General features: G+C 53.6%; 52 protein-coding genes (1 of these 52 running past the window's edge). 21 read left to right on the plus strand and 31 right to left on the minus strand.

Annotated elements, in window-relative coordinates:
• Nucleotides 1-140: 140 nt before the first annotated feature.
• The 5 genes from glpD to phnD form a co-directional block, all read right to left on the minus strand.
• A complete protein-coding gene (gene glpD, locus JF44_RS0111515; protein WP_033069152.1) occupies nt 141-1661 on the minus strand; it encodes a glycerol-3-phosphate dehydrogenase in 1521 nt (506 codons plus the stop codon).
• Between the two features lies 1 nt (nt 1662).
• Entirely contained in the window at nt 1663-2487 is an 825-nt protein-coding gene (phnE, locus tag JF44_RS0111520; protein WP_033069153.1) for a phosphonate ABC transporter, permease protein PhnE, read from the minus strand.
• Nucleotides 2481-3287, minus strand: a complete 807-nt coding sequence (gene phnE, locus JF44_RS0111525; protein ID WP_033069154.1) for a phosphonate ABC transporter, permease protein PhnE — start codon at nt 3285-3287, stop codon at nt 2481-2483. The genes phnE (JF44_RS0111520) and phnE (JF44_RS0111525) overlap by 7 nt, the downstream gene beginning before the upstream one ends.
• Entirely contained in the window at nt 3284-4081 is a 798-nt protein-coding gene (gene phnC, locus JF44_RS0111530; RefSeq protein ID WP_033069155.1) for a phosphonate ABC transporter ATP-binding protein, read from the minus strand. Before phnC ends, phnE (JF44_RS0111525) begins: the two co-directional genes overlap by 4 nt.
• 81 nt (nt 4082-4162) lie before the next feature.
• Nucleotides 4163-5089: a phosphate/phosphite/phosphonate ABC transporter substrate-binding protein gene (phnD, locus tag JF44_RS0111535; RefSeq protein WP_238318433.1), complete on the minus strand. Its 927-nt coding sequence runs from the start codon at nt 5087-5089 to the stop codon at nt 4163-4165.
• 269 nt (nt 5090-5358) lie between these two features.
• Between phnD and JF44_RS0111540 the strand changes: the two genes are divergently transcribed.
• On the plus strand, nt 5359-6162 hold the full coding sequence (locus tag JF44_RS0111540; RefSeq protein WP_238318434.1) for a DeoR/GlpR family DNA-binding transcription regulator: 804 nt from the start codon (nt 5359-5361) through the stop codon (nt 6160-6162).
• A 151-nt stretch (nt 6163-6313) separates the two neighbouring features.
• Entirely contained in the window at nt 6314-7711 is a 1398-nt protein-coding gene (gene fumC / locus JF44_RS0111545; protein ID WP_033069157.1) for a class II fumarate hydratase, read from the plus strand.
• Nucleotides 7712-7774: 63 nt separating this feature from the next.
• Here fumC and JF44_RS0111550 read toward each other — a convergent pair whose 3' ends face one another.
• Nucleotides 7775-8260, minus strand: a complete 486-nt coding sequence (locus JF44_RS0111550; RefSeq protein WP_033069158.1) for a DUF2867 domain-containing protein — start codon at nt 8258-8260, stop codon at nt 7775-7777.
• Nucleotides 8261-8406: 146 nt separating this feature from the next.
• Here JF44_RS0111550 and JF44_RS0111555 point away from each other — a divergent pair, with 146 nt between their 5' ends.
• From JF44_RS0111555 to JF44_RS0111570, 4 genes are all read left to right on the plus strand, one after another.
• Nucleotides 8407-8829 (plus strand): DUF2946 family protein, encoded by a 423-nt coding sequence (locus tag JF44_RS0111555; RefSeq protein ID WP_156111673.1) that lies wholly within the window; start codon nt 8407-8409, stop codon nt 8827-8829.
• A gap of 75 nt (nt 8830-8904) precedes the next feature.
• Nucleotides 8905-9408, plus strand: coding sequence for a copper chaperone PCu(A)C (locus JF44_RS0111560; RefSeq protein ID WP_033069160.1), 504 nt, complete (start codon nt 8905-8907; stop codon nt 9406-9408).
• Between the two features lie 147 nt (nt 9409-9555).
• On the plus strand, nt 9556-10059 hold the full coding sequence (locus JF44_RS0111565; RefSeq protein ID WP_033069161.1) for a cupin domain-containing protein: 504 nt from the start codon (nt 9556-9558) through the stop codon (nt 10057-10059).
• Between the two features lie 83 nt (nt 10060-10142).
• On the plus strand, nt 10143-10790 hold the full coding sequence (locus JF44_RS0111570; protein WP_033069162.1) for a LysE family translocator: 648 nt from the start codon (nt 10143-10145) through the stop codon (nt 10788-10790).
• Nucleotides 10791-11067: 277 nt separating this feature from the next.
• Here the strand turns inward: JF44_RS0111570 and JF44_RS0111575 are convergent, their stop codons facing one another.
• The 11 genes from JF44_RS0111575 to tldD all read right to left on the minus strand — a co-directional run bounded on the left by JF44_RS0111575 (nt 11068) and on the right by tldD (nt 26290).
• Nucleotides 11068-12063 carry a peptide ABC transporter ATP-binding protein gene (locus JF44_RS0111575; RefSeq protein WP_033069163.1) on the minus strand — a complete coding sequence of 332 codons (996 nt, stop codon included), beginning with the start codon at nt 12061-12063 and terminating at the stop codon, nt 11068-11070.
• Nucleotides 12063-13064 (minus strand): dipeptide ABC transporter ATP-binding protein, encoded by a 1002-nt coding sequence (dppD, locus tag JF44_RS0111580; RefSeq protein ID WP_033069164.1) that lies wholly within the window; start codon nt 13062-13064, stop codon nt 12063-12065. Before dppD ends, JF44_RS0111575 begins: the two co-directional genes overlap by 1 nt.
• A 3-nt stretch (nt 13065-13067) precedes the next feature.
• Nucleotides 13068-14000, minus strand: coding sequence for an ABC transporter permease subunit (locus tag JF44_RS0111585; protein ID WP_033069165.1), 933 nt, complete (start codon nt 13998-14000; stop codon nt 13068-13070).
• Between the two features lie 15 nt (nt 14001-14015).
• On the minus strand, nt 14016-15026 hold the full coding sequence (locus JF44_RS0111590; protein ID WP_033069201.1) for an ABC transporter permease subunit: 1011 nt from the start codon (nt 15024-15026) through the stop codon (nt 14016-14018).
• 120 nt (nt 15027-15146) lie between these two features.
• Nucleotides 15147-16754 carry an ABC transporter substrate-binding protein gene (locus JF44_RS0111595; RefSeq protein ID WP_033069166.1) on the minus strand — a complete coding sequence of 536 codons (1608 nt, stop codon included), beginning with the start codon at nt 16752-16754 and terminating at the stop codon, nt 15147-15149.
• 404 nt (nt 16755-17158) lie between these two features.
• Nucleotides 17159-18178 carry a threonine aldolase family protein gene (locus JF44_RS0111600; RefSeq protein ID WP_033069167.1) on the minus strand — a complete coding sequence of 340 codons (1020 nt, stop codon included), beginning with the start codon at nt 18176-18178 and terminating at the stop codon, nt 17159-17161.
• A 58-nt stretch (nt 18179-18236) separates the two neighbouring features.
• Nucleotides 18237-19280, minus strand: coding sequence for a threonine aldolase family protein (locus tag JF44_RS0111605; protein ID WP_033069168.1), 1044 nt, complete (start codon nt 19278-19280; stop codon nt 18237-18239).
• A 101-nt stretch (nt 19281-19381) separates the two neighbouring features.
• Nucleotides 19382-21664: a CHASE2 domain-containing protein gene (locus tag JF44_RS0111610; protein WP_033069169.1), complete on the minus strand. Its 2283-nt coding sequence runs from the start codon at nt 21662-21664 to the stop codon at nt 19382-19384.
• A 37-nt stretch (nt 21665-21701) separates the two neighbouring features.
• Entirely contained in the window at nt 21702-23132 is a 1431-nt protein-coding gene (locus JF44_RS0111615) for a FecR family protein (protein WP_081944431.1), read from the minus strand.
• Between the two features lie 2 nt (nt 23133-23134).
• On the minus strand, nt 23135-24604 hold the full coding sequence (locus JF44_RS0111620) for a tetratricopeptide repeat protein (protein ID WP_033069170.1): 1470 nt from the start codon (nt 24602-24604) through the stop codon (nt 23135-23137).
• Between the two features lie 252 nt (nt 24605-24856).
• Nucleotides 24857-26290 (minus strand): metalloprotease TldD, encoded by a 1434-nt coding sequence (tldD, locus tag JF44_RS0111625; protein WP_033069171.1) that lies wholly within the window; start codon nt 26288-26290, stop codon nt 24857-24859.
• A gap of 208 nt (nt 26291-26498) precedes the next feature.
• Here tldD and JF44_RS0111630 point away from each other — a divergent pair, with 208 nt between their 5' ends.
• The gene (locus tag JF44_RS0111630) at nt 26499-27767 is read left to right on the plus strand and encodes a DUF3422 family protein (RefSeq protein ID WP_033069172.1); all 1269 of its coding nucleotides are present in this window, start codon (nt 26499-26501) and stop codon (nt 27765-27767) included.
• 15 nt (nt 27768-27782) lie between these two features.
• Here the strand turns inward: JF44_RS0111630 and JF44_RS0111635 are convergent, their stop codons facing one another.
• Nucleotides 27783-28850: a COX15/CtaA family protein gene (locus JF44_RS0111635; protein ID WP_033069173.1), complete on the minus strand. Its 1068-nt coding sequence runs from the start codon at nt 28848-28850 to the stop codon at nt 27783-27785.
• A 256-nt stretch (nt 28851-29106) separates the two neighbouring features.
• Between JF44_RS0111635 and JF44_RS0111640 the strand changes: the two genes are divergently transcribed.
• From JF44_RS0111640 to JF44_RS0111660, 5 genes are all read left to right on the plus strand, one after another.
• The gene (locus JF44_RS0111640) at nt 29107-29667 is read left to right on the plus strand and encodes a precorrin-2 dehydrogenase/sirohydrochlorin ferrochelatase family protein (RefSeq protein WP_033069174.1); all 561 of its coding nucleotides are present in this window, start codon (nt 29107-29109) and stop codon (nt 29665-29667) included.
• Nucleotides 29664-30407 carry a phosphoadenylyl-sulfate reductase gene (locus JF44_RS0111645; protein WP_081944432.1) on the plus strand — a complete coding sequence of 248 codons (744 nt, stop codon included), beginning with the start codon at nt 29664-29666 and terminating at the stop codon, nt 30405-30407. The genes JF44_RS0111640 and JF44_RS0111645 overlap by 4 nt, the downstream gene beginning before the upstream one ends.
• Before the next feature lie 254 nt (nt 30408-30661).
• Nucleotides 30662-31996, plus strand: a complete 1335-nt coding sequence (locus tag JF44_RS0111650) for a TackOD1 domain-containing metal-binding protein (RefSeq protein WP_033069176.1) — start codon at nt 30662-30664, stop codon at nt 31994-31996.
• Entirely contained in the window at nt 31986-33266 is a 1281-nt protein-coding gene (locus JF44_RS0111655) for a glycosyltransferase family 2 protein (RefSeq protein ID WP_033069177.1), read from the plus strand. Before JF44_RS0111650 ends, JF44_RS0111655 begins: the two co-directional genes overlap by 11 nt.
• Nucleotides 33267-33275: 9 nt before the next feature.
• Nucleotides 33276-34313, plus strand: coding sequence for an HlyD family secretion protein (locus JF44_RS0111660; protein WP_033069178.1), 1038 nt, complete (start codon nt 33276-33278; stop codon nt 34311-34313).
• A 23-nt stretch (nt 34314-34336) separates the two neighbouring features.
• Here JF44_RS0111660 and JF44_RS0111665 read toward each other — a convergent pair whose 3' ends face one another.
• Nucleotides 34337-35785 (minus strand): deoxyguanosinetriphosphate triphosphohydrolase, encoded by a 1449-nt coding sequence (locus JF44_RS0111665; protein WP_238318435.1) that lies wholly within the window; start codon nt 35783-35785, stop codon nt 34337-34339.
• Between the two features lie 136 nt (nt 35786-35921).
• Nucleotides 35922-36341, minus strand: a complete 420-nt coding sequence (locus JF44_RS0111670; protein ID WP_033069179.1) for a DUF4870 family protein — start codon at nt 36339-36341, stop codon at nt 35922-35924.
• 233 nt (nt 36342-36574) lie between these two features.
• On the opposite strand from JF44_RS0111670, the gene gor reads away from it, so the two are divergent.
• On the plus strand, nt 36575-37936 hold the full coding sequence (gene gor, locus JF44_RS0111675; protein WP_033069204.1) for a glutathione-disulfide reductase: 1362 nt from the start codon (nt 36575-36577) through the stop codon (nt 37934-37936).
• 213 nt (nt 37937-38149) lie between these two features.
• On the opposite strand, the gene nfsB is transcribed toward gor, so the two are convergent.
• Both nfsB and JF44_RS0111685 read right to left on the minus strand, forming a co-directional pair.
• Nucleotides 38150-38818, minus strand: coding sequence for an oxygen-insensitive NAD(P)H nitroreductase (gene nfsB / locus JF44_RS0111680; protein WP_033069180.1), 669 nt, complete (start codon nt 38816-38818; stop codon nt 38150-38152).
• A gap of 137 nt (nt 38819-38955) precedes the next feature.
• Nucleotides 38956-39246 carry a putative quinol monooxygenase gene (locus JF44_RS0111685; protein ID WP_033069181.1) on the minus strand — a complete coding sequence of 97 codons (291 nt, stop codon included), beginning with the start codon at nt 39244-39246 and terminating at the stop codon, nt 38956-38958.
• 100 nt (nt 39247-39346) lie between these two features.
• On the opposite strand from JF44_RS0111685, the gene JF44_RS0111690 reads away from it, so the two are divergent.
• Entirely contained in the window at nt 39347-40249 is a 903-nt protein-coding gene (locus JF44_RS0111690; RefSeq protein ID WP_033069182.1) for a LysR family transcriptional regulator, read from the plus strand.
• A 66-nt stretch (nt 40250-40315) separates the two neighbouring features.
• Here JF44_RS0111690 and JF44_RS0111695 read toward each other — a convergent pair whose 3' ends face one another.
• From JF44_RS0111695 to JF44_RS0111710, 4 genes are all read right to left on the minus strand, one after another.
• Nucleotides 40316-41623: a TRAP transporter large permease gene (locus JF44_RS0111695; RefSeq protein WP_033069183.1), complete on the minus strand. Its 1308-nt coding sequence runs from the start codon at nt 41621-41623 to the stop codon at nt 40316-40318.
• A gap of 48 nt (nt 41624-41671) precedes the next feature.
• The gene (locus JF44_RS0111700) at nt 41672-42265 is read right to left on the minus strand and encodes a TRAP transporter small permease subunit (RefSeq protein WP_033069184.1); all 594 of its coding nucleotides are present in this window, start codon (nt 42263-42265) and stop codon (nt 41672-41674) included.
• A gap of 156 nt (nt 42266-42421) precedes the next feature.
• Entirely contained in the window at nt 42422-43450 is a 1029-nt protein-coding gene (locus JF44_RS0111705) for a TRAP transporter substrate-binding protein (protein WP_033069185.1), read from the minus strand.
• Entirely contained in the window at nt 43447-44028 is a 582-nt protein-coding gene (locus tag JF44_RS0111710) for a gluconokinase (RefSeq protein ID WP_033069186.1), read from the minus strand. The genes JF44_RS0111705 and JF44_RS0111710 overlap by 4 nt, the downstream gene beginning before the upstream one ends.
• A 172-nt stretch (nt 44029-44200) precedes the next feature.
• On the opposite strand from JF44_RS0111710, the gene gntR reads away from it, so the two are divergent.
• On the plus strand, nt 44201-45226 hold the full coding sequence (gntR, locus tag JF44_RS0111715; protein ID WP_033069187.1) for an HTH-type transcriptional regulator GntR: 1026 nt from the start codon (nt 44201-44203) through the stop codon (nt 45224-45226).
• Nucleotides 45227-45242: 16 nt separating this feature from the next.
• Here gntR and JF44_RS0111720 read toward each other — a convergent pair whose 3' ends face one another.
• Complete coding sequence (locus tag JF44_RS0111720) at nt 45243-45815, minus strand: IMPACT family protein (RefSeq protein ID WP_033069188.1); 573 nt, start codon at nt 45813-45815, stop codon at nt 45243-45245.
• A gap of 75 nt (nt 45816-45890) precedes the next feature.
• Nucleotides 45891-46634, minus strand: coding sequence for a sulfite exporter TauE/SafE family protein (locus JF44_RS0111725; RefSeq protein ID WP_033069189.1), 744 nt, complete (start codon nt 46632-46634; stop codon nt 45891-45893).
• Nucleotides 46635-47001: 367 nt separating this feature from the next.
• On the opposite strand from JF44_RS0111725, the gene JF44_RS0111735 reads away from it, so the two are divergent.
• Nucleotides 47002-48387 (plus strand): class II 3-deoxy-7-phosphoheptulonate synthase, encoded by a 1386-nt coding sequence (locus JF44_RS0111735; RefSeq protein WP_033069191.1) that lies wholly within the window; start codon nt 47002-47004, stop codon nt 48385-48387.
• Nucleotides 48388-48469: 82 nt separating this feature from the next.
• Nucleotides 48470-49933: a hypothetical protein gene (locus JF44_RS0111740; RefSeq protein WP_033069192.1), complete on the plus strand. Its 1464-nt coding sequence runs from the start codon at nt 48470-48472 to the stop codon at nt 49931-49933.
• On the opposite strand, the gene JF44_RS0111745 is transcribed toward JF44_RS0111740, so the two are convergent.
• The 3 genes from JF44_RS0111745 to JF44_RS0111755 form a co-directional block, all read right to left on the minus strand.
• Nucleotides 49923-50297, minus strand: coding sequence for a GtrA family protein (locus JF44_RS0111745; RefSeq protein ID WP_033069193.1), 375 nt, complete (start codon nt 50295-50297; stop codon nt 49923-49925). The two genes, JF44_RS0111740 and JF44_RS0111745, sit on opposite strands and share 11 nt — an antisense overlap.
• A gap of 92 nt (nt 50298-50389) precedes the next feature.
• Nucleotides 50390-52243 (minus strand): asparagine synthase (glutamine-hydrolyzing), encoded by a 1854-nt coding sequence (asnB, locus tag JF44_RS0111750; RefSeq protein ID WP_033069194.1) that lies wholly within the window; start codon nt 52241-52243, stop codon nt 50390-50392.
• A gap of 2 nt (nt 52244-52245) precedes the next feature.
• Entirely contained in the window at nt 52246-53229 is a 984-nt protein-coding gene (locus tag JF44_RS0111755) for a glycosyltransferase family 2 protein (RefSeq protein ID WP_202901507.1), read from the minus strand.
• Nucleotides 53230-53627: 398 nt separating this feature from the next.
• On the opposite strand from JF44_RS0111755, the gene JF44_RS0111760 reads away from it, so the two are divergent.
• From JF44_RS0111760 to cysS, 4 genes are all read left to right on the plus strand, one after another.
• Nucleotides 53628-54113, plus strand: coding sequence for a hypothetical protein (locus tag JF44_RS0111760; protein ID WP_033069195.1), 486 nt, complete (start codon nt 53628-53630; stop codon nt 54111-54113).
• 101 nt (nt 54114-54214) lie between these two features.
• Entirely contained in the window at nt 54215-55891 is a 1677-nt protein-coding gene (locus JF44_RS0111765) for an NAD+ synthase (protein WP_033069196.1), read from the plus strand.
• A 23-nt stretch (nt 55892-55914) separates the two neighbouring features.
• Entirely contained in the window at nt 55915-57267 is a 1353-nt protein-coding gene (gene gltX / locus JF44_RS0111770) for a glutamate--tRNA ligase (protein ID WP_033069197.1), read from the plus strand.
• 68 nt (nt 57268-57335) lie between these two features.
• Nucleotides 57336-57671 carry the 5' end (the start) of a cysteine--tRNA ligase gene (gene cysS, locus JF44_RS0111775; protein WP_033069198.1) on the plus strand. 1041 nt of this gene lie beyond the right edge of the window, so only the first 336 of its 1377 coding nucleotides appear in the window; the start codon lies at nt 57336-57338; its stop codon lies off the right edge, out of view.

The raw sequence follows: 57671 nt of genomic DNA on the forward strand, positions 1-57671 counted from the left end.
ACCATCTCAAGTTCTTCCTGGTGGGAGGTCTTTTTCTTAAGCATGCCCCATTGAATCAAAAGTCCCCGCCATTGGCGAGGACTTTGTCAGCAATCTGGGGCAGTGATTTCACTGCCCTTTTTTATATTTGATGGGGCTGGTTACTGCGCAGCCTGATCAAGCCGGGTTTGGGCGACAAACCATTTTTGAATGGCGTCGACCTGATCAGGCTGCATTCCAAGGCCAAGTTTGGTTCTGCGCCACAGAACATCTTCTGCGCAACAGGCCCATTCATTGGCCATAAGGTAATGAAGCTCTGCCTCATACAGATGTGGGGCGACTTCCTGCCCCAATTGGGGGGTTGCGGTGGCATTGCCCAGAATGTCGCACAGTGCGGTGCCATAGCAGCGTGCAAGGCGTTGAAGCAACGTATCAGGCACCCAGTCATAACGCGCCTGCATCTTGCCAAGGAACGCATCAAAGTCACCGTCATCCATATCCCCGCCGGGAAGGACGGCCTTGCCTGTCCAGTCGGGTGCATCATTGCCCAGAACCGGGGCCAGTTTCTGCATGGCGTGTTCGGCAAGCCTGCGATAAGTGGTGATCTTTCCGCCATAGATCGACAGGATCGCCGGGGCGTTTTGCCCATCCCCGGTATCAAGGTCAAACACGTAATCGCGGGTAACCGCAGATGCATTGTCGTTCTTGTCGTCATAAAGCGGACGAACACCGGAGTAATCCCAGACGACATCTTTACGACCCAGCGGCTTGGCCAGATAGCCATTGACCAGCTCAAGCAGATAGTCGACTTCCAGATCGCTGATTTTGACCTGTGCCGGGTCGCCGGTATAGGCAACATCGGTGGTGCCTATCAGGGTGTAGTCGCCCTGATAGGGGATGGCAAAGGCAATGCGGCCATCACCATTCTGAAAAATGTAGCAATGGTCATGGGGATGAATGCGCGGGACCACGATGTGGCTGCCCTTGACCAGTCTTAGACCGGCAGCCTTTTTGCCAAGGCCAGCGTTTTCGACCATGCCGGTGACCCACGGACCTGCGGCATTGACCACCGCGCGGGCGCGCACGGTGAGTGTTGCACCGCTTGCATCAATAAGTTCACCGTCCCAGTGGTCATCTTGACGCACAAGCGTTTTGCATGTCGTGCGGGTATATATTTCCGCACCGCGTGCCCGCGCATCCTGTGCGTTCAGGACGACAAGACGCGCATCATCGACCCAGCAATCGGAATAGGAAAAGCCGCCCGTGAAATCGGGTTTTAACGGGCTTCCTTCCGGTGTGCCCATGAATGAAACGGCACGTGATCCCGGCAGGCGTTTGCGCTTTGCCAGATGGTCATAAAGGAACAAGCCTGCGCGCAGCATCCATTTTGGACGCAACCCGCGATGATGGGGCAGAACGAATGTCAGCGGCCAAATGATATGCGGGGCGGCCGACAAAAGAACTTCGCGTTCCTGAAGGGCTTCACGCACCAACCGGAACTCGTAATGTTCCAGATATCGAAGGCCGCCATGGATGAGTTTGGTCGAGGAGGAAGAGGTGGCCGAGGCAAGGTCGCGCTGTTCGACCAATAGAACAGAAAGCCCGCGACCGGCGGCATCACGGGCAATACCTGCCCCATTGATGCCGCCGCCTACGACCAGAAGGTCGTATGTTTTCGCCACGTCAGATCACCTTTTTACGCAGGTAAGCAGAAATGGCTTCACCAATAATGACCAGGCCGATGATTGCCAGAAGAATGGTCGCAACCGTCTGCCAGGCAAAGGTATCAATCGCCCCCTGAAGGATGATGCCGATACCACCGGCACCGACCAACCCGAGAACCGTACTTTCGCGCAGGTTGATGTCCCAGCGCAAAATGGCAACGGCAAAGAAGGTCGGCATGACCTGCGGAATGACGCCATAGACCAGAATCTTGAAGCGCGATGCGCCAACAGATTCCAGGGCCTCGATCGGGGCGCGATCGATTTCCTCGATCGCTTCGCCAAGCAATTTGCCAAGGAAGCCAAGCGAACGGAAAACAATCGCCAGAATACCGGCCAGAACACCCGGTCCGAACACGGCCACAAACAGCAGCGCCCAGATGATGGTATTGACCGAGCGCGACGACACCAGAATGAACCGGCCAAGCCACAGGGTATAGCGGTTTGGTGTGGTGTTCTGGGCCGCAATCAGGGCAATCGGCAGGGACATGAATACGGCAAAGAAGGTCGCAATTGTCGCGATATTGACGGTTTCAAGCAGTGTCCACGCGATTTCTTTCCAGCCTTCAAGGGACGGGGGGAACATGCGGGCAAACAGATCGCCCATTTGTTCCGGGGCATCCCAAAGCCACGGCCAGATGATGTTGATGGTCGAAAGTGACCAGACAACGGCCAGTGCAACAAGGGCCATAACGCCGTATCGACGCCAGCGTTCCCTGGGCGTGTATCGGGACCATTCGCGATGTGCGATTGCGTCCGGTCCGGAAGGTTGAGTGGTGGCTACCATAGGTTCCTCCTGATCCGGCCGCTGATGGCCTCGCTGACAAGGATCACACCGATGATGCAAAGGGTAATCGCCAGCGCAAAGTCATAGTCATACCGCCCAAATGCATTCAGAAGCGTCGATCCGATACCGCCCGCGCCAACGATGCCAACAATGGCAGATGCACGCAGGTTGCTATCAAGTTGATAGATCGAAAGGCCGATCTGACGGGGCATGATTTGCGGGATCACGGCATACAGCAGGGTCACAAATGTTGCGCCACCGGCAGCACGGATGGCTTCGACCTGACCCCAATCAATTTCCTCGATCCGTTCTGCCAGCATTTTGGCAACGAAACCGATGGAATAGATCGTAAGCGTCAGAATGCCTGCCAGCGGGCCAAAGCCGACTGCTTTGACAAACAGGATCGCAACGATGACCGGATGGAAGGAACGGGCAACAATAATCACGGCACGGCCAATGGCATAAAGCCATTTAGGCGCAATGTTTGATGCGGATGCAAAGGCAATCGGAACGCTAAGCGCAAGACCAAGAAGGGTCGAGACGATTGCGATCTTGATGCTTTCCATAAAGCCATCAAACAGCAATTCACCGCGGATGAAGCTTGGCGGAAAGGCACCTTTGAAAATGCGGATGGCGCGCGGCACACCGTCCTGAATACGTTCCCAATCGAATGGCAGGGTTGTTATGGCCCACCATACATAGGCCGCAACGGCAATCAGAAGTCCCCAGCGCAACACAGGGTTGGCGATGAAGGGGGGCTTCTTCCAGGTGCGGCCCGTTGTTTGAACGGTACTGCTCATCTTGCGGCGACCTCGCGCAGGTGGGGGCTGCTTTCGGCGCCACCGCGTTCTTCGGCCGGAACACCGGCATAGATTTCATCCATGGCATCGTTGTCCAGATCGACAGGTTCGCCGTCGAAAATGATGCGGCCAAAACGCATGCCAACGATACGCTGGGTGTATTCCTTGGCTTCGTTGACGTTATGTATGTTGATCAGAACCGGCAGATGCAGCTCGGATGCGAGCGCGCGCAGCAGTTCCATGATCTGACGTGATGTTTTTGGATCAAGCGATGCGGTTGGTTCATCTGCCAGCAGGATTTCCGGTTCCTGCATCAGGGCGCGCACTACGCCAACACGCTGGCGTTCACCGCCGGAAAGTTCATCAGCACGTTTGTCTGCGTAATGGGCAATTCCGACGCGCTCCATCAAATGAAAGGCGCGGTCGATGTCTTCTTGCGGGTATTTTCGGGTTACCGCGCGCCACGCCGGAAGATATCCCAGACGACCGGACTGGACGTTTTCCATCACGGTCAGGCGGTCAATCAGGTTAAAGCCCTGAAACACCATGCCAATGCGGCGGCGCGCCAAACGCAGCGCCTTGCCTTCGAGGTTGGTAAGTTCGGTGCCGTTCAGTTCGATGGAACCCGATGACGGTTCAACCAGACGGTTGATACAGCGCAGCAGGGTACTTTTGCCCGCGCCCGATGCGCCAATAATTGAAACAACACTTTCGCCAGGTACTTCAAGGTTCAGGTTCTTCAACACTGCCTTTTCGTCGCCATAGCGTTTTACAAGTTCTTTGATACGCAGCATTGCGTTACCCCGGGTAAAATGGGTGGCACAGGGCCTGCGTGTGCAGGCCCTGTCTTTTTAAGGTCGGTTGAAAAAGGCGGATTACTTCAGGTTGTCCGGGGTGTATTGGACACCGTTTGCAGCCTGAATTTCACGAATGACCGCCCAGTCATCCTTGTAGGTGATCGGCAGGAACTTCGAGACGCCTTTGAATTCTTCGCCAAGGGCAGTACCTGCCATGTCGAAGGTAAAGAAGGCTTCCTTGATCTTTTCGACCAGTTCCGGCTTCAGATTGTGGGCATAGTTGAACGAAGTGGTCGGGAAAGGCTTGCTTTCATAGATGATTTTGACTTCGTTCGGATCATACAGATCACGCTGTGCCATCCGCTCGACAACTTCGGATGCAACAGGTGCGGCATCATAGTCACCGGCGACAACGCCAAGGATCGACTGGTCATGCGAACCGGAATAAACAACTTCGTAGTCCTGTTCGGGAACAATGCCCTGACCCGGAAGCAGGGCGCGCGGTGCAAGGTTGCCCGAGTTCGAGGTCGGCGAGGTATGCGCAACGCGCTTGCCCTTCAGATCGGCAACGGTGTCGATACCGCTGTCGGTACGAGTGTAAAGCTGCAGCGTGTAGCCGAAACGACCATCATCAGCACCCATCAATGCGAACGGAACCGCACCGGCCAGATTGACGGCAAACGGGGTCGGACCGGTTGAAAAACCGGCAACATGCAGGCGACCGGAACGCATTGCTTCGACTTCTGCGGAGTTCGACTGAACCGCAAAGAAGTGAACGTCCTTACCGGTGACTTCTTCAAGGTGCTCAAGGAACGGGTTCCAAATGTCGGCATATACAGCCGGGTCTTCGACCGGGGTGTATGCAAAGACAAGGGTGTCCGGGTCTACAAGCTCGTCGGCGGCCGGTGCGTCGGCAACCAGATCACCGTCCATATCGCAATAGATCGGATCCAGATCGCCACGTGCAATGCAGTCCTCGGCGGCTGCTGCCGGGCTTGAAGCCATACCAACCATACCGATGGCGGCAAGGAGGGTGGATACTTTTAAATTGTCGGTTTTTTTCGAAATTGAAAACACTGCTTTCGAACCTTTCTTCCCTGTGAACTCTGGCTTTTCGCCAGTTTTGAATGTGGTTTTGTTGTTTTATTGTTGCTTTTATCAACATTATGAATTCGGAAAAGTTGGAAAATCAACACAAAACTGTAACAAAAGGTTTCAGCAGGAGCTGTTAAATTAGTCAAACCACTACGAAATCAGCCATAGTTGTGAGAGGTGTGGCTTTGCGTTTGGGAAAAAAAGAACGCCAAAAACGCATTTTGCAGGAACTGCAGGTCCACCCGCATGTACGCGTTGCTACATTGGCGGAACGATTCGATGTCGCAACCGAAACCATCCGCCGTGATCTTGATGCGCTAAGTGGTGACGGATTGATCACGCGTGAGTTTGGCGGGGCGTCTGCCCGACCGATGGGGCATCAGCCTGATTTCGCGGAACGCCAGTCAACCGCAGTAGCAGGGGTTGAACGCATCGGCATGATGGCGGCCGATATGGTCCGTTCCGGTGACGTGGCGATGATTGATGCCGGATCAACTGTTGCGCAAATCGCCCCGTTTCTGACAGCGCGCGCCGCAACACTGCCGCGAACCTTCCTGACCAATTGCTATGCGGTGGTGCAGGGCATGGCAGAGCTTGCCGATCATGACGATGTTTTGCTGTGCCCTGGCCAGTACAACCGCCGTGAGAATGCAGTGTATGGCAGTGACGCTGTTGAATATTTACGCCGGTTTCACGCCAATATCGCCTTCATCGGGGCATCGGGCGTCTCTCGTCACGGGTTTAGCGACGTCAATCGCGATGCGGTGGCGATCAAACGGGCGATGATGGAACGGTCTGATGAAACATGGTTGATGGTCGATCACACCAAGTTTGATCAACGCTACCTGGAAAATGTCGCCCCGCTAGAAGACCTTGCCGGGATTATTACCGACCGGATGCCAAGCCCGGAAATTGTCATGCAGCTTGATCGTGCCGGTATCCGTCTTCTGGCCTGGCAAGAAGACAAGATCGCCACGGTTTGATACCAGCATATTACATGCGCAAGTAATATTCGTTCGCATTTAAGTTTGCGTTCCCGCCCATTGCAAACCATATTCCTGTGCGCAGGCTAGGGTTCAGACCCTGGCGTACCGGGTTCCCGCCCCGGTCAGTTTGTTTCTGACACGGAGGAATATGATCGTGACCAATTCAGTGACCACCCGTACCGAACAGGACACCATGGGTGAAATTGATGTGCCCGCAGACCGGTATTGGGGGGCGCAAACCCAGCGATCCCGGCAAAACTTCCGCATCGGTGGCGAACGTATGCCCGATGCGTTGATCAAGGCATTCGGGGTGCAAAAACTGGCAGCTGCGCGTGCCAATGCGGCACTTGGCAATCTTGACCCCGAACTTTCCAAGGCGATCGAGATGGCTGCCCAGGAAGTTGCAGACGGGAAACTTCTGGATCATTTCCCGCTGGTTGTCTGGCAGACCGGATCGGGCACGCAGACCAACATGAACACCAATGAAGTGATCGCCAACCGGGCGTGTGAAATCCTTGGCAAGCCGATGGGAAAGCGCGAACCGGTGCATCCCAATGATCACGTCAACCGCGGTCAGTCATCCAATGACAGTTTTCCGGCTGCCATGCACATCGCAGCTGTGGTCGAGATTGAGGAAAAGCTTAAACCTGCCCTTGCCCATCTGCGCAAAACGCTTGAGGCCAAGGTCGATGCCTTTGGCGATATTGTTAAAATCGGGCGCACCCATATGCAGGATGCCGTGCCCCTGACACTGGGACAGGAATTTTCAGGTTATGCCGCGCAAATTTCGCTTGGACTGGACCGGATCGAAGACGCGTTGAAACGTTTGCGCAAACTGGCACAGGGCGGCACGGCCCTTGGCACGGGATTGAACGCGCCCGACGGGTTTGATGTTGAATTTGCAAAACATGTTTCGGCCATTACCGGTCTTGGTTTTGAAACAGCAGAAAACAAATTCGAAGCACTTGCCGCCCATGATGCGTGCGTGGAAATGTCGGGTGTGATGAATGTTCTGGCGACGTCGCTGATGAAGATCGGCAATGACATTCGTCTGTTGGGCTCCGGGCCGCGCTGTGGTCTGGGTGAACTTGTCTTGCCCGCCAACGAGCCGGGATCATCGATCATGCCGGGCAAGGTCAATCCGACCCAGGCCGAGGCACTGACCATGATGTGCGCGCAGGTGATGGGCAATCATGTTGCGGTGACGGTTGGCGGATCAAACGGGCATCTGGATCTTAATGTGTTCAAGCCGGTGATCATTTATAACCTGCTGCAATCGGTGCGTTTGATTGCCGATGCATCTGTCAGCTTTGCCGATAATTGCATTGCCGGGCTGGAAGCCGATCAGGAAAAGATCGATCACTATGTCGAACAAAGCCTGATGCTGGTGACCGCCTTGGCCCCGCATATTGGTTATGACAATGCCGCCGCCGTTGCCAAGAAGGCGCACAAGGATCGCAGCAGTTTGAAAGAAGCCTGCATCGCGCTTGGTTTCCTTGATGGTGCGAAGTTTGACGAATTGGTTCAGGCCCGCGACATGATTTGATCGCGACTTTCCATCGCAGTGTTTTAATGGGCCGGACAGAACGACTGTCCGGCCTGTTTGGTTTCAGCTGCCATAGGCGGCATTGAGCATCGCGGGTACAATGCGGTTGTGAAACGGCATGACGGCCGCCAGATAGGCGTGGCCAAGTCCATTGTTGCGCCGAATAAGCGTAATGCTGCGCACCAATGTGGCATTTGGTCCAAGCGGCTCTGTCTCGATTACGATCCGAAAGTTCAAATGATGGTCATCAAGACCAAGCACGGCGCAAGTGTCCGTTTCCCTGATCAGGGGAAATACCCCGATGGTTTCCAACTGCGCATTTCCGGCCGTATCAAGGTCGGTCTTCAGTCCCAAGGGTTTGACGATGATGTTCCGAAGTGCCAACAGACGGTGATACCACGCAGGGGCAGAGTCAATCACATGGCGGGCGGCCTTGGGGGCGGTCAGGTCGGGCTGATCAACCGCAATGACAAAGGCATCTGCCCAATCTGCATCGGGCATGGCCGGATGGGGAAGCGTAACGGGGCGGGCCGTGGCACGGTTGTGCATCCTAAAACTTCCAGATCGTGAAACTGACAGTATTTGTAGTGGGGTTTTCTGGCGTGACAATGATCAATATCATTGTCGTTGTGGTTCAAATCAGGCATATCCAACCCATGCGTTCAACCAACCGCCATACTTGCCGATCAAACGGCATGTCTGCACGCCGTGTTTTCCAGACATGGCTACTGGCGTTTGTGGTTCTGTTGGCCGGTGTTACCCAATCCGGGTTGATCCCGGCTTTGCTGAGCAATTCAGCACAGGCCGCCCCCTTTGGACCGGGCAGTAATGTCCTTCAGATTTGCACGCCCAACGGTATCAAGACTGTTGCAACAAGCAGGGCAATACCCGCCGGTGACGTCGATCCGTATGGCACCGGCCATGGCGGTCAGATGGCGGGCCATGGCTTTTGTTCGCTTTGTGCGACCCATCACGGGGCGGTGGTTTCACTCGATCTGCCTTATGTGGCCCCGGTTTCAATTGCCCATGTGGTTGCCTATGCCACGGCCAATGGGATTGCATCGGGTCATGAAATACCGCGCATTCGCCATTCGCGAGCGCCGCCGGCATTCGTCTGATTTCAAACGAAAAAAAACAACTACCTATTGAAATCGGGCGCAGATGATTGCGGCCCAAATGACGGATGAAATTTCATGAAAAAACTGTTTGCTGTACTTGCGACTGTTGCGTCGCTGTTTGTTGCCGGGAATACCTTTGCCGCGGATATCGAAATTAAGGATGCCTGGGCAAAGGCCTCCATCGGGCAGGTCCGCAATGGTGCTGCGTTCCTGACGGTTGTGAACCACGGCATGGCAGACCGCATCACTGGCGTGCGCAGTGACCTTGCCGATAAAACCGAACTTCACACCCACATCATGGAAAATAACGTGATGAAAATGCGTCAGGTTGACGGTGGTGTTGATGTGCCGATGTATGGCGAAGTTCTGTTTAAACCGGGCAGCTATCACGTCATGCTGATCGGGCTGAAGAAGCCGCTGGCAGAAGGCGAAATGGTCAATGTGACCCTTGAGTTTGAAAAGGCAGGCGACGTTCCGGTCATGGTCAACGTCCTTGATCCGATGGCCAAGGGCATGACCAAGATGGATCATGGGACCATGGATCACGGCAATATGGATCATGGCGACATGAAACATTAAGAAGAACACGGTCATGACCATGACGCCCATTAAGGTTGATCAGGCCATGTGGTCACTTTGATTGGCATTTACGGGGGAAGGTTTGCGCCTTTCCCCGTTTTTCGTCATGATGGGAAAACAAGCGCCATTGGTTACAGGGAGCCCGTCATGTCAGAAAACATCACCATCGACGACCTGATTGCCAAACTTGGGTTGGAGCCCCATCCCGAGGGCGGCTATTACGCCGAAACATTTCGGTCGTTTGAAACCTGTAATCCCGGCAACCGGTATCTTGGGGTGCGCAGCACGGGGACGGCGATCTATTATCTTTTGACCCCCGATACGTTTTCCGGGATGCATATCCTTACCAGCGACGAGATTTTCCATCATTATCTGGGCGATGCGGTCGAACAGCTTCAGTTGTTTGAAGATGGCACCCACAAGCTGGTTGAAATCGGATCGGACCTTCTGGCGGGGCAAAAGCCGCAAATGGTGGTTGCCAAAAACGTGTGGCAAGGTGCGCGCCTGAAACCGGGTGGCAAGTTTGCTCTTTTGGGCTGTACCGTGGCACCGGGGTTTGATTTTGCCGATTTCTCGATGGGCAAGCGCGCAGCACTAAGCGCAAAATGGCCTGCTGCGTCCGAGATGATTGCGGCGTTGACGCGCGACTGATTTTCGGGCGATATCATCCTGTCACCAACTTGGGGTTGGTTGCGCCATTCGCTTTGCCATCCCCAGAATACAGGATTTGCCCCATGCAGTTCGATACCTGGCTTCTGTTTGCCGGGGCGGCAATCGCATTGGCGATGGCGCCCGGCCCCAACAATCTTCTCGCGATCTTTAATGGTGCGCGTTATGGCGTGTCGTCTGCGGCGGTGGGCGGTACTGGTCGTGTTGTGGCGTTTGTGCTGATGATTTCAGTTACGGCAGCAGGGCTTGGCGTCGTGCTTGCCGCGAGTGAAACCGCGTTCTTCTTGATCAAATGGGGCGGGGCGGCTTATCTGGTCTGGCTTGGTATCAAAAGCTGGTTTGCCAGGGTCAATGACGATGCGGATACCGCAGGTCAAATGGCCCTCATGGAACATCCGGGGGCATTCAAGCTCGCCAAGACGGAGTTTCTGACCGCAGTTGGCAATCCCAAAGCCATCCTGATTTTTACCGCGTTCTTTCCGCAGTTCCTTGATCCGGCCGCGGCCTATGGCCAACAATTCATGATCATGGGCGTGACGTTTATTGCGATGGAAGTTGGCGTTTTGCTTGGGTACGGATTGTTGGGTGGACAGGTCAAGGGCCTGATCAGGTCAGCGCGCCATATGCGTGTTCTTAATCGGGTGTCGGGCACGCTTCTGGTGGGGGCCGGTGTGTTGCTGGCCCTGACCGACCGATCGCGGACAACCGCATAACCCCAGGCTCAGGACCTATTAATCCGGTAAATCCGAAGGATAGAGATTATATGTGCAAACTCTGGCGTCAAACTCCTTGATCGGGATACCAGCCGGCCCTGCCGGATTTTCCTTGGATTTCACAAATATAACGTCTGCCATTCAAATCAAATTAATAGGTCCTGCGCCTAGAAAACCTTCCAGAAATGCGCAGGGGCGCAGCTTTGTTCAAAGCGCGCCCCCTTGCTCCCTTGTCTACCTGGATAACCTTTTGGGCAATCCGGGCGATCGCCTGTTCTCAGGCGATTTCTTCGACCCTGTGACATGCCACTTCGCGGCCTTCGAAATTGCGCAGTTCCGGTCGAACCTTTGCGCATTCTTCGGTCGCAAACGGGCAGCGTTTGTGGAACGCACATCCCGATGGCGGATTGATCGGTGAAGGCAGCTCGCCGGTCAGCGGTTCTGACTTCACACGTTGTGTCGGGTCGATCTTTGGTGCCGATGCCAGAAGCGCCCGTGTATAGGGGTGCAGCGGCTTGGCAAAGATCTCTTCGGTTGGTCCCTTTTCAGCGACGCGACCGAGATACATCACCATGACGTCATCTGCAATATGTCTGACGACAGAAAGATCGTGCGAGATGAAAACATAGGCGACATTCATCTCTTTCTGCAGATCCATCATCAGGTTCAGAACCTGTGCCTGCACAGACACATCAAGGGCCGAAACCGGTTCATCGGCAACGATGACCTTGGGTTCCAAAATCAGCGCGCGAGCAATTGCAATACGCTGACGCTGCCCCCCGGAAAACATATGCGGATAGCGCTGATAGAATTCCGGACGCAAGCCAACCTTTGCCATGGTGGCGCGCACGCGTTCTTCGCGTTCCTTGCGGCCAAGGTTTTCCATGTTGAGCAAAACCGGTTCTGCCAGAATCTGCCCAACCTTCTTGCGCGGGTTCAGCGACCCGTAAGGGTTCTGGAAAATCATCTGAACAGTGCGACGGAACTGCTTGGCTTCCTTGTCAGAAAGATTGCCAACCTTGTTGCCGTTGATTTTAAGTTCACCCGAACTTGGTTGTTCAATCAGGGTCAACTGACGACCAAGGGTCGATTTGCCACAGCCGGACTCCCCCACAACCGCCAAAGTCTTTTGCGCTTCGAGGGTGAAGGAAACACCATCAAGCGCCTTGACCGTGGCACCGGGTTTGCCAAAGCCACGATTAACATCGTAGTGGCGAACAAGGTCATCGGATTCCAGAAGCGGAACACCGGGTTTGGTATCCAGAAAACTCATTATACTGTCTCCCCGGTAGGAAGGCCGGTCGGCTGGCCCTGATCGTTCAGCGGATAGAAGCAACGTACATCGCGCCCGTTGAAATCCGAGACTTCCGGACGTGCATTCACGCAGCTTTCATTCGCGTAGCGGCAACGCGGTGCCAGAAGACAGCCTGCCGGGCGGTCATACTGGCCCGGAACGACGCCGGGGATGGTCCGCAGGCGATCATGGCCTTCGGAACGTTCCGGCAGGGCTTCAAGTAATGCCTGGGTATAGGGATGGCGCGGGGCGGCAAAGATGCTGTCGGCCGGGCCACTTTCAAACAACTGACCAGCATACATGACCTGAATACGATTGGCGGCCTCGGACACCAGTGCCAGGTCATGGGTGATCAGCAACAATCCCATGTCGCTGTCTTCCTGCAATTTCAAAAGCAGGTCGATGATCTGGGCCTGAATGGTCACATCAAGGGCCGTGGTCGGTTCATCGGCAATCAAAAGGCGCGGGTTGCAGGCAATCGCCATGGCAATGACGATGCGCTGGCTCATGCCGCCTGAAAGCTGATGCGGGTAGGCGGTCATGCGCGACTTGGGATCGGGGATGCCTACCTGATCGAGAAGATCAAGCGTACGTTCACGGCGTTGCTTTTTGTTGCCGCCTTCATGGACCTTAAGGGCCTCCATGATTTGGGCTTCGACCGTAAAGCACGGGTTGAGTGCCGACATCGGGTCCTGAAAGATCATGGCGATGTCTTTGCCCGTGATCTGACGACGGCGTTTTGATGGCATCCGCAGCAAATCCTGACCATCAAAGGTCAGGGCGTCTGCGGTGACGCGACCGGGAAAGTCGATCAGCCCCATAACAGCGAGTGAGGAGACGGATTTCCCCGACCCGGACTCGCCAACGATGCCAAGAACTTCGCCGCGATCGACGGAGTAGCTGACAGAATCAACAGCGCGGAACGGCTTGTCTTCGGAGCCGAACTCGACTGTCAGGTTTTTTACTTCGAGAAGAGCCATGACTTACCGTTTCATCTTGGGATCAAGGGCATCGCGCAGGCCATCACCCATCAGGTTAAAGGCAAGCACGGTGACAAGGATGCAAAGGCCGGGGAAGGTGATCACCCACCAAGCCGAACCCACGAATTCACGGGCTTCGGCAAGCATGGTGCCCCATTCCGGCAGCGGCGGTTGCGCACCAAGGCCAAGGAAGCCAAGGGCCGCAGCGTCAAGGATCGCACTTGAAATACCCAGGGTGCCCTGAACAATCAGCGGTGCCATGCAGTTGGGCAGGATGTTGACAAACATCTGGCGAATGTGTCCGGCACCGGCAACTTGCGATGCGATGACATATTCCTTGTTCAGTTCCGAGACCACCGATGCACGGGTCAGGCGCACATAGTGCGGCAACTGAACAATCGCGATGGCCAGCATGGCGTTTTCAAGTCCCGGGCCGAGGATCGCGACGATTGCCATTGCCATGATCAGGCTGGGCAGGGCCAGCATGATGTCCATCATGCGCATGATGCTGACTTCGATCCAGCCGCGGAAATAGCCAGCCAACATGCCCAGGAAAATCCCCGAAGCCATCGAAATTGCAACGACAGCAAGACCAATTGAAACCGAAAGCTGAGCGCCGTGGATCAAACGTGACAGAATATCGCGGCCAACGGCATCCGTTCCCAACAAGTATTCCCAACTGCCGCCTTCCATCCACGCCGGTGGTTTTAGAAACGCGGAGCGGTCCTGAATAATCGGATCGTAAGGGGCAATCCATTGTGCCGTAATGGCCAAAAACATGATGATCGCAATGATGATCAGGCCTGCGTATGCGCCCCGGTTCTTCTTGAAATAATCCCAAGTCTCGCGCAACGGACTAGGTGGTGCTGCCACCGGCTCTATTGCTTCTGCGGCATTTGAAGCCGGGACTGCGGACGGGGTGAAGTTCTCACTCATCTTTTCGTCCTTCCCTTAACGCTTATGCCGGATACGAGGGTTGATCACCCCGTACATCAAGTCGACAAACAGGTTCACTGCCATCACAACGAATGCGATCATCAGAATGCCACCTTGAATGGTTGGATAATCACGGCGATTAAGTGCCTCAACGATCCATTTCCCAATGCCGGGCCATGCGAAAATGGTCTCCGTTAGAATTGCACCAGCAAACAATACGCCGACTTGAAGGCCAATAACGGTAATCACCGGTATCAGGGCATTGCGCAGGGCATGGACCATAATGACGCGCATTGGTGCCAACCCTTTGGCGCGCGCGACACGAATATATTCTTCACCAAGCACTTCAAGCATGGAGGAGCGCGTCATGCGCGCAATCACGGCCATGGGAATGGTGCCCAATACAATCGTAGGCAGGATCAAGTGGCTTAGGGCGCTGGAAAAAGCACCTTCTTGTCCGCTTAAAAGGCTGTCGATCAGCATGAAGCCCGTGACAGGCTCAAAGAAATACATGACCGACAATCGTCCGGAAACCGGTGTCCAACCCAAAGTGGTTGAAAAGAACATGATAAGGAGCAAAGCCCACCAGAAAATCGGCATCGAATAGCCGGTCAGCGATAAGCTCATTGTCAGGTGGTCAAGCCATTTGCCGCGTTTCATTGCCGCAATCACGCCAAGCGGTAAACCGATGCTGATGGCAAATAGAATACCCATCAAACTCAGTTCCACCGTTGCGGGGAACAAGACTGCAAATTCCTCAATGACAGGACGTTTGGTTACATAGGATTTACCCAAATCTCCCTGCAGTACGCCGCCCAGATAATTGAGATACTGAACAACAAGCGGTTTGTCGAAGCCGTATTGCTTTTGCAGTTCAGCATAGCGTTCCGGTTCAACACTGCGTTCTCCCGCCAGCATTTCGATTGGGTCGCTTGGGATCAGGTGAACCATCAGGAACACAAGAATGGTGACGCCGAAGAACGTCGGGATAACGTCACCCAAACGGCGTAAAAGGAAACTTAGCATGCCACCAGGCCTTTTTTGCATCCGCGCGTGCTGCGGGCACGGGCAGATGTCTCTCTCTTTTTTGGGGAATTGCAAAGAGGCCCGGAAAACCGGGCCTCTTTGACAAGGTTTTAAGTGACCTTACTGCGCAAGGTCGACGCCGTAGAAGATGTGACCACCAAACGGATCAATCTTGTAATCGACGACTTCGTTACGGACCGGCTCAAACACGATCGAGTGTGCGATGGTTGCCCAAGGTGCTTCACGTTTGAAGACGACCTGAGCTTCTTCGTACAGACGGGTACGTTCAAGAACGTCCGAAGTGGTTTTTGCCTGCTGGACAAGGTTGTCGAATTCCTCGTTGCACCACTGTGCACGGTTGGAACCGCCCACGGCATCACAGCCAAGCAGAACCGCCAGGAAGTTGTCGGGATCGCCGTTATCACCGGTCCAACCGAGCATGAAGGTACCCTGTTCACCTTTTTTGGTGCGCTCAAGGTATTCACCCCACTCGTAGGAGACGATCTCGGCATTGACGCCAATAGCAGCCCAGTCAGCCTGAACGAGTTCCGCCATACGACGTGCGTTCGGGTTGTAAGGACGCTGAACCGGCATGGCCCAGATGTCGGTGGTGAAGCCATCCGGATAACCGGCTTCTGCCAGCATGGCTTTGGCTGCTTCCGGATCATAAGGATCATCAACGGTATCGTTGTTGTATGACCAGATGGTCGGCGGGATCGGGTTTTTCGCGGCCGAACCGGCACCCTGGTAAACACCTTCGATGATGGCGTCTTTGTTGATCGCCATGTTCAGTGCTTTACGAACCTTCGGATCGGTGAAGGGTTCTTTCTGGGTGTTGTACCCAAGGTAACCAACGTTCAGACCTTCCTGGCTCAGCAGGTTGATGTCGGCATCAGCTTCCATCTCGGTCAGGTCAGCCGGGTTCGGATACGGCATAACGTGGCATTCGCCAGCTTTCAGCTTCTGATAACGAACAGTGCTGTCAGGCGTAATGGCAAAGATCAGGTTGTCGATTGCGGCTTTGCCTTCCCAGTATTCCGGGAATGCCTTGTAACGAATGACCGCATCTTTCTGATACTGAACGCGCTGGAACGGACCGGTGCCGACCGGGTTAAGGTCAACGGTTTCCGGGGTACCTGCTTCCATCATTTTGTCAGCATATTCAGCCGACAGAACAGACGCAAAGTCCATGGCCATGTTGGCAATGAACGGAGCTTCCGGACGGTTCAGAACAAATTTGACGGTATAGTCGTCAACTTTGACGATGTCTTTGACGAGGTCCGGCATGGACATCGCATTGAAGTACTCATACGAGCCACCGGAAACGCCGTGATACGGATGTTCCTTGTCGAACTGACGCATGAAGGTATAGATCACGTCATCAGCATTGAAATCACGGGTCGGGGTGAAATCATCGGTGGTGTGGAATTTAACGCCTTCACGCAGGTTGAAGGTGTATTCGGTGCCATCGGCTGAAACGTCCCAACTGGTCGCAAGACCCGGAACGATGGTGGTGGTGCCGCGCTTGAACTGTACCAGACGGTTATAGATCTGACGCGAAGACGCATCAAACGTGGTGCCTGAAGTATAGAGCGACGGGTTGAACCCTTCCGGGCTACCTTCCGAGCAATACACCATAGTTTTTGCCGAAGCGGCAGTCGGAGCAGCGAGTGCTGTGGCTGCAAGCAGACCTGCACCAAGCGCCACTTTGACGAAATTCGCTTTCATTAAATGCCTCCCTCAAGGCTGGCCCGAACAAAATGCTGCTGTCTGCGTGACTATGATCCGGTCACGTTTGATAGCGCGTTTTGCAACGGACGAGGTTTACCCGATCCAACAGGAATAAATGTTGGCAATCGACGGGGCAAAGTAATCAGGGTTTCTACGTATCGTCAACGCTTCCTGCGTGATTTTACGTAGCCTGACGGAGGGCGGAAATGATGAATTTAAGTCAAGTGTTTGTTATTTTTATGAAAATTACCCCTCATTTTTATCAGGGCAGATGTGCATTTTTTTCAAGGCTCAGGCGGCGGAGTGGATATATCACCTGTTTCAGATGTGTTGCCAACGATTCGTATCTTATTGAATTTCAATGATTCGTTCGTTTCCACTCCGCCAAAGAGCCTATTTTACTAACCAAGGGTGGTGTTTAGGGCGTTGATTTGCGCGATATCCGTGTTCCACGCACAGACAAAGCGATAGACATCCGAGCCAAGTGATGGCCAGCCGTGAAACATTAGCCCGGCATCGCGCAATCTGGTGGCCAGTTCCGGGGACATTTTGACAAAAAGCTCGTTGCCTTCAGCCGCATGGGCAAGGCTGGCGCCTTGCTTGCCAAGAACATCTTCAAGCGCCTTGGTGGCAGCATTTGCGTGCGCGGCATTTTTCAGCCAGACATCATCTTTGACATAGGCCAGAAGTTGTGTCGCCAGGTAACGGTGTTTGGAATGCAGGTGACCACTGCGTTTGCGCGCCTGTTCGATGCGGGCCTTAAGGCTGGTGTCAAACAGGACAATCGCATCGACGGCCATTGCGCCGTTTTTAGTTGCGCCAAAACTGATGGCATCCACGCCCGCTTTCCAGGTGACATCCGCCGGATGACAATTCAGATGCGCGACGGCGTTGGCAAACCGCGCCCCGTCCATAAACAGACGCAGGTCATGATCGCGGCAAACAGCCCCGATCGCGTTGACCTCGTCAATTGAATAAACAGTTCCAAGTTCGGTTGCCTGTGTTATGGCGACACATTCCGGGGAAACCGAATGCACACCGCGATCAACCAGACCGCTGACAAAGCGATCAAGGGTTGCCGCCTCAAGCTTGGCGGCCGGGCCATCCATCGGCAACAGTTTGGCGCCACCGGTAAAGAACGCAACGCCCGTGCTTTCGTCTTCGTTGATATGGGCTTCGTGATGGCAGACCACCCCGCCATAGGGGGACACAAGCGCAGACAGGCTGATGCAATTCGCCGCAGTTCCGGTCGCAACCGGGATGACGGCGACCTCCTTGTCAAATAGCTCTGAAAACGTTGCATCAAGTTGCGCGCTTAGCGCGTCACTGCCATAGGCCGGCGCATTGTTGGTGGCATCATGGGCGAGCGCTTCAAAAACTTCGGGGCAAAAGGGCGATACATTGTCCGAGGCAAAATTCATCTTCGATCTCATTGGTCTGGTGGCAAATGGTATTCATGCCTAAGGGCATGGCGGCGTATTATGCGATTGAGTTTTGATCCTTGTGGCCAAGAGTTTCTGGCAGGTCTTGGATCAGATCAATCGGGCTGTTCCAGGCGCAGACAAATCGATATGCATCCGCGCCAAGCGATGGCCAGTTGCGAAATACAATGCCCCCATCGCGAAGCGTCTGTGCCAGTTCGTCTGTCATGTGAATAAACAACTCGTTGCCTTCCGGGCGAAAGGCGGGTTTTGCGCCCATGTTTTCAAGCGATTGCGCAAGAGCCACCGCCGACTGATTGGCATGGCGTGCGTTGCGCAGCCATAGGTCATCTTCAAGATAGGCCAGAAGCTGTGCCGCAAGATAGCGATGCTTGGAAAACATATGTCCACCACGCTTGCGGTTTTGTTCGGTTCTTTGGCGCAGTTCCGTATCAAACAAAATGATCGCATCAACTGCAAGCGCCCCGTTCTTGGTCGCCCCAAAGCTTAAGGCATCTACACCGGCCTTCCAGGTGATCTCGGACGGATGGCAATCAAGTGCAGCGACGGCGTTGGCAAAGCGGGCGCCATCCATGAACAGTCGCATGTCATGCTTTTGGCAGACGTTGCCAATCGCCTGAATTTCTTCCACGGAATACACCGTTCCGAATTCTGTGCTTTGCGTGATGGCTACGCATTCCGGATCAACCGAATGCATACCGTTTGTGACATGCCCGCTAAGGTACGTTTCAAGCGACGATGCTTCGATCTTGGCCGATGGACCATCCATGCCAAGCAGTTTTGCCCCGCCACCATAAAAAGCAACACCCGTGGATTCCGTTACATTGATGTGGGCATGGTGATGACAGACAATCCCGCCAAACGGTGACACCAGCCCTGCCAACCCGATGACATTGGCAGCCGTCCCCGTGGCGACCGGTACCACACAGACGTCTGTGCCAAAAAGGCGGGAAAATGCGGCGTCAAGCTGTTCGCTTTTCTCATCTGCGCCATAGGGCAGGGCGTTATGATCGCTTTCCGCAGCAATGGCAGCAAGGATTTCCGGACAGATCGGGGTAACATTGTCTGATGAGAAATTCATAGGCGCCTCGACTTAAACAGGCATTAATTGCTTTGATGCCCAAACAGGGGTGGGAGTGGCCAGACAAGATTGTTTAGAATTCGGCGGCATTGCAAGAACGGTTATTTGCTTGTGGCAACAAATACGCCGTCCCAATCATCAGGTGGTGGCGTTTGCCTAAACAGTGCAATGCGTTCTGCATAAAGGTCATAAAGCCCGCGAAGCGACCCCACCGCGTCAGATGCGTCGCGGCATTGCGCAATAAGCTGTTCCGCGTCATCCCAGCGTTGGTTGCGATAGGCATCAAGCATGGATCTGTGCAGGCGATCAAGGGCCTGAAACGGTTCTGACGTACGCAGGGTGCTGTCGCCCAAAAGGGCAAAGATATGGACCGCTTCGCTTTTGCCTTTAACTGCAATCAGGTCCAGCTCAACAATGGCAAATGCCGTTCCGACCCGTTTTGCGACATCTTCACCCAGAACGATATCAACGCCGTAGTTTTTTGATTGCCCCTCAAGCCGGGCGGCAAGATTGACGGCATCGCCCAGCACGGAATAATCAAAACGCTGATCCGATCCCATGTTGCCGACAAGGCAATCGCCGCTATTGATCCCGATCCCGACATTTAGCGGCAGGAACGTCTCATTGGCCTGCTTGGCTTCTTGATGGCGTTCGTGGTTAAGCGTTGCAAGGGCAACACGCATGGCAAGTGCGCTTTCACAGGCGTGATGGGCGTGACTATCAACATCAAGTGGCGCATTCCAGAACGCCATGATGCAATCGCCCATGTATTTGTCGATCGTCCCTTCACGGTTGAGGATACATTCGGTCAAGGGTGTCAGCAGCCGGTTTATCAGGCGCGTTAAACCTTGTGGGTTGGATTTGAAGCCTTCTGAAATCGCGGTAAAACCGCGCACGTCACAAAACATCAAGGTCATGTCGCGTGTTTCGCCGCCCAGTTTCAAGCGTTCCGGATGGCGCGATAGTTCGTTGACCAGTGCGGGCGACAGATAGTTGCCAAAGGCGGTGCGCACCTGGCGGCGTTCGCCTTCGGTACGCATGAAGCCGATCAGGGTGGTTGCGCTATAGACCGCAAGCAAACTGATCAATGGATAAACCGGATCAATCAGCAAAAGTTTGGTTTCATAGGCCCACCAGGAAAACCAGAAGGCGGCAACGCCAAGGGTGCTGCCCGCAATGGCCGGCCAAACTGCGCCAAGGCGTGGCACCATGAACACAAAGAACAACCCAACGAGCAAAAGGACGAATGTTTCGGCTTCCGCAGCCCAGTACGGCCGGGTCAGAAAATGATCCAGGATCATCTGTTCAAGCATTTCGGCATGGATTTCAACCCCCGGCAAGACCGGATCAAGCGGGCTTGACCGCAGATCAAGCAGCCCGGCGGCACTGGTGCCGACCAGAACAAAGGTATCGCGCAGCGCATCTTTTGGCAGGCTGTCATTCATCACATCAGAGGCCGAGATATAGCGTGCCGCATTATGCCCGCTGAAATGTACCCACATATAACCGGCATGATCGGTGGGGATGGTGGCCTGTCCGACCCGGATTGCGTCAATGCCCTCGGACCGGGTCCAGCGTGTGCTGCCGCTGGCGCCGGACATGCGCACATTCATGGTTTTGGGCGCATCTTGTAAAACCCGCAGCATTTCAAGCGACAATGTCGGATAGACTGGCATGCCGATCACGGGCATTTCATGATCAAGGGCAGCAAGCAACGGGACACGGCGCACAATGCCGTCCTGCTCCGGTGCGACATTGACAAGCGCATTGCCGCTTGCGGCATTTTCGATGACATCAAGGTTCTTTGCTGCACCGGGCAGAACGGCAATGAAATCGGAAAGCTTGCGCCCCGCTTCGCCGGAAACACTGAAATTTCCAATCTGTCGCGGGGCAGTTTCGATGGGTTTGTTTGTGAGCTGGTTGGCGGTGACAATCTGTCCGGTGCCGGCGATGAACTGGGCAAACAGATTGTCATGATCCGGCAGGGTTTGAACCTTTGCCGTGATTTCGTCGGTGGTGGGGCTTTTGGGCCAATCGTTGACCACTCTTGCCGGTGATGTACGATCCGGTTCGGCAAACACCATATCAAAGCCAACCACGCGCGCCCCCGAAGCCCGCAAACGATATACCAGCCCGGCCAGATTGGTGCGCGGCCACGGCCATTGGCCCATTTCTTCAAGGCTTTTTTCATCGATATCGACAATTCGAACGCCGACATCGTCAAATTCCCGTGGTGCAATGCGCTGATAGGTATCGAAGACATTCATGCGCAACTGATCGACAAACGGCACATCCTGCCACCGCATGAAAACGCAGGCCAGCAGGATGCCGAGTGGGATCAGATAATGCAGTACACGAAGCAGGGCGTTCTTACTCAGACGCATGATGGGTTTTCGTTCCCTTTGCCTGCCAATTGTCCGATCAGTTCAATGTTGCACTACCGTCCGTGCCTGACGAATAAGTGGTTGTCGAAAGATTGAAATCGACGTTATAGGCATCTTGAAAGGTTGCCGTCGCACTACACCCTAATGTGGTGCAATTCGGATCATAGGTGAAGTCACCGCTTTCAAATGCGACGTTGCCGTTTGTGTTGGTGTAATCGAAAGTCGTCGGGTTAAAGCCACCATCAAGAATCCCGGCCTTTCCGGTTAACCCAGATCCGGTCTGAGTTACGTTTGAAAATTCTATCGCTATCGTTCGGTTCGCGAAATCGACCGTCGAGGCAAAGCTGTAATCAACGTTTGCGCCGTCGATATTGATCGTTCCGGTCGTTACAGAACCAGTCGTGATTTGGCGAAGGCCATCATAGCTAAACGGATCGTTGTCGCTGCTGTTACTATTGCTGCTGTCAACATTACCTAAAATTTCAGTTATCTCACCCTGACTGGAAGTTGCTTGGGTGGCACCTACTTGCGCCATGGCAACTTCAATGCTGCCAGCCATGGTTGCCCCGGTTTGGGTGTCGGCCTGTTGGCTTTGGGACGGTGTCAGACTGCTGTTTGTGTCCGATGTTGACCCCGAACTCCCCCCGTTACTGCCCGCTGGGTCATTGCTGCGTGACGCTGTACGGACAAGATTGGTTGAAAAGTCAAAGGTCGCGATGTTTTCAGGGAAGCGTGTCGGGGTGGTGACGGCACCGTTGCTGACAAACACACCAAAGTTCTCACCCGTGACATTTTCGCTGTTGCCGTTTTGGTCGTTGACGGCAAACGCACCGGGGCGTGATGTCGTGTCATTGCGCTGAAGGCCGGGCCCCTGGTTCACCGCCATAAAGACCTGCTGATTGGCTGCTTCTGGGGTTGAGGTGTCAAATGATCCCGGCACGACTTCATTTGCCTGCTCGGCGGAAACGGACCGGATCAGACCAATGGTACCACGAATGCCAATGGACCCGACCGGAAGGTTGATATCCATGCTTGATGGATTGTTTAGCGGAATTTTGCCCGTGACAAACCGCATTACACCGCGCGCCATATCCGCAACAATGCGGCCATCGCCGCTTGCCGGGTCATAGACAAATTCATCAATCGCGATGTCGCTGTTCGGGCCGATGGTAAAGACCGTTTCGTCAAGCAACAGGATTTGCATGCCTGAATTGCCAGACGTTGTAATGCGATCACCGAGATAAACCGGCATTCCGCTTTCAACCAATACGCCGACTTCGCCGGTGGTCCGGGCCATGGTGACATCGCCTGTCACCGCAGCGGAAACGCCAGCCATCTCTTCGCTGATTTCGGCATTCGCCGGTTGCGCATGAAAAGCAGCCAGCACCAAGGGTGCGGCCATCAGGGCACAACGGACAAACCAAAAGACAGGTTTGCGTGAGCAGGCGGGTTTTACGTCTTTGCGCATCACTAGAACTCCCATCGCCGGGTCAGATAAAATTGTGCCCTGGCGTTATGATATTCGTAGTTGGGAATGTTTGATTTGGTATTCAGATATTCACCCGTGATCGACCAGTTGATCGGTGCCAGCAGGTCATATATCTGATTTGCCGTATTGCTATCCCCAAACAAATTCGATGGCACTATGTGCGAAAGTGGCCCGCCATAGGTCAGTCTTGTTCGTGTTGCGCGATCCATACGGTGTTGCGGCGAATTGCCGGTCACCAGAAAATCCGGGTCGCGATAACGATCAATTCCGTGGCGAATGCTTCCGCTTATGTAACTTCCCCCACCAAACAGATAAGCATGGATCAGCTCGCCGCTCAAGCTGTCATAACTGTAGTAATTGCGTGCTGCTTCTTTTTTGCCCGCTGAAATATTTACTGTGGTGCGGTGGTTTGGCGTCCACGAATAGTTCCCGCCCACGCGCGCGCCATAACGTTGACCCGAATGCAGGCGCAGGGCCGTTGATTCGCTGGTATTTTGATACCGTTCATCTGCATAACTGACCGAACCGTTCAAATTGAAGAAGGGGCGCGGGTTCCAGTCAAGGCGCAAGCGCCCGGACCGCGATGTCAGATACTTTTGTTTGGAAAGCGATTGCACCGTTTGATTGAATGTCGGTGTCAGCGTCCAGTATCCACCACGAATGCGTGTGCCGATATCGGTTGAAAAGGATCCCAGATCAAGTGAATCAAGCTGGACCTGATCGCTGGTATATCCGGTGACGCTGGCAAAGACTTCGTGGCCTTCCTGATAGCCAAGATCATAGCTGACGTCGTAGCGAAGGGCTCCGATAAAGGCGATATCGTTTTGCGGTTTGCTTTCGGATGCTGTCACGGCGGTGGGGGTGCCGGTCAGAAGTTGCACCTTGTCATTGGTTGCGGCATTGCGGTTGCTGTCAACCTGAGAGCCAAGCGTTGCGGTAATGGACTGACGCAACCGTTTGCGGCGCTGACTGATTGCGCCCAGATACTTGTCGATATCAGCGGCGACTTCTGGGGAAACGTTCATTTGACGCAGGCGTTCGAACTGTGCTCGGGCCTCATCCAAACTGTCGAGGCGATAAAGTACAATCGCATAATAAAGGCGCACCGGCGCAAGTTCCGGATCTAGCACCAGGATGCGTTCCAGCGTTGCTGATGCGCCGCGCACTTCACCACGTGAAAGCTGGGCTTTCGCCCATCGGAAGTTCAAGACAATGTCGTCAGGACTGGCGAGGATATCGGCATAGGTAATATCACCACCGTCATCGGTTTCAAGCAACAGGTTGGCGCGTGCGGTAACGTCCGTCAGCCTTTCGAAATCCTCGGAAAACTGACGTGCTTCGTCTGTGCGAACATCAATGCTTTGTTGTGCTTTGGCACCGGGTTGCCCCATCACCAGTGCCGCAAGTACAACTGAGAATGCCGTACGTTGCCACCATTTGCCTGTGTTCAAGCTTATTCCCCATCTGTGCCAGATTGCAGCACGCCCCCGAACCCATCGATATTCAATGCGCAGCCGACAGTTAAGCCAGCCTGATGGCCACAATCTGTTTTGAACTGTTCGTAACAGATTATGGGTTCTGCGAAGGGGATGTAAGCCATTCGACAGGCTGATAGTTCAGCTTGCGAAGGATAGTATGTTCATACGTTGGGATAGTCAAAATCTCTGTAGGTAGTATTTGACATAGCCATAAGTTGCTTCTGGTTATACCGCAGTGCCGCCAACTGTAAGACCATCAATCCGCAGGGTGGGCTGTCCAACACCAACCGGCACGCCTTGGCCATCCTTGCCACAGGTGCCAATTCCGTTATCAAGTTCCATGTCATTCCCAACCATGGATACCTTGGTCAGGCTGTCTGGGCCATTACCAATCAGGGTCGCCCCTTTGACCGGTGCGCCAAGTTTACCGTTTTCAATCAGGTAGGCTTCAGAGGCCGAGAAGACGAATTTGCCCGATGTGATATCGACCTGGCCGCCGCCGAAATTAACCGCATAGATGCCGTTTTTGACGGAAGCCAGAATTTCTTCAGGCTCCTTGTCGCCGCCCAGCATATACGTATTGGTCATCCGTGGCATCGGCGCGTGGGCATAGGATTGGCGACGACCGTTGCCGGTGGATTTGACCCCGGTCAGACGCGCATTCAAGCGGTCCTGCATGAACCCTTTGAGGATACCGTCTTCGATCAGAACAGTCTGCTGGGTTGGTGTGCCTTCATCATCAATGGAAAGCGAGCCGCGCCGGTCATTGATCGTGCCGTCGTCAACAACGGTGACACCCGGCGATGCAATCCGTTGGCCCAGAAGCCCGGCAAAGGCAGATGTGCCCTTACGGTTAAAATCGCCCTCAAGCCCGTGACCAATCGCTTCATGAAGCAAAATACCCGGCCAGCCCGGGCCAAGCACCACGGTCATTTCGCCTGCGGGGGCAGCAACGGAGTCAAGGTTCACAATCGCCTGGCGGAGCGACTCATCGACGGCCTTTTTCCAGGTCTTTTCATCAAAGAACCCGTCATAGCCGATACGACCACCTTCGCCGTGCGAACCGGTTTCCATGCGGTCACCCTGTTTGACCACGACCGAAACGTTAAACCGAACAAGCGGGCGGATGTCGCCAATGCGCTGACCACCCGAACGCCAGATCTGAACCGCCTGCCAGTTGCCCGAAATCGATGCTGAAACCTGAACAACGCGCGGATCGCGGGACCGGGCATAGGCATCAATCTGTGCCAGCAGATCAACCTTGGCCTCAAAGGTTGTTTCACCCAGCGGGTTTACATCGGAATAAAGCGACACATTTGTGCCGATAGATCCCAAATCGACCTTGCCTGACCGGCCTGATCCAACAGCCTTGACGGTTTCTGCCGCACGACCGACGGCATCGTTGGACAGTTCGTTGGAATGGGAAAAGGCGGTGGCTTCATCGGCAACCGCACGCAGACCAAAGCCCTGTGCGGTATCAAAGTTCGCACTGCGAAGTCGGCCATCATCCCAGACCAGACTTTCGGACTGACGATATTCAAGGAACAGTTCCCCGTCTTCTGCTGTGCCAAGCGCATCATTGACTTGTTTCTCGAGCCGTGCGCGATCAAGGTCGCCTTTGGCGAAAAACAGATTGTCGGTGGTGCGAAGATCGGTCATGGAACCTCCTTGGGGCCGGGATTGTGCGGCCAGAGAAAATGATTTTCCCCGTATGGTAAAAGAACTTGTGACAGTATTTTCCCTTACGTTTTATGGGCTTTCTGTCACCTTCGACTTTCGTCTATACAGGTACTGTCGGCGATCAGGCAAAACCGACCGCTGAACGTTTTATATAGACCGCAATGGCCAATTATGAAAGCCCGTGGCAATGTTTGTCGATCATCCCCAGCGTGTCGCCCTTCACAACGAAATTCATGCCCGCCCATTTGGCGGTGTTAAAAGCCCGGCGCGCTGTTCCTGTGTTGCCTTTCAGGCAGGCGAAGAACTGGATAGCGCGGTTCGCGAACATTTCATTGCATTCTGCCATAGATACAGCCTGACGCCTCCGGCGCCAGATCAAAAATACTTTGAGGCTGCCTGTGACGGCTTTTCCGTTATTTGGGAACGCCATGCCGAATTTACGGTCTATGTATTCAAACGCACCGAACCGTTCGATAATCCATTTGAAGACCCTGTGATCAACCTGATCCCACAGGACTGGTTGCAGGAAACACCCGGGCAATTGCTTGTCGGACTGCACATTGTGGTCGACAAAACGGATCGCAGTGATGATGAAGTATCAAGACTGTTTGATCATAATGGACTGACGGGCAGCCGGGTTTTGGGCGGAACCGCACAGGTCTGGACAGATTTTCGCCTGCATGGCGATGGCTTTGGCCGGATATTGATCAAGGATTGCGGGCTGGAGCACCTTCAGGCCGGACGTTTGGTTCAAAGACTTAAGGAAATTGAGGTCTATCGCATGATGGCGCTGCTGGCCTTTCCGCTGGCCCATTGCGCGACACCCAAGGTTTCAGAAATTGACGCGCGGCTTTCGGATATTACTGCTGAAATGGCCAGCAAGACGCAAACCAACGATGAAGAAACCCTGGCGAAATTGACAGACCTTGCCGCTCAGACCGAAGAAATGGCAGCGTCGCTGAACTATCGGTTCAGTGCCGCACGTGCCTATTACCGGATCGTACAGGCGCGGCTGTCTGAACTGCGCGAAGAGCGTGTCGAGGGCGTTCAGACAATGACGGAATTCCTTGAACGGCGTCTGGCACCGGCCATGCGGACCTGTCAGAACATCGGTGATCGTCTGGAAGTTCTTTCAAAGCGTGTGGCACGGGCCAACAATCTGTTGCGCACACGTGTCGATATTCTGCTTGAGGCGCAAAACCGTGACTTGCTGGCCAGCATGGACCGTCGCGTGAAACTGCAACTGCGTTTGCAGCAAACCGTCGAAGGGCTTTCTGTTGCGGCCATCACCTATTATGCCGTGGGCTTGCTGGGCTATTTGTTCAAGGCGGCCATGGATGCAGGCGTTCCTATTAACGATCGGGTGGCGACAGGCGTTGCCGTGCCACTGGTGCTTGGCGCGATCTGGCTTGCCATGCGGCGGGTGCGCAAAGCCCTGCATCGTGCCGACAAATAACAGTCGATAGCGCGATCAGCTTGCGTCCTGATGCGGGTGGCACAGCTTGTAAGCTGCGTAGGTCACGGTGGCGACCAAAACGACGGCACCGGCCTGATGTGCCACACCCAGCGGCAACCACACGACACTCAGAAGCGTTGAAATGCCAAGCGCGACCTGAAGGCATACAGCCAGCAGGACCAGATGCGTGGAAAACCGCTGATTATTGCTCAGACCCCATGTTCCGGCCCGCCACCAGAAGACCAGCACCATAATAAAGGTGAGTTTTGCCAACCAGCGATGATCCCACTGTACCGTCATGTGATCTTCGAACGGTGCCAGCCATGCGGGATCAAACACGAACAGGCCCTCGGGGATCAACTGACCATCCATCAACGGGAAGGTGTTATAGATATGGCCGGCGTTCAGCCCCGCCACAAAACCACCGGACAGGGCGGTAAACACAATCAGGCACATCAACTGCCAGGCCCGTTTTGAGGGGATGGTTGCTTTTGCACGTGGGGCATATTGCTGCAGGCCGACCCACAAAAGGGCAATGAAAATCACCAAGGCCAACCCAAAATGAGCAGTCAGGCGGTATTGGCTGACATCGGGGCGATCCACCAGCCCGCTCATGACCATGTACCAGCCCATCAGGCCCTGCAGGCCACCCAGCACAAACAGTCCCCAAAGTTTCCATTTGGTCGCACGGTCAATGGATTTCTTGGCAAGGAACCAGACGAAGGGTACGAAAAATACGATCCCGATCAACCGGCCCCAAAGACGGTGAATGAATTCCAGCCAGAAGATTGATTTGAAATCTTCAACCGACATCCAGGCATTGACCTTCTGGAATTCGGGATACTGGCTGTATTTCTGATAAAGCGCTGTCCAGTCCGCCTCGTTCATTGGGGGGATGATACCGGTAAAGGGCCGCCATTCCACGATCGACAGTCCCGACTCCGTCAGGCGCGTCAATCCCCCGATCACCACCATGATGAACACCATGGCCGCACAGCCAAACAGCCAGATGGCAACATTCCGGTTGGCTTGTGGCAGTGCTGTGGTGGTTGCAGACAGGGTGGGGGCAGCGGTACTGGACATCTTGGCGCTCTTTTGAAGGGACGTTCGGTCAGGTGTGGCTTTTTGAAATTTGGCCCAATATAGGGCGGTTTTTCAAAAATTGCAGGCAAAAGCTTTACGCGAACAATGGTGTCGCCGGATCACAAGGTGTTGTTCAATTAATACAAAATAAATTTGTTGTTAACAAATAAAACACATAAAAAATGTATTGAATAATTATTTATCCACACTCATAGTTCTGGGTAATAGAGAGAAACCCGCTAATCAAGGATCGACGATGTTTCCCATCAATCTGGACCTGACGCGACTTTCAGTCGCCTTGGTCGGCAATGGTCAGGCAACCCTGAACCGTTTGCGCCAGTTTGACGGTGATGGGGCAGAATACGTCACCGTTTATTCCGAAAACCCAATCCCGGAACTGGTCGATCAGGCCGGTGACCGGTTGCACCGCTATTTGCCCAACTCGGCCGATGTCAATGCGGCATCCATTATGTTCATTGTTGACCTTGGCGAAAAAAAGGATGCGGAACTTGCATCCATTGCCAAGGCTGTTGGCACAATTGCCAATGTTGAAGACGTCAAGGAATACTGTGATTTTTTCTCACCAGCACGGGTACAGCGCGGTGATTTGATGATCACGGTATCGACCAACGGCCATAGTCCCAGGCTTGCAGGCCGTATTCGACGTGCTATAGAACACTGGCTTGATCCAAAGTGGTCAGAACGTCTTGCCATACTTTCTGCGGAGCGGGAAAAGTGGAAGGCGAACGGTGCTGATATGAAGCAGTTGCTTGAAAAAACCGATGATTTCATAAATCGTCGCGGATGGTTGCCATGAACGTAATGCGCGAAGAAGATATTCTTACCGGTGGCTCAATGTCCTCCGAAGAGGCTACTGATCGAGCAGCATCTCTGCTGGGGCGATATGGCCACTTGCAGGGTGTCGCCCTGATCGAACCAATGGTGCATGAAGAGTTCAACGGTCGCATTACCATGACCTCGTCATTCGGGACGGAGGCCGCAGCACTCCTTGCGTTGGTGGCGGAAGTGGACCCGAACTTGCCGGTGATTTTCCTTGATACCCGCAAGCTGTTTGGTGAAACCCATACCTATCGCGAACAGCTTGTTGATCAACTGGGGCTGACCAACATCAAAATCATGCGCCCGGACGAGGAAAAGCTTAAGGCCGAAGACCCCGACGGAATGCTGTTTGCCTCTGATGTGCCGAAATGCTGCTATCTGCGCAAGGTGGAGCCGCTTCAACGTGCGCTTGAAGGTTATGATGCCTGGTTAACGGGCCGCAAACGCTTCCACGGTGGGGAACGCGATGCGCTTCCGGTGGTCGAACCGGCAGGCTCGCGGATCAAGATCAATCCGCTGGCTGGATACAAGCGCGAGGATATTGACGATATCTTTGAACACCGTGCCCTGCCGCGTCATCCGCTACAGGCAGAAGGTTTCCTGTCGATTGGGTGCATGCCCTGCACAGAGCGCGTTGATCCCAATACAACCGATGTCCGTGCCGGTCGATGGGCTGGTCAGGACAAGACCGAGTGCGGTATTCATTACATCATCTAAAGGCATTGCTGCCAGTTGGTTGCAAGATGTTTGAACGCAAAACGGCCCCTGATATCAGGGGCCGTTTTGCATTTGATCTGTTTGAAACGCGTCAAACTTATTCCTTATTTCATTGAAAAATAAAAAGACCCTGAGAAGAACAATCTGATCGGAAGATCGTTTGTATAGGTACAAATATTGAAATCAGTCGATAAAAAGCGGCGGGCAAACTGTCGGAAGATCGACTGTAATGGTTGGAAAAAGGGCAAAGTTTCATGCAGCTTGCGCAAGCCGCACCGCTGAATGTTTTGGCTATGGGGACGTTTGATCAACTTCCGGTCAATGTCCATTGCGTCACCAAAGGACAGAAGTTTTCCGCAGTTTTTTGTGACGAAACAACAAGTCTTGGTTTTGAGGAGCTGGTTCGTCTGCGCGGCGATGCTGCGCACGACCTGTTCCCGATATACTGGTTTGGTGAAGGGGCGCCACCATATGTGGATGCCAGCTATCCCGATAGCCGCCCGCAATCCCTGCATGAGGCAACACGAGATGCCTATGCGAAGATTGCCCGGATCGAAAACCTTGGACGCAAACAGGTGGAAGAAGACCGGGAACTCCTGAACCTGTTGGGGTATCTGGTGTCGCGCAAATGCGAAGCGGTTCCCCGTTGGGCTCCAAACAATAAGAGGCTGGTCGAATATACCGAGTTAAGGCCCGAATTTTCATCGCGCAGCCTGTTGATGCAGCTTTATCGTAAAGGGCTGCTGGAACGTGATTTTTGGCGCAAGACCCATCAATGCAGCAAGTGCAATTCATCGCGCCTGAATGTTGCGGAACATTGCCCGGACTGTAAATCCACCGATCTGGTGGAAATGGATATTGTGCATCATTTTTCTTGCGGTCATCAGGGGCCGCAGGATGCCTTTCAACTTAGTGCCGGCGGACGGATGATTTGTCCGTCCTGCGAACAAAATCTGGATCATTTCGGTGTTGACTATGACAAGCCGGGCCGTGTCCAGGTTTGTCAAAATTGTCGCGCCGTAACCGAAAACCCGATCACGATTTTTGAATGCCTTGATTGTGCAACCCTGACCCTGAGTGATGAGGCAATCCAGCGGGACTGGTATCGTTTTCGCCTTAGTGCGGCGGGGCAGGAAGCCGCCATGTTGGGGCAAATTCCGGTCACCAGTCTTGAAAATGCATTTGGTGGGTTTGAACCGTCCAAGGATTATGCAACTTTCACCGCCTTGCTCGACAATGGCCTGAACACTGCGCAACGCTATGATCGGCCTTTCAGTGTTGCGGTCATGCGTTTGGCCAGTGATGAAAATGACCGAGATGGGCCAAATGTTGCCTTTGGCACCGCGATGCGCAAAACGCTGGTTAAGCTGTTGCGCGAAATCCTGCGCGATTCAGATTTCCTGTATGCTGCGGGCAATCAGATCGTTTTTGTCTTTCCTGAAACGGATGCCGAGGAACTTCAATCCATTGTCGACCGGATTGAAGCGCGGCTTCTGACAGATGTGACAGAGCGCCCCGATTACAGCTTCGAGGATTGGTCAGGCCGAACCTTTCGCGATATTCTGCAAGGAGTACGCGTTGTTCGTTGATGGCATCAACTATCTGTTATCGCTAAGCTTTCCGGCTTTTGTCGTAATGTTCTGGTACTTTTTCCTGCTGGAACTCCCACGGTTTATTCTGGCCGGGATTGCGGTTTGCATCGCCACGGTCATCAAGCGAAAGCAAGACGCGCCCCGCCCGCCGATCCGCAAGCCCCGCATTTCTGTTCTTTTGCCGGGTCATAACGAAGCCGAAAACCTGCCGCGCGCAATCATGTCCATGCGCGAACAGACCTTGCCACCCGATCAGATCGTGGTTGTTGATGATGGATCAACCGATGACAGCGTGGCCGTTGCCAAGGCGCTGATGGACGATGGCTTGATTGATGTTGTGCGCACCAGTCATGTGCGTGGGGGCAAGTCGGCGGCAGCCAATCTTGGTCTTGCGGCATGTACCGGCGATATCGTGATTATCGCCGATGCCGATACGACCTATGACTGTACAGCGTTCGAATATTTGATTGCGGAATTTGATGACCCGAAAACCGGGGCAGTGGCCGGAAACCTTGGCGCGCGCAATGCCGATGTCTCGCTTGCGACCTGTTGGCAGGCAATCCAGTATCAGATTTCCATCGGGCTTGGTCGCCAGGTCTCCGACATGCTGGGCGTTTTGTTTATTGTCTCTGGCGCGTTTGGTGCCTTTCGACGTCAGGCACTTGAACAGGTTGGTGGCTGGTCGGTCGGTCCGGGCGAGGATGCCGAACTGACCAACAAAATCCGCCGTGCCGGGTGGCGCATCCGTTTTGCCCACAACGCCTGGTCGCTGACCGATGTTCCGGAAACCTTTTCACAACTTGCGCGTCAACGGTTGCGCTGGGACCGGTCGCTCATTCGCATGCGGTGGCGGCGCTATCGGGTGTTTCTTGATCCGACAGATGCGCAGTTTCGGCTGTCAAATGCGCTTGGCACAATTGATATCCTGTTCTTTCAGGCATTCCTGTCGTTGTCCTTCGTGCTCTATCTGATCTGGCTGGTGGAAGTCTATGGCAGCTTTGGCTGGGTGATTGCCGTGGTGAACCTTCTGGCCTATTCGGTCTTTGGCGTTTTCGGCTTTGTCATGGCCCAGATTGCCTGCCCGCGCCCGACGATCAGGCGCCTTTGGCCCTATGTGATTGGCTATGGCGTGTTTAATTCATTGTTCCTGCGGTTCGTGCGGTTGGTCGCCTGTTTTGATGAGCTGATTTTCCGCCGTTCCTTTGATGATAATTACGTGCCGCGACGCGTGCGCCATGCTGCGCGCAAGTCCGGTCAAGACAGGTAATCAAGGCATATGAAACTGAAAAATCATCGCCCGTCGACCCGATTGATCCGTGAACCCCGCGCCATGCCCAAAAAACGGCACCTTGGGCGGTGGATCTATGTTGGTATCCTTGTCATGGTCGGGGTGTGGGCATTTGATGTTTTCTTCGGGCATTTTTTCTTTCTGCGTGGTGATGGCCTTGTTGTGGCGCGCCCCTATGTGGTGGCCAGTGAATATATCGGAACCGTGCGCGACATCACGGTGCGGCAGGGGGACCGGGTCAAACGCGGGGATGTTGTCGCACACCTCAGTTCGCGCCAATATGATGAACAGCTTGCCCGGCTGCGGTTTGAACTATCCAATTTGTCAGCCGACCGTGCGCGCATAAGCAGCCAGCTTGCCGGGACACGCGAACTTGTGTCCGTTGCGCGCAAGCGTCTTAAATCGGCGGAAGCCTTTCGGGAAAAACTCGAAACGGGGCTAAAAAACGGGCTGAGTACGGGAACGGCACTCAATACCGCCTATGAACGCGAATATTCCGCGCGCGAGGACCTTGAACGCATTACATCTGATATCGTGACCCTGCGTGCAGAGGTCAAAGCGCTGTATCAGCAAATCGACCAACGCTATGTCCTGATCCATGATATCGAGGAATCCTATGATGAAGGACGGCTTGTCGCACCTGAAAGCGGGATTGTGACCGATGTTTCGGCAATCGAAAGCAGCGTGATGCGCCCGGGCAATCCGATCATGACGATTGCGGCCGGGAAACCCTATGTGCTGGCCTATTTCGAAAACGGCTCGCTTTATGAAATCAATCCCGGTCAGGAAGTCTTGATGTATTACGGCACCCGATCTCTGGAAGGCCGGGTGACATCACTGCTGCCGGTTTCCGAACAACTTCCCGAAGAATTCCAGCGATCCTTCCAGCCAACCGGGCGTGCCCAGATTGCCGAGGTGGAAATCACAACACCGGAAAACCAGCCCCCGCTTTTCGCCAAACTTGAAATCGGCGGCGGACTGTTTTCATCGATCCGGCGCCTGTTTGACTGGTTGCTTGCGACCTGATGGATAGGTTTGAAGGAGGGGACTTAAATCGTAATGCCCTGAAGTTTGCGAAACAGGGTCACGGCATAGCGGTCCGTCATGCCCGATATATAATCCATCACCCGCATCAGGCGGCTATACAGATCGGGTGCCTCCGTCAGTTTACCTGACAAAAGCTTGTCGATCCGGTCGGCCTGTGGTGGCAGGCGCTTGCCGTGATTTTTATGTTCATCGATGTCAATTGCAGCCCGCACAAAACTGTCCAGCAGGCCGTTGATGACCTCGAACCCAGCCATTTCAATCGGCAAGACATGGGGCGCGTTGTAAATCTTTTGCACGGCCAGTTTCTTGCATGCCTTGGCGTGCGGGCCAAGCGGGGTGTTGGCAAGCAAGTCGCCTTCGATGGTGCCGCTTAAAAGGGCGTCTTCATTTTCAATAAAGGCATCAACCGCGGCCTTGACCAGATTGCCGATTGCCTTGCCACGCAAGAAACCGATCCGGTCATTTTCGGATTTTTCAGCATACCAGCCTTCACCCCGAAGGTCATTCCAGCGTTGCTCTGCATCGCCGTCATATTTGTCCGGGTGGCGGGCAATCGGGGCAAGGGCGCGTTCGACTTCCTCGAAACTGACACAGCCCAGTTCCCAGCCATCCTCAAGATCGACCACCGAATAACAAATATCGTCAGCCGCCTCGACCAGATAGACCAGCGGATGACGCCGCCATGCCCCGTCAAACCCGTCAAGCGGTGACAGGCCACAGGTCCTGGCGATGGCCTGGGCAATCTCGCGTTCCGCCTGATAATATCCGGGTTTTTTAAGGCCGGTATATTCCTTGCGGCGCGCCTCGGGCACCGATGTACTGCGCGGATATTTGATAAAGCTGCCCAGCGTGCCGTAAGTCAGGTTAAGCCCACCGTCAAAGCGCTTCATTTCAAGCTGGCTTATGATGCGCAAGCCTTGCGCGTTGCCCTCGAAATGGCGCAGGTCTTCCAGCTCCGGCCCCGAAAGACGCGATGTCAGTTCATCCTTGGCAAGGCGCGATGTGGTGAACCATTCATTGATGGCATCTTCGCCGGAATGGCCAAAGGGCGGGTTGCCGATATCATGGGCCAAGCAGGCCGCCTGCACCATATAGCCGATATCGGCGACGGTGGTTTCGCTGTCCTGGGGCAGGTTTTTAACGATATGCGCACCGGCCATAAGCCCAAGGGACTGCCCGACAGAGCCAACCTCGATCGTGTGGGTCAGGCGGGTATGGACGTGATCGTTTTCAGATAAGGGATGCACTTGCGTTTTGTTTTGCAGGCGCCGGAACGAGGATGAAAAAATCACCCGGTCGACATCAATCTGAAACGGGCTACGGCCATCGGGGGTAGGATAGGGTTTGCCTTCGGGCAGGCGCACCTTGCCATCCTTGAATTCAAGCCGATGAGAAGAAAGAAGATCTTCCCAGCGCATTTTATCGCCAGACCATTGTGCAGACGACGCCACTTTAAACCCCTGTCCGTATCGAGTGTTGTGTCAGATATTGTTGCTGTTGTTCTTATCCGCCAACTTTAACGGGCCGGGGAGTCCGGTGCAATCGGACAAAACAGCGCTCAGCCGATTGCACCGCAATTATTCGGACTTAGCCAAAGAACCAGCTTCTTGGATCATCAATCGGACGGCCATTGAGTGCGCGCAAAAGCCCGATCACATTGCGCCCGATAAACCATGCGGTGGTGTAAAGCCCCATTAAGCCGACAACCGCCCAGCCCAATAGCGGAATCCAGCCTATCACCAAGGTGAACAGGCCAAGAATCATCGCATAGAAAATGCTGATCCAGAATGTTCGGACGATGAAGATATAGTGGCTGTTGGTCCAGTGATTGTCGTCTTCACGCGCGATATAGGCAACGATCAGGGCGATAAAGCCCGTCGCAAAGGCCGTAAAAAGGGTCGCGATCATAAGCCCGTAACAGACAAGAGCCGTATTACCGCCGCGCTCGTCAGCATGGCGCGGTGCTGTGTCAAAAGACGCATCCTGACCGTGAATATGGTCGTTCATCGAGTTTTTCCTTTTCGTCGCAATCCCCATCGCGTCTTTCAGAAGATATAGACCAAAAGTTTAAAAATGCTATTCCCGATTAGGTGTCATTGTCACCAAAGCCGGTTTTAGCCCTGTGATAGCGGGCATCACACAATTTTTACGCCCGATTTACCTTGTTTTGCCTCGACTCTTGGCAATTTCGCCCTACATTTGGCGCCATGTTGTCAATTGACCAAAACAGGAATTTCCGCATGTCGGACTATGATTTTGATTTGTTTGTAATCGGTGCCGGATCGGGTGGCGTGCGCGCAGCCCGCGTCGCATCGGGATATGGCGCAAAGGTCGCCATCGCCGAAGAAAGCCGCGTTGGCGGCACCTGTGTGATCCGTGGCTGCGTGCCCAAAAAGCTTTTGGTATATGGCGCGCACTTTGCCGAGGATTTCGAAGATGCCGCTGCCTATGGCTGGTCCCTTCCGGATGCGCCAAGCTTTAGCTGGAAGACACTGATCGCCAACAAGGATGCCGAGATTGACCGGCTGAACGGCATCTATAAAAAGCTTCTCGCCGGATCAAATATTGAACTGTTTGAAAGCCGCGCTGTTCTTAAGGATGCCCACACCATTGCTGTGGGTGACAAAACCGTCACGGCTGAACGCATTCTGATTGCGGTGGGCGGTACGCCGGTCATGCCTGATATTCCGGGCATCGAACATGCGATTTCGTCCAATCAGGCCTTCCATCTTGAAGACCTGCCCGAACGGATTGCCGTTGTCGGTGGCGGCTATATCGCGGTGGAGTTTGCCGGTATTTTTGCCGGCCTTGGCGCGAATGTGACCCAGTTCTATCGCGGTGATCAGATCCTTCGCGGCTTTGACAACGATATCCGCACCCATCTGGCCGAGGAAATCGTCAAAAAGGGCATTGATCTTCGCCTGAACACCAATGTCACGGCGATCGCCAAAAATGACGATGGTTCGCTCAGCCTGACCCTGACGGGTGGGGGGCATCAGGAAGTTGATGCCATCATGTTTGCCACCGGTCGTGAACCCAAAACCAATGGTCTGGGGCTTGAACAGGCCGGGGTGGAGCTTAATGACAAAAGCGCGATCAAAACCAATGCCGGTCTTCAGACCAGTGTGCCAAACATTTATGCCGTCGGGGATGTCCGTGATCACATCCAGCTGACCCCGGTTGCCATCAAGGAAGGCATGGCATTCGCCGATACCGTGTATGGCGGAAAACCATGGTCCATGAGCTATCAGGCCATCCCGACCGCCGTCTTCAGCCAGCCGCCGGTTGGCACTGTCGGCCTGTCCGAGGAAGAAGCACGCGCCAAAGGCATGGATGTTGATATCTATAAATCGACCTTCAAACCGATGCGCCACACGCTTTCGGGACGTGATGAAAAAACGCTGATGAAGCTGATCGTCGATAAAACCACCGATGTGGTGCTTGGCGCGCATATGGTTGGCCCGGATGCGGCCGAAATCATTCAGGGCATCGGCATTGCCGTGCGCATGGGGGCCACCAAGGCCCAGTTCGATCAGACTGTTGCGGTCCATCCGTCCGCGGCCGAGGAATTTGTCACCATGCGGTTCCCGGTAACGAGTTAAACGCAGGGTAAGCCCGGTAATATCGCGTAACGTCAAATTACGCCGAGCTACGCCAGGTTACGCAAGAAGGGTGACGCGTCAATCGCGTCACCCTTCTTCGTTTGGGGCAGGAATAAAAATGGGGAAGGCAAGGGTCGGGGGGATATCTGCCTTCCCCAGTTTGCCTGACGGCCATGCTGTTGTTTGGCTGCATGGCCGTGCGGGCGGGGGGAATTAGACGTCTGTAATGATCTCGCTAAGCGGCAGACGTGATTTCGGCAGGGATTTGTTATAATCCTCGTCAGGGCTGGAATAGCCGATCGGCACGACAAACAGGCTGCCATAGCCTTTTTCCCGCAGGCCGAACTCTTCGTCGAGAACTTTGGTTTCGACACCTTCCATCGGTGTTGCGTCAATACCAAGCGTGGCAAGACCCAGCAGGAAAGAACCGAGATTGAGATAGACCTGTTTGTCCATCCAGTGCTGAACGTCTTTCAGGTCATGTTTGTGCATGTTCACAAACATGGAACGGCCCGCGTGCATGGCATTTTTGAAGTTTTCCGGGTCACCGGCAAAGCGGCCATCTTCTTCTTCGCTGTTGAGGATATATTGCAGATAGTCCTCGCCGGCTTCCAGGCGGCTGGCAAACACGACAACATGTGATGCATTCTTGATGCTGCCGACGTTAAACGGATAAAGGCGTTCTGCTGATTTGGCGACGCGCGCCTTGCCGTCATCGGTTGCGGCAATAACAAAGTGCCAAGGCTGGATATTGGTGCTTGAGGCCGAGTAACGCAGAAGGTTGCGGACCTTGACCATATCTTCGTCGGAAATTTTGCGGCTGGCATCAAATGCCTTGGTGGTGTGGCGCTTTTTGGCGTAGGCGATGATATCCTGGTTCATGATATACCTCGAATTTGGCAAAGATGTCCTGTTGGCCAAAACGCGAAAAGCGTGACCGAGACAGCACAGCGTTGATGTGAAAGATCGCATTAGGGCGTTTGGGTCAGAAGATCGAAACGGCGTTTGTGGAGGTCAGCTCAATCGACTTTGGTCATTTCATGCAAGATGAGTTCAGAGACAGCACCATCGGTCGCCTTCATGAAACTCTTCAGATGCGGCCCGTCCATATGTTGTTGCCAAAGCACCCGGGTTTCCCAGTTTTCGAAAACCATGAAATGCGCTGGATTGTTGTTGTCCAGATGCAGATCATAATTCACGCATCCTTCCTCTGGCCGGGTCAGCGCGATCAGTTTTTCAAGTTCTGATCGGACAAGGGAAATCTGATCCGGATTTGCATGAATATGGGCCACAATCGTCAATTGGGTCATATCTTTGTTCCTTGAGTTCAACTATTGGCACAAAGATATCTATTTGTTTGATCCGGATAAACTGCGATAATGCGAAATCATAATCCGGAATTTCCGTAAAATGTTGTTAAGCAATCTGTCGCTGTTTTTAAATATTGTCGAAAAAGGCAGCCTGTCCGCCGCAGGACGGGAAGCAGGCCTGTCGCCGACCAGCGTGTCGGAACGTCTTGCCGCGCTTGAAGCGCATTTTGGTGTGGTGTTGTTGAACCGGACAACCCGATCCATCAGTCTGACTGACGAAGGCCGACAACTGATCGATGGTGCCAAGCAGGTGCTTGGCGAAGTCCATGATCTTGAAACCCGTATTCGCTATGGGGCGCAATCGCTTTCAGGGTTGATTCGCCTGAGCGTGCCAAACGATACCGGGCGTCAGATCGTCTCGGCAGAATTGGCGCAATTTGTTGATGAAAACCCAAATATCGATATCGATCTGATGTTGTCTGATGGCTATGTCGATATTGTCGGTCAAGGTGTGGATATCGCGTTGCGTTTCGGGCGGATCACAGACAGTTCGTTACGTGTGCGGCCGCTGGGACTGACACGTCGTATCATTTGTGCATCCCCCGAATATCTGGCAAAGCACGGAACGCCGAAAACCCCGTCAGACCTGAAAAATCATAATTGTCTGATCATGCGTTTCGGGCCGAACCTCGATAACCTTTGGCGTTTCGGTCCCGATGGCACAAAGCAAATCGTGACGGTGCGGGGGAACCGAATTGCCAATGACGGCGGTCTGGTGCGCCAATGGGCGCTTGATGGCTATGGTATTGTCTGGAAGGCGGAACTTGACGTTGGCGAGGATATCCGCGCCGGACGACTGGTCGAGGTTCTTGGTGACTATGCGTCGCCGCCAACACCCTTGCAAATGCTGTTTCCGCCCTCCCGCACCCAGCCACACCGGGTAAAAGTTTTGGCAGATCGACTTACCAAAGTATTGCGGGCAGGATTGCTGCACGAAGAGTGATAGCAACCGTTGCAGTGCTGCCAAATTGGCGGGGCCATTGAGCCCCGCCAATACCGGGCAATCAACTTACCGTCCCGTAATGCCCGGGAAGATGATCAGGATCGCGACCGCCAAAATCTGCAGGCAGATAAACGGAAACAGCGATCTGAAGATATCGCCCAGTGATATGTCGGGTGGCGCGACGGATTTAAGATAGAACGCTGCGGGCCCGAATGGCGGGGACAGGAAGCTGACCTGCATGTTCATGGCAAACAGCACGCCAAACCAGACCGGATCAAAGCCAAGGTCTTTTACGATCGGGACAAAGATCGGCATGGTCAGAAGGGCGATGCCCACCCAGTCAAGGAACATGCCCAGCACAAACAGGATCAGCATCATGAACAGGATGATGATGGTCGGATCATCGGAAATGCCGGTGATCAGACTGGAGACAAACTTGATCCCGCCCATCAGGTTAAACACACCCACAAGTGCCGATGCGCCAATCCCGATCCAGACGATCATCCCGCAGGTCGAAAGTGTTTGAAGGGCCGCGGCCTTAAGCATCGGGAGCGAGAATTCACGCCGCAAAATGGTCGATGCGATCACGCCGGCAACGCCGACCGCGGATGCCTCGGTCACCGATGCGATCCCGCCATAGATCGACCCCAACACACAGAACACCACCAGGATCGGCAGGAACAGGCCCTTGAGCAGGCGGATCTTTTCTGCTGACGGGATTTTTTCGGTTTGCGGCGGCGGGGCGATGTTCTTGCCGGTGTAGGACCGGAAAAGGACATAGGCGACATAAAAGGCTGCCAGCATAAAGCCCGGAATAAAGGCCGAGGTGAACAGATCGCCAATCGAAACATTGGCTGTTAGGCCATAAATGATCAGAACAATCGAGGGCGGCACCATGGTGCCCAGTGACCCACCGGCACAAACCACGCCAATGGCAAGGTTTTTATCGTATCCCTGACGCAACATCTGGGGCAGGGCCAGCAGGCCAAGCAAGACGATCTCGCCGCCGATAATGCCGCTCATGGCGGCCAGAATGACGGCGACAAAGATGGTCTGAACCGCAACCCCGCCCTTAAGCCGCCCGCCAAACAGGCGCATGGCATCAAACAGATCACGGGCAATCCCGGACCGGTCCAGAATGGCGGCCATCAGGACAAACATCGGGACTGAGACAAAAACAAAGGAAGAAACGAATGAATAGACCCGACTTGTGATCAGCGGCACGGCCATCGGCCCAAACCAGCCAAGGGTGAAAATAAGGGCAATCAGAAGGGTAACGAACGCAAGCGGCATGCCGGTCAGCAAAAAGCCAAGCAGCAGGACGAACATGGCAAGCGTGCCGTACTCAATGCCGAGGGACTGTAATTCAAACATCTAAATATATCCTGTCGCGCCACGCGAAGGCGGCACCAAATTGCACGATCAATCCTTCGTGCCGGTTTTGGCGGGCATGATGGGGGCGGTGCGCGCATAATTGACCGCCTGAACGAAAAACTGGACGGTCAGTACAATCAGAATCAGCAGCAGGAACACCTTTAGAATACCGGGATAGGGTGCGTTAAAGGCGCTTCCGGTTGTTTCCAGGTGAATATCCCCACTGGGTGTAAAGGCACCACGCTGAACCATCAACCATGCGGCCCAGGCAAAGAACCCCGATGAAATCATGCAGACAATGGAAATGATGATATCAAGCGTTTTGCGCATTTTAGGGCCGACAATGTCATAGAGAATGACAACGCGGATGTGCTTGTCGCGTGCCGCACAATAAAGCCCGCCAAAAACGAACCCGGTCGCACAGATAAATGTCGTCGTCTCATGGGCCCAAAGGGTCGGGCTGTTGAAAACGTGACGCATCAGAATTTCATAAATCAGGGTCGCCATCGACACCAGAAAGCCAAAGGCAAACAGGCTTGATGTTTTGGTGATGGCCCGGCCCAGCAGGCCGGATACGGCAAGCGGTTGTTCCTGAACTTCTTCCGGTTCGGGCAACGGGGAATGTTGCGGGGTATCGGACATGTCGGACGTTCCTTGGTTCAGCAGGAAATGCAATCCGGCAATGGGGGAGGCCTTCACCCCCGACAACGTCCCGGATGTCGGGGGCGGCCGGATTGCAATCCATCTACTTGCCGGCAGCACTGGGAAACTGTGCTGCCGGTGAACAGTTGATCTGACTTAGATCATACCCTGTGATTTCAGGTAGTCGACAAGGGTGTCATACACCTTCTGGGCATCTTCGGAACGTGCCGCGACTTTTTCCCACTGACTAGTGGCAATCTGACGGAACTTGGCGCGTTCTTCTGCCGACCAGTTGTGAATGGTTACCCCGCCGTCTTTACGTGCGGCAGCAACGGCTTCCATGTCTTTCATCGCAAGGCGGGCTTCCATGTCATGTGCAAGGTCACGCACGGACATTTCAAGGATCGCCTGAAGGTCTTCGGGCATGGAATCCCATTTGGTCTTGTTGATCGACACTTCGAGCATCGGCATGGAATGGAAGCCCGGATAGACCGGATGTTTTGCCACGTCATGCAGGCCCATCGCCTGGTTGGTCGAGAACACGGTCGCATCTGCGGCATCGATCACTTTTTTATCAAGCGATGTAAAAACTTCCGATTGCGGGATGTTCACCGGTGCGGCACCGGCTGCGGCGAATACCTGCTGAACCATGCCTTCTGGTGCACGCATCTTAAGGCCCTTGAGGTCAGCAACGCCGTCAAGCGGGACCGAGGATACAAAAGCTTCAAGGCCCGGGGTAACTGCGCCGATGAACTGCAAGCCCCGCGGGTTAAGCAGGCTGTTCATCAGTTCCTTGCCGCCACCATATTCGACGAAACGCAGCATTTCCGAAGGTGCAGACCATGCGCCGACCGGATTGGCAATCAGGCCAAATGCCGGGTCTTTGCCGCTGAAATAGCTGGTGTCGGTGATGTGGCCGTCAAGAATGCCTGCTGCAATGGCATCCTGGGTTTCGGCATGTTCGACAATCGAGTTCACCGGCAGCATTTCAACTTCAACACGGCCACCGGTCATCGTGCCGATGCGTTCGGCCCATTCCTGTTCCAGTTCAAAGTTCGGAACGCCAGCCGCGTCACTGGACTGGATCTTAAGGGTAAATTCCTGCGCATTGGCCCCAAACGGTGCCGCAGCAATCAGGGTTGCGATGATACTTGCACCTGCAAGCGATTTAAGAGTCTTGGTCATTTGTTTTCTCCCTGGAGTGCCGGTTTTCCGGCGATGTTATCTTTGATAAAGGAAGGGAAGCTCTTTCCATGGTTTTCAAGTCGGGTCACAGCCATGGAAACAACCGTTTCAATCGGGGCATCGATAAAGACAGTCACGCAGTTCTCGTCCGGCCCCGGCGGCTCAAGATCTGCAAGCTGACTGTCTAAAAGTGCGGACGGCATGAAATGTCCAACCCGGCTTTCAAGCCGCGTCTGGATCACGTCACGTGTGCCCTCCAGAAAAACGAAGGACAGCTGTCCAAGTTTTTCACGTAACAAATCGCGATAGCTGCGTTTAAGTGCCGAACAGGCAATGAACACAGTCTTGTCGGTTTGGCCCACCTGTTGTGCCGCCTTGGCAACAGCTTCAAGCCACGGCCAGCGCATTTCATCATTAAGCGCAACACCACGGCTCATGCGTTCGACATTCGCTTTCGGGTGGTGGTCGTCTGCATCCAGACAGATGTTGTCTGTTTTGCTGGCAAGGCGGCGTGCGACTTCGGTTTTACCCGACCCGCTCACACCCATGACGACGACATATTCTGTCTGCCGGTTCATTGAAGTCTGTGTTCTCACTGGTTTTCAGGGCGGGTTTTATTCTTGGACAGCCCTGTTGTGTTATGATGTTAGCGCTAACATAATGTTAGCGCTAACATCAAGTCAACAGTCTAATTCCCGTGGGTTCACAAGATGCTTGTTCGACGGGAAAAGACGTAATAAATGTAGGGGTATGAGGAAACGCAAAGGGGCCGGGCGGCCAACCATTTCTGATGTGGCCGCAAAGGCCGGTGTCAGCACAATTACGGTTTCACGCGCGTTGCGTGATCCATCAAAGGTCTCTGATCACCTGCGCAGGAAGATCAACAATGCCGTTCGGAAACTTAATTACGTGCCGCATTCGCACGCCAGTGCTTTGGCCTCGACCCGTTCCAACATCATCGGTGTGATTGTGCCGTCGCTTACCAATAACGTTTTTGCCGATACGCTGCGCGCCATTTATGACGAGCTGTATCAAGGGGCCTTTCAGGTCCAATTGGGCAATTCACGTTATGTGGCGGCCGATGAAGAACGTCTGGTGCGCACATTCCTTAGTCAGGGCCCGTCGGCGATGATCGTTGCCGGGACCGATCAGACAGATGCGACCCGCGAGCTATTGCTTAATGCGCAGTGCCCGGTCGTTCAGATCATGGAAGTCGGCGATGACCCGATTGATATGATGGTCGGGTTTTCCCATTTCGAAGGCGGCAAGGCCGCGGGCATGCATCTGCTAAAAAAGGGGTATAAGCGGATCGGTTTCCTGGGGGCGCGTATGGACCCGCGTTCGCACCGCCGTCTTGAAGGGTTCGTTGAGGCCATGCGCCTTGGCGGGCGGTATGAACCTGATCTGGTCATGACCACCACGGCATCATCAAGCGTATCGCTTGGTTCGGAACTGATCGGGCAATTGCGCAAACGCGATCCTGATCTTGATGCGATTTTCTGTAACAACGATGACCTGGCGCTTGGGGCGCTGTTTGGCTGTCAGAAAGCCGGAATATCCGTCCCGGATGAACTTGGCATTGTCGGCTTTAACGATCTTGAAATGATGGCCGCAAGCCACCCGTCGCTGACGTCAATTCGCACGGATCGTTATGCCATTGGCAAGCGTGCGGTTGAAATGATCAAGGCCGAGCTTGAAGGCAACCCTCCGGAAGAAAAAGTTGTCGATCTCGGGTTCGAGTTGCAGGAACGCGAAAGCACGCTTCGAACGCGCTAAGGCCGATTTCTAAAGCTTATTCTCTGTCGGGCAGAGGAAAGCGTTCAACAAGCTCTGTCAGTGTTTCGCGCGGGCCGGTAATTTTGATGCGTGTGCCTGTGGTTTCAAACTGTCGGTCAAGGATGTTGATGTTATCCTTGGCGCAGGCTTGCTCCAGCGTTCCCGCATCGGAGAAACCGGCAAAAAGCTCGGCCTCGCCCTGGGGGACATAATCGATGATATCGGCCACGTCGCACACCGCATTGGCCGCCCCGCTATAGGCGCGCACCAATCCGCCGGTACCCAGTTTCGTGCCGCCGAAATATCGGGTTACAATCACGGCAACATTGATCAGATCGCGTCCCTGCAGAACCTTCAGGCACGGGACGCCTGATGTGCCCGATGGTTCACCGTCGTCCTTGCCATGTTCAATCAACTGGTCCTCGTCATTGAGGTAGCGATAAGCATTCACATGATGATTGGCCTTGGGGTGAAGTGCGCGCAACTCATCAATCCGGCTTGCCAAATCTTGGTGAAAGACAAGTTCGGCCAGAAAACGCGATTTCTTTTCTTCTGTTTCGGCAAAGGCAGGGCGGGCGATGGTTTTCATAAACAGGGTGATAGCAAAGCTTGGCAGCTAACGCCAGTTTCACCGGTATGACGTCTGAGCTTTGCCGGGTGGAGCCTAATTGGTGAAGAGTTTTGAGATCAGTATCACGCCAAAAATAATCAGCATGATCAGGACAACCTTGCGGAAGGTTTCAGCATCCATGCGGTTGCGGATATTGGTGCCAAGTTTGGTGCCCAAATACACGGGGATCAATCCCGCCAGCGATATCCAGACGGTTTCCCACGTCATCAATCCCATGCGCGACAGGCCAAAGGCCATGACGATGCTTGAAAGGCTAAAGGAAATATTGATCGCCTGAATAAAACGCTTGGGATCAAGTCGCATCGACAGCAAAAACGGCAGGACCGGCATTACCTGCGATCCGGTAATGCCGTTGACCAGCCCTGTGGCAAAGCCCGAGACCGGGGCAAGGCGCTTTGCGATCTTGTCTGACAAGGGCTTGCCATGGCGAAACAGCGTGATTGCCCCGTAATTCATCAAGACCAGCCCCAGAACCGCACCGGCAAGGATGCTGTCTACCATTTTAAGGACGGCCAACCCGATCAGAAGCCCCGGAATAGTGGCCAGAAACATCGGCCAGAACCGATGAACCGTTTCACGAAAATGCCCGGCTTGGGCCATGATGATCGAATTGCTGACAAGCGATGGAATGATCACAAGTGGCATACCGGCCTTAAGACCCAGACCAAGCGCAAGAATTGGAAGGGCTGATGTCGAAAAGCCAAGGCCCGTAGCCCCCTTGACGAATGCGGCCACGAAATAGGCACAGGCAATAATGGCAATTGTTTCAATGGACATCGGAAATCCGGGTTTGGGGTGGCGGCGAGCGCAGTTTGCCCATAAATGATGTGTTGTGCAATTGGTCTGATGAATGGTGCATGCCGGATTCGCGGCGTATCGTTTGATATGACCATTGGCGAATTAAAATCTGCCGGTGCACGAATGGTCGGTTATGGGTGGAATTTTGCGTTAAAATTTGATGGTTTGATAAAAATTTGCGGAATTTTGACCATCAGATGTTGAGAAGGGTGGAAAAGCCTTTGTAAAACCCGTATCAAGTCTGCCCGGTTGCGTGACCGGTCAAGCAGGCGGAAGTCCGTCTGATAACTGCAAATGTGATATAATGGCGGCATGATGATGAACATGTCGGATTGAGAGGAAGCAAATGAGCAAGAGCTGGAGCATTGATAGCTGGCGCAACCTGCCGATCAAGCAGGTGCCTTCTTATCCGGATGCACAGGCCCTTAAGGCCGTAGAGCAAGAGCTCGGCAGCTATCCTCCTTTGGTATTTGCTGGCGAGGCGCGTGCGCTGAAAGAAAAGCTTGGTGAAGTCGCAGAAGGCAAGGCCTTCCTGCTGCAGGGCGGTGATTGCGCTGAAAGCTTTAAGGAATTTCACCCCAACAATATCCGCGACACCTTTAAGGTGATGTTGCAGATGGCGGTTGTGTTGACCTATGGGGCATCCTGCCCGGTGGTCAAGGTTGGCCGTATGGCTGGTCAGTTCGCCAAGCCGCGATCAAGCGATACCGAAACCATCAATGGCGTCGAACTGCCAAGCTACCGCGGTGATGTGGTCAACGGGATCGAATTCACCGAAGAGGCCCGCATTCCGGACCCGCAGCGCCAGATTCGCGCCTATAACCAGTCGGCAGCAACACTTAACCTGCTGCGTGCCTTTGCGCAGGGTGGTTTTGCCGATCTGACCAAAATTCATCGCTGGAACCTGTCGTTCGTTGATGGCAGCCCGGCGGCAGAACGCTATCGCAAGCTGACCACCCAGATTGACGAGGCGGTCGCCTTCATGGAAGCCTGTGGCATCACCGCCGAAAGTGCACCGCAATTGCGCGAGACGGATTTCTATACCTCGCACGAGGCGCTTTTGCTGGGGTATGAGCAGGCATTGACCCGTCAGGACAGCCTGACCGGCGAATGGTATGATTGCTCGTCACATATGCTGTGGATCGGGGATCGTACCCGTCAGGCTGATCATGCCCATGTCGAATTCCTGCGCGGCGTCAATAACCCGATCGGCATGAAATGTGGCCCGACCATGGATGAGGATGACCTGATCCGTCTGATCGACATCCTTAACCCGAACAACGAGGCCGGTCGCCTGACCCTGATCGCGCGTATGGGTGCGGAGAAGGTGTTTGATAACCTGCCGCGTCTGGTCAAGCGTGTGAAGGAAGAAGGCCGCAAGGTTGTCTGGTCCTGCGATCCGATGCATGGCAACACGATCAAGGCATCGACAGGTTATAAAACCCGCCCGTTTGATTCCATTCTGGCAGAGGTCAAAAACTTCTTTGATGTCCATAAGGCCGAAGGCACGCACGCCGGTGGTGTTCATTTCGAAATGACTGGAACGGACGTGACCGAATGCATCGGTGGTGCGCGTGAAGTTACCGAAGATGCGCTTTCAGATCGCTATCACACCCATTGCGATCCACGCCTGAATGGCGGTCAGGCACTTGAGCTTGCATTCCTGATGGCCGAAATGATCAAAAAAGAACGCGACAGCATCCGTGCAGAACAGATCGCAGCTTCTGCTTGATTTGATCCTTTGGATTGATATTTTGACGGGCGCCCGGCTTTCGGGCGCCCTTTTTTATCTCATGTTTGGGTAGTTTCTTGCTGTGAAGTTTCCGGTTTTTTCCTCTGCTGATGGCTTTCCAGTTGAAGGCAGGAATTTATACATTTCCGCCATTCTGGCAATATTCCTGTTCAAGATCGCTTTGGTGATCGTCTGGGGGCCCGGTATGGCGCCGGATACGTTTGGATACACCGGGTTTGCTGATTTAATCCTTGAAGGTTCCGGCTGGTTGACGAACGCCGAACTTGATTCAGGTGCGATGCCGACGACAGTTTTTCGGATGATGGGGTATCCCTTCATTATCGCGGGGGCTCAGTTGATTGCTGCGGAGTATTGGCAGTGGGTCGTTATTCTGTTGCAGTACCTCCTGACAGCATTTTCACTGATTAGTCTTGCAAGGTTGATTTCTGAATTGGGGTTACGCCCGTTGGTCGGTGCATTCTGTTTGCTGTCGTCAGGGCTGTCATTCTCGTTGCTGCTCGATAACATGATCCTGACTGACAGTTTGGCAGCGAGTGTCTTCATTATTGTTCTGAGTGAAAATGCCATCGCCAGCTTGCGAGAGAAGCCTTTTAGCTACGTTCAAGCTTTGATTTCCGGGGTGCTGATTGCGCTGGCTTTTCTGGTTCGTGAAGGTGTTGCCATTCTCTCAATCCTGTTTGTGGTTCCCTTTCTTGTTCGGGCGTTTCTCGCAAAGGAAAAGCGGTGGCATTCGTGTGCGGCCATCGCAGCATTCTTTGTTCCTCTGCTTTTGACTACCCAGATTTACAAGGCCTGGAATGAGAACCGGACAGGGTACAGTTTTGTAACAACAGGGGCACAAACCGTCTATTTGAGTGGGCTTGTAGATGCAGCTGAAAAAGATCAGAAAATATTCTCGGGGGATGAGGCAATTGATGTTACCGCCCGTGAAAAGCTCAAAAATTACTCATTCTCTGAAGTTCTCGCTATTCAAGGCAGTCTTTTTGCACAGGGTTACGTGGCGCCAGAACTGGCAAGCCTCTCGAAACGGAAGTACTTTGAAAGCTGGGTAGAGTTTCCTAGCTCAATGCTCAGAATGACAATTGGGCATGTCACCGAAAAGTACGCGACAATGGCATTCAGGCCTATTGGTACTGTTCGGGAGGCCGGTCTTTGGGTCAACGGTGAAAAACCTTGGCCAGACTACCGTGAACTCCGAAAGAGCATGTTCGAGGATGTGGGTGCTTTTGCGCTTGTAGTTGGTGAAATGGTCGAGCGTGTCATTGCCATTATTATTACGATCTCCTTCGTAATTGTGCCTTTGATCTGGCTGGTGCGGCTTTGCCTTGGCAAAAAACCGGAAAAACGAGAAGTATTGGTCTGTTTCGCTTTATGGGCGGTCTATTTCGGTGTTTTGTTTGCGCATGCTCTGGTGCATCTGGAGACCCGTTACCTTACGCCCGTTGTACCTTTTTCAATCGTAATCGGATGTCTTGGTATCCAGCGTGTTCTCTATCGAAAAAAATACTCAGAATCTAAGACCTGATATCGTCTACCGGGTTGTGTATCCACTTCTTACCTACCACGAACTGAACTGGCGAAGCGATGGCTACGACGGCAAGTGGTGCCCACACTGCAGGGACATTCAGTTTCAATGCAAGCCACATCAGGCCTGCAAAAGACAGAGAGTAGCCAGCATATATCAGAAGTGATTTACCAGCATTCTTGATGGTCAATTTCTCATTGAAGACAAAGGGTGCCATCATTGCTACTTGAATTGAAAAGGCTACACACAATGCGCACCAATACGCAATCATGGGAGAGAAATACTGTAGTGTGATCAAGTAAACTGAATAGCTTGCAATGGTGGTGAGAGCACCAAGACCGACGAATTTTGCGATTGCTTTCATTGTGTTATTTGTCTCTTGTCATCGGCTTTTACTATTCGATCCACGCTATCTGGAAGGGGACGCTTAATACCCGTTGCTTCAGCGTTGCGGCGCTAGTATCCAAGCGGGCTGTTCTGCAGTGCCAGCCAGTTCCATAAGAAAAAGCGGTTGTCTGTTTTGCCTGAATTGTGCTCGGCCCATTGCCGGTGTGCGTAGCCCATTTCAACGCCGGGAACTGTCCTGGGAGATTGAACTTCGGGCATTTTTCGCATCCAGTCCGCCAATGGGATGCCAAACCCCTTCTTTTTGCGGCGGATGGTTTCTTCGGGTAGAAGGGGCTTAAGTGCCTTCTTTAGCAGGTACTTACGCTGACCATTTCTCATTTTGAAATGAGACGGAAGCTTCGTGCAGAAATCAACGATGTCATTGTCGAGAAAGATTGCTCGTGTTTCGAGCGATGACATCATCGAAGCCCGGTCGACCTTGGTCAAAATATTGTTCTGTAAATATAGTTGAGTGAAGAAGCTGAGCAGTCGATCTGTTCTATCCGCTGCAGGATTGCTGTCCCAGATTTCCATGGCTTCGGAATACAGGTCTTCCAGTGGGAGTGGCTCCTTAAAGAAGTCCTTCATCTGTTCTGGAAAAAGAGGCGCCATCCAGACAGGTGCCCAGAGAGATTCTGGATAAGAAAGTCCTGCGAGAGTTCTGCGCAACTTGAAGTCCAGGCTCATGTTTTTTCCGGATTTTGGCATCTTGTTGGCGAAGCCGGTAAACAGTTTATGAGCCAGATCAGGAACATATTTCTGATATGTGTGTGCTGGTTTGAGTGCCAGAAACGGGTCGTAACCGGCAAACAGTTCGTCTGCGCCGTCACCAGAGAGCGCGACTGTCACATGTTCACGTGTGAACTTGCTGAGCAGATAGGTCGGCAGCAAAGAGGCATCGCCAATTGGTTCATCCAACTTGCCGAGGATCTCTGGTATGAGATGCTGTGCGTTGCCTAAGTTTAGAGACTTAAGATGATGTTTGGAGCCTGCATGTTCAGCAACGATCTGGGCATAGCGTGATTCATCATAAGAGGCTTCTTCAAACCCGATCGTAAAGGACGATACCGTCGCATCTGAATGCGTTGCAGCAGCGCTCAGGATGGCGCTTGAGTCTATGCCGCCGCTTAAAAACACGCCAAGGGGTACGTCACTTACAAGTCGGCGTGCAACTGACTGAGAGATTAAGTCTTGAAGTTGTTGCGCAAGCTCGTCATCGTTTTCAGGGCTTAATCCTTCATCAGGGGTTAGCCGGAATTCCCAATATTTCGTGATTTTCGTTTCAAGAGTTTTCAGATCGACTGTCATCTGATGGCCAGCAGGCAGCTTGAAAACGTTTTGAAGTAGCGTATTTGGCGCTGGAATATAACCGTACGCAAAAAGCTTTTGCAGGCCGAGGTTGGAGATTTCGCCCTGGACTTGTGAATGTTTTTCAAGGGAGTTTAGCTCGCTTGAAAAAGCAAAGGTATCTTTCTGGGGCGCATAAAAAAGCGGCTTTTCGCCAAACCGGTCTCGCGCGAGGTAAAGGCGACCTTGTGTCTTGTCCATGATGGCAAAGGCAAACATGCCATTGAGGCGTTGAGCCAAACCGCTTCCCCAATGCCGATAACCGTGAATGAGAACTTCGGTGTCTGAATGCGAGGTTTGAAACTTTGCCCCAGCGGCTTCAAGCTCTGCGCGCAGTTCCAGAAAATTATATATCTCGCCATTAAAGACGATGCCGGTTTCGCGCGTGCTATCCCACATCGGTTGGGCGCCGCCTTTGATGTCTCTTACCGACAGTCGGCGGTGGCCCAAAAAAACGTGTTCTTCGTCATTCTCGTAGAATCCTTCGCCATCCGGCCCGCGATGCGCCAGTGCCGCGGTCATGGCACGAATGTCAGTGCGACTGCCGCGACCAACAAAGCCAGCAATGCCGCACATTGTTATTCGTTCTCCATATTGACCGTTTCTTTTACGAGATAGGGGCTGCGTCCTTGTGACTCGAAATATGTCCGAACAATCATCTCGGCAAGCAGGCCCAGTAGAATGCACATAAGGCCAACAAGGAAGGTCATCGCAACCAGCAACGGCAGGGGGGTTTCTATCATTGACGTGTTGTCAAAAAACTTCAGATAGAACATCCAGATTGCACTCAGGAATGACGCGCAGAATGATGCAAGGCCGATCCCGCCGAAGACGTAAATCGGTTTCACAAGGTGACGGTCGAGAAACTTGACAACCATCAGGTCAAGCAAGACCTTGGCAATGCGTTCAAGGCCGTACTTGGACTGACCGAACTGGCGTGAATGATGCTGGACAGGGATTTCGCAAACTTTTGCCCCCATCCACGTGGCGTAAATGGGGATAAAACGGTGCATTTCGCCATATAGCCGAATGCCTTTCACAACATCCTTCTTGTAGGCTTTAAGCGTGCAGCCATAATCATGCAGATGAACGCCAGAAATCTTTGAAATTAGCCTGTTGGCGAGACGGCTGACGAAGTTTCGGCGGATCGCCGCGTCTTGGCGGTCTTTGCGCCAGCCTGATACAACGTCAAATCCTTCTTCCAGTTTTTCCAGAAGTTTTGGGATGTCGCTGGGGTCGTTTTGCAAATCAGCATCAATGGGAATGATTACTTCACCGGACGCATGGTCAATACCAGCCATGGTGGCGGCGGTTTGACCGTAGTTTCTTCTAAAGTTTACGATTTTCAGTTCACCACGCTCTTTGGCGGTGTTTCGTAGCAATTCCATTGACCTGTCGGAACTGCCATCATTGACGAATATAACTTCGAACGGCTTTCCCAACTCATCCAGTACAGAAAGAAGCTGATCGCAAAGTGGCTTTATGCTTTCTTCTTCATTGTAAATTGGGACGATGACCGATAGTTCGGGGGACGTATCATTCTGGATGTCAGTGTGTGCCACTGTAGAACCCTGTTATCTGCTGCCTAAATGGTGTTGAGATACTGGGTATCACGATTTTGGTAAAGTGGTCCAGATTTTGCGGCGTTTTCAGTCTTTTGATGGTTTCAATCCAACATGGGGCGGGGATTGTTGAATTGATACTTGAACGCTCGCCTATGGCTCATATTCGATCTTTTCAATCATTCAGGAAGTTTGCATCCAACACGTGGATTTCTGAACCGGTTGTCTGTCGAACAGAGATGTAAAAAGTACATTTGGCTTTTGGAGCAGTACCGTTTTGTTGCGGTATCGCGATGAAATGATGAAAAAACCTCTACCAAAGGGGGCGAAATATTCTTAAGTATAAACAATTGCAGGGCGTTCCTGGATAATGGTCGAATACAAGAGGTCGCAACCGTATGGTGAATGAAGCTGAGCTCAGCGCATGGCAACAAAAGGTGGAGGGGACCAATATTTCCTCGACCACGCTTTTGGCGACCGATTATTTGAACCATTTCAATGAAATCGTCATGCTGCTTGAGATGGTGCCCGACATGCCCGACATGATCGAGGATTGCAAGGAATGGGCGCCGAAAACCTATCAGGAACATTTCCGCGATAGTGCCTTTTCCGATCGCGAACTGGCGATTGAGGCCTATGAACATGTGCCGGCCCGGTTCCGTCAGCCGTTTGAGGAAACCATTGAACACCTTAACACCATTGTGGCCCACGCGATTTCACAGCTTGAAACGATCATCGAAAGCGGGGACGAAGATTTGCTTCGGGTCACGGCCGGAGCGGTAACCATATCGCTTCAGAAGTTCATGGATGTCGCCAGTGGCATTATTCATGGGTCGGCCAAAACCATGAGTCAGGAAGAAATTGACGCTGCATTGGCGTTGTAGCTGCAATTTCTGACACGGCTTTTACCGGAAAATCGCCTGCAAAACCCAGCATTGCCCATTCGGCAATTGACAGCGCGCAGGGTCGCTCCTATTCCAACATCATGACAAAGAAGCTTGCCATTGCGATTGCCCAGCTTAATCCGATTGTCGGTGATGTGACCGGCAATCGGGACAAGGTTGTGGCTGCCTGGGAATCTGCTGCTGATCAGGCTGCGGATATTGTGCTGTTTTCAGAACTGGTTCTGTCGGGATATCCACCCGAAGATCTGGTAATGAAGCCTGCCTTCATGCGCCATTTGCATGATGCGGTTGATGTGATTTGCCAGCATGTTGCCAAACGGCCCGATGGCCCGGCACTTTTGCTGACGACGCCTTGGGAAGTCGATGGCCGACGCCATAACGCAGTGCTTCTGATTGATCAGGGCAAGATCGTTGATGTGCGTGCCAAACAGGACCTGCCAAACTATGGCGTCTTTGATGAAAAGCGCGTCTTTGTCCCAGGGCCGATGCCCGACCCGATTTCGTTTAAGGGCATTAAGCTTGGTGTGCCGATCTGTGAAGATGTCTGGACGCCCAATGTTATCGCCCATCTTGCCAATGCCGGGACCGAAATTTTCCTGGTGCCAAACGGATCCCCGTTTGAAGCTGATAAAAGTGGCCTGCGCCGCAAGCTGATCGAAGACCGGGTGCGCGAAAGCAAGGCACCGATGATCTATTGCAACGAAGTTGGTGGTCAGGACGAACTTGTTTTTGATGGTGGATCGTTTGGCCTGAATGGCGACGGATCGTTGGCACTTGCGCTGCCGGCCTTTGCCGAAGACGTGGTTGTGATCAACTGGCAACAGGGCGAAAACGGCAAGTGGATTTGCGCGCCAGATGCGCCAAAGGCCGCGTATCCGACCGGGCTTGACGCGATCTACCAGGCGCTTGTTCTGGGCTTGCGTGATTACGTCAATAAAAACGGGTTCCCCGGTGTTGTGATTGGTATGTCGGGCGGGATCGACAGCGCGCTGTCGGCCGCCGTTGCCGTTGATGCGCTGGGGGCGGACCGTGTGCGCCTTGTGATGATGCCATCGCCTTATACCTCGGCTGAGAGCCTTGAGGATGCTGAGCTTTGTGCAGGCATGCTAAAGACAGGGATCGAAAGCATTAATATCGGCCCGGCGATGGCGGCATTTGATGAAATGATGGCCCCGGCATTCGAGGGCCGCGATGCCGATATCACCGAAGAAAACATTCAGGCCCGTTCGCGCGGGATTATCCTGATGGGGCTTTCAAACAAGTTTGGCCACATGGTCCTGACAACCGGCAACAAGTCGGAAATGTCGGTGGGATATGCCACGCTCTATGGTGACATGTGTGGTGGCTATTCGGTTTTGAAAGACCTTTATAAAACAACTGTGTTCAATCTGTGCCACTGGCGCAATGAACATAAACCGGATGGTGCGATGGGCCCGGATGGCATGGTGATCCCCGAACGGATCATTACCAAGCCGCCATCGGCTGAGTTGCGCCCGGATCAAAAAGACGAAGATAGTCTGCCGCCTTATGATGTTTTGGATGATATCCTTCATCAAATGATCGAAGGTGAGCGGTCTGTCCGCGACATTGTCCAAAGTGGTCATGACGAGGCCACCGTACGCCGGGTCTGGCGATTGCTGGATCGGGCGGAATATAAACGCCGTCAGGCACCGCCCGGGGTCAAGATCACTCCGCGGGCCTTCGGCCGTGACCGCCGATATCCGATCACCAATGGCTTCACGAACCTTGTTACGTGATCAAGTGAACTGAAAAGTTAGATATGACAAAACCTGTCCTGCGATTTGCGCCCAGCCCGACCGGGCTTCTTCACGTCGGTAACGCCCGTGTTGCCCTGATGAACTGGCTTTATGCCCGTAAATCAGGTGGCGAGTTTATTTTGCGTTTTGACGATACCGACCCGGCGCGCTCCAAAGACGAATATGTCGATGCTATTCGCGAAGACCTGGCATGGCTTGGCATTGACTGGGATCGCGAAGAACGCCAGAGCTTGCGTCTGGATAAATATGACGCGGCGATTACCGACCTGAAAAAGCGCGAATTGCTGTATCCGTGCTATGAAACGGAAGGCGAACTCAATTGGAAGCGCAAGGCTGCCCGCCAGCGTCATCAGCCATTTATCTATGACCGCAAGGCACTGACCCTTTCGGATGAAGAAATCGCCGCGCTTGAGGCCGAAGGCCGCAAGCCACATTGGCGCTTCCTGCTGACTGATGGAATGGTCGAATGGGATGATTTGTCGCGCGGTGTGTGTTCGTTTGATACCGAACATGTGTCTGATCCGGTTCTGATCCGCGAAGATGGGTCCTTGCTTTATATGCTGGGCTCGGTGGTTGATGACCTTGAGATGGGTGTGTCGCATATCATTCGCGGCGAAGATCATGTGACCAACACTGTGTCGCAGATTTTGCTTTATCTTGCCCTTGGCGGCAAACCGGGTGCGCTTGAATTTGCCCATATGCCGCTTTTGGCAGGGCCGGGCGGTTCGCAGCTTTCCAAACGTCTTGGAAGTCTTTCGTTGCGTGAACTCCGCAATGACGGGTTCGAGGTCGAAGCACTGGTTGGTCTTCTGACCGGCCTTGGCGCATCGGACAAGATCGAACCGGCAAGCCTGAGCACAGTTCTTGAGAAATTCGATCTTGATCATTACGGCCGATCAACACCGAAATTCGATCCGGCAGAACTCGCCAGCCTGAACGAAAAAGTCATCCATGACATGTCGTTTGAGGCCGCCAAGCCGAAACTTGATGCGGCTGGCATGGGCGATGCTGATGAATTGTTCTGGAATGCGGTACGTGGCAATTGCTGGCGCGTGGCCGAGGCCCTTGAATGGTGGGATGTCATTCATCAGACCGTGATCCCGGAAATTGATGGCGAGGATGAAGCGTTCCTCAAACAGGCCGCCGACATGTTGCCAGAAGGCGAGCTTGACAGCACAAGCTGGAAGTCCTGGACGACTGCGCTTAAGGAAGAAACCGGACGCAAGGGCAAACAGCTTTTCATGCCGCTGCGCAAGGCGTTGACCGCGCGTGAGCATGGTCCGGAAATGTCGACCATGCTGGTTTTGATCGGGTCTGAAAAGGCGCGGGATCGGTTGTGTGGCAAGGCGGTCTAAAGCATTTGCTTTGATCGCCGGAAACTGCCTGCATCCAAACCGATACAACAGCCAAACGGACGTTTGAAATGACCAAGACCCTTCGCATTTTTGATACACTCACCCGCGAAAAGCAGGTGTTCGAGCCGATTGATCCCAATCACGTGCGCCTCTATGTCTGCGGCCCTACGGTCTATGACTATGCCCATGTCGGCAATGCCCGCCCGGTGGTGGTGTTTGATACGCTGGTGCGCGTTTTGCGCCATATCTATCCGAAGGTGACCTACGTTCGGAACGTTACTGACGTTGATGACAAGATCAATGCGCGCGCCAAGGAAAGCGGCGAGCCGATTTCGGAAATCACCAAGCGCACCCATCAGGCGTATCTTGATGATATGGGCGCACTGAACGCGGCCAAGCCTGAT

It is taken from the genome of Thalassospira australica (assembly GCF_000763295.1).
Lineage (GTDB): Bacteria > Pseudomonadota > Alphaproteobacteria > Rhodospirillales > Thalassospiraceae > Thalassospira > Thalassospira australica.

Coding starts and splice junctions, on each gene's coding strand:
- phnE (WP_033069153.1), bottom strand. CDS start 2,487: ATGGTAGCCACCACTCAACCTTCCGGACCGGACGCAATCGCACATCGC.
- phnE (WP_033069154.1), bottom strand. CDS start 3,287: ATGAGCAGTACCGTTCAAACAACGGGCCGCACCTGGAAGAAGCCCCCC.
- phnC (WP_033069155.1), bottom strand. CDS start 4,081: ATGCTGCGTATCAAAGAACTTGTAAAACGCTATGGCGACGAAAAGGCA.
- phnD (WP_238318433.1), bottom strand. CDS start 5,089: ATGGCTTCAAGCCCGGCAGCAGCCGCCGAGGACTGCATTGCACGTGGC.
- fumC (WP_033069157.1), top strand. CDS start 6,314: ATGATCGTGACCAATTCAGTGACCACCCGTACCGAACAGGACACCATG.
- JF44_RS0111550 (WP_033069158.1), bottom strand. CDS start 8,260: ATGCACAACCGTGCCACGGCCCGCCCCGTTACGCTTCCCCATCCGGCC.
- JF44_RS0111555 (WP_156111673.1), top strand. CDS start 8,407: ATGTCTGCACGCCGTGTTTTCCAGACATGGCTACTGGCGTTTGTGGTT.
- JF44_RS0111560 (WP_033069160.1), top strand. CDS start 8,905: ATGAAAAAACTGTTTGCTGTACTTGCGACTGTTGCGTCGCTGTTTGTT.
- JF44_RS0111565 (WP_033069161.1), top strand. CDS start 9,556: ATGTCAGAAAACATCACCATCGACGACCTGATTGCCAAACTTGGGTTG.
- JF44_RS0111570 (WP_033069162.1), top strand. CDS start 10,143: ATGCAGTTCGATACCTGGCTTCTGTTTGCCGGGGCGGCAATCGCATTG.
- JF44_RS0111575 (WP_033069163.1), bottom strand. CDS start 12,063: ATGAGTTTTCTGGATACCAAACCCGGTGTTCCGCTTCTGGAATCCGAT.
- dppD (WP_033069164.1), bottom strand. CDS start 13,064: ATGGCTCTTCTCGAAGTAAAAAACCTGACAGTCGAGTTCGGCTCCGAA.
- JF44_RS0111585 (WP_033069165.1), bottom strand. CDS start 14,000: ATGAGTGAGAACTTCACCCCGTCCGCAGTCCCGGCTTCAAATGCCGCA.
- JF44_RS0111590 (WP_033069201.1), bottom strand. CDS start 15,026: ATGCTAAGTTTCCTTTTACGCCGTTTGGGTGACGTTATCCCGACGTTC.
- JF44_RS0111595 (WP_033069166.1), bottom strand. CDS start 16,754: ATGAAAGCGAATTTCGTCAAAGTGGCGCTTGGTGCAGGTCTGCTTGCA.
- JF44_RS0111600 (WP_033069167.1), bottom strand. CDS start 18,178: ATGAATTTTGCCTCGGACAATGTATCGCCCTTTTGCCCCGAAGTTTTT.
- JF44_RS0111605 (WP_033069168.1), bottom strand. CDS start 19,280: ATGAATTTCTCATCAGACAATGTTACCCCGATCTGTCCGGAAATCCTT.
- JF44_RS0111610 (WP_033069169.1), bottom strand. CDS start 21,664: ATGCGTCTGAGTAAGAACGCCCTGCTTCGTGTACTGCATTATCTGATC.
- JF44_RS0111615 (WP_081944431.1), bottom strand. CDS start 23,132: ATGCGCAAAGACGTAAAACCCGCCTGCTCACGCAAACCTGTCTTTTGG.
- tldD (WP_033069171.1), bottom strand. CDS start 26,290: ATGACCGATCTTCGCACCACCGACAATCTGTTTTTCGCCAAAGGCGAC.
- JF44_RS0111630 (WP_033069172.1), top strand. CDS start 26,499: ATGTTTGTCGATCATCCCCAGCGTGTCGCCCTTCACAACGAAATTCAT.
- JF44_RS0111635 (WP_033069173.1), bottom strand. CDS start 28,850: ATGTCCAGTACCGCTGCCCCCACCCTGTCTGCAACCACCACAGCACTG.
- JF44_RS0111640 (WP_033069174.1), top strand. CDS start 29,107: ATGTTTCCCATCAATCTGGACCTGACGCGACTTTCAGTCGCCTTGGTC.
- JF44_RS0111645 (WP_081944432.1), top strand. CDS start 29,664: ATGAACGTAATGCGCGAAGAAGATATTCTTACCGGTGGCTCAATGTCC.
- JF44_RS0111650 (WP_033069176.1), top strand. CDS start 30,662: ATGCAGCTTGCGCAAGCCGCACCGCTGAATGTTTTGGCTATGGGGACG.
- JF44_RS0111660 (WP_033069178.1), top strand. CDS start 33,276: ATGAAACTGAAAAATCATCGCCCGTCGACCCGATTGATCCGTGAACCC.
- JF44_RS0111670 (WP_033069179.1), bottom strand. CDS start 36,341: ATGAACGACCATATTCACGGTCAGGATGCGTCTTTTGACACAGCACCG.
- gor (WP_033069204.1), top strand. CDS start 36,575: ATGTCGGACTATGATTTTGATTTGTTTGTAATCGGTGCCGGATCGGGT.
- nfsB (WP_033069180.1), bottom strand. CDS start 38,818: ATGAACCAGGATATCATCGCCTACGCCAAAAAGCGCCACACCACCAAG.
- JF44_RS0111685 (WP_033069181.1), bottom strand. CDS start 39,246: ATGACCCAATTGACGATTGTGGCCCATATTCATGCAAATCCGGATCAG.
- JF44_RS0111690 (WP_033069182.1), top strand. CDS start 39,347: ATGTTGTTAAGCAATCTGTCGCTGTTTTTAAATATTGTCGAAAAAGGC.
- JF44_RS0111695 (WP_033069183.1), bottom strand. CDS start 41,623: ATGTTTGAATTACAGTCCCTCGGCATTGAGTACGGCACGCTTGCCATG.
- JF44_RS0111700 (WP_033069184.1), bottom strand. CDS start 42,265: ATGTCCGATACCCCGCAACATTCCCCGTTGCCCGAACCGGAAGAAGTT.
- JF44_RS0111705 (WP_033069185.1), bottom strand. CDS start 43,450: ATGACCAAGACTCTTAAATCGCTTGCAGGTGCAAGTATCATCGCAACC.
- JF44_RS0111710 (WP_033069186.1), bottom strand. CDS start 44,028: ATGAACCGGCAGACAGAATATGTCGTCGTCATGGGTGTGAGCGGGTCG.
- gntR (WP_033069187.1), top strand. CDS start 44,201: ATGAGGAAACGCAAAGGGGCCGGGCGGCCAACCATTTCTGATGTGGCC.
- JF44_RS0111720 (WP_033069188.1), bottom strand. CDS start 45,815: ATGAAAACCATCGCCCGCCCTGCCTTTGCCGAAACAGAAGAAAAGAAA.
- JF44_RS0111725 (WP_033069189.1), bottom strand. CDS start 46,634: ATGTCCATTGAAACAATTGCCATTATTGCCTGTGCCTATTTCGTGGCC.
- JF44_RS0111735 (WP_033069191.1), top strand. CDS start 47,002: ATGAGCAAGAGCTGGAGCATTGATAGCTGGCGCAACCTGCCGATCAAG.
- JF44_RS0111745 (WP_033069193.1), bottom strand. CDS start 50,297: ATGAAAGCAATCGCAAAATTCGTCGGTCTTGGTGCTCTCACCACCATT.
- asnB (WP_033069194.1), bottom strand. CDS start 52,243: ATGTGCGGCATTGCTGGCTTTGTTGGTCGCGGCAGTCGCACTGACATT.
- JF44_RS0111760 (WP_033069195.1), top strand. CDS start 53,628: ATGGTGAATGAAGCTGAGCTCAGCGCATGGCAACAAAAGGTGGAGGGG.
- JF44_RS0111765 (WP_033069196.1), top strand. CDS start 54,215: ATGACAAAGAAGCTTGCCATTGCGATTGCCCAGCTTAATCCGATTGTC.
- gltX (WP_033069197.1), top strand. CDS start 55,915: ATGACAAAACCTGTCCTGCGATTTGCGCCCAGCCCGACCGGGCTTCTT.